This is a genomic window from Serratia sp. NA_112.1, assembly GCF_052691715.1.
In genome coordinates this window covers 1-57,671 of sequence record NZ_JBQZFO010000002.1, presented here as the reverse complement: position 1 = coordinate 57,671, position 57,671 = coordinate 1, and the positions used below count along the sequence as shown (strand labels likewise).

54 protein-coding genes and 1 pseudogene (1 of these 55 running past the window's edge) are annotated in these 57,671 nt (G+C 55.4%); 13 read left to right on the top strand and 42 right to left on the bottom strand.

Annotated elements, in window-relative coordinates:
* The 4 genes from ACUTQ5_RS04655 to ACUTQ5_RS04640 form a co-directional block, all read right to left on the bottom strand.
* Positions 1-230 carry the start of an MFS transporter gene (locus ACUTQ5_RS04655; protein ID WP_445650288.1) on the bottom strand. It extends 1,015 nt beyond the left edge of the window, so only the first 230 of its 1,245 coding nucleotides appear in the window; it begins with the start codon at positions 228-230; its stop codon lies off the left edge, out of view.
* 148 nt (positions 231-378) lie between these two features.
* A complete protein-coding gene (locus ACUTQ5_RS04650; RefSeq protein WP_445650287.1) occupies positions 379-1,242 on the bottom strand; it encodes a DMT family transporter in 864 nt (287 codons plus the stop codon).
* A 102-nt stretch (positions 1,243-1,344) separates the two neighbouring features.
* Positions 1,345-1,770, bottom strand: coding sequence for a cupin domain-containing protein (locus tag ACUTQ5_RS04645; RefSeq protein WP_445650286.1), 426 nt, complete (start codon positions 1,768-1,770; stop codon positions 1,345-1,347).
* Positions 1,771-1,860: 90 nt separating this feature from the next.
* Complete coding sequence (locus tag ACUTQ5_RS04640; protein WP_445650285.1) at positions 1,861-3,690, bottom strand: thiamine pyrophosphate-binding protein; 1,830 nt, start codon at positions 3,688-3,690, stop codon at positions 1,861-1,863.
* A gap of 336 nt (positions 3,691-4,026) precedes the next feature.
* Between ACUTQ5_RS04640 and ACUTQ5_RS04635 the strand changes: the two genes are divergently transcribed.
* Together ACUTQ5_RS04635 and ACUTQ5_RS04630 are read left to right on the top strand one after the other, a co-directional pair.
* The gene (locus ACUTQ5_RS04635) at positions 4,027-4,902 is read left to right on the top strand and encodes a LysR family transcriptional regulator (RefSeq protein ID WP_445650284.1); all 876 of its coding nucleotides are present in this window, start codon (positions 4,027-4,029) and stop codon (positions 4,900-4,902) included.
* Positions 4,903-5,020: 118 nt separating this feature from the next.
* Positions 5,021-5,385, top strand: a pseudogene (locus ACUTQ5_RS04630) (helix-turn-helix domain-containing protein).
* 60 nt (positions 5,386-5,445) lie between these two features.
* On the opposite strand, the gene nuoN reads toward ACUTQ5_RS04630, so the two are convergent.
* From nuoN to lrhA, 14 genes are all read right to left on the bottom strand, one after another.
* Complete coding sequence (gene nuoN, locus ACUTQ5_RS04625; protein WP_012146011.1) at positions 5,446-6,903, bottom strand: NADH-quinone oxidoreductase subunit NuoN; 1,458 nt, start codon at positions 6,901-6,903, stop codon at positions 5,446-5,448.
* A gap of 6 nt (positions 6,904-6,909) precedes the next feature.
* Positions 6,910-8,439 (bottom strand): NADH-quinone oxidoreductase subunit M, encoded by a 1,530-nt coding sequence (gene nuoM / locus ACUTQ5_RS04620; protein WP_012146012.1) that lies wholly within the window; start codon positions 8,437-8,439, stop codon positions 6,910-6,912.
* Positions 8,440-8,624: 185 nt separating this feature from the next.
* Positions 8,625-10,472 carry an NADH-quinone oxidoreductase subunit L gene (nuoL, locus tag ACUTQ5_RS04615; RefSeq protein ID WP_445650283.1) on the bottom strand — a complete coding sequence of 616 codons (1,848 nt, stop codon included), beginning with the start codon at positions 10,470-10,472 and terminating at the stop codon, positions 8,625-8,627.
* Positions 10,469-10,771 (bottom strand): NADH-quinone oxidoreductase subunit NuoK, encoded by a 303-nt coding sequence (nuoK, locus tag ACUTQ5_RS04610; protein WP_012146014.1) that lies wholly within the window; start codon positions 10,769-10,771, stop codon positions 10,469-10,471. The genes nuoL and nuoK overlap by 4 nt, the downstream gene beginning before the upstream one ends.
* Positions 10,768-11,328, bottom strand: coding sequence for an NADH-quinone oxidoreductase subunit J (nuoJ, locus tag ACUTQ5_RS04605; protein ID WP_174353862.1), 561 nt, complete (start codon positions 11,326-11,328; stop codon positions 10,768-10,770). The genes nuoK and nuoJ overlap by 4 nt, the downstream gene beginning before the upstream one ends.
* Before the next feature lie 13 nt (positions 11,329-11,341).
* On the bottom strand, positions 11,342-11,884 hold the full coding sequence (gene nuoI, locus ACUTQ5_RS04600; protein WP_004947256.1) for an NADH-quinone oxidoreductase subunit NuoI: 543 nt from the start codon (positions 11,882-11,884) through the stop codon (positions 11,342-11,344).
* Positions 11,885-11,898: 14 nt separating this feature from the next.
* A complete protein-coding gene (nuoH, locus tag ACUTQ5_RS04595) occupies positions 11,899-12,876 on the bottom strand; it encodes an NADH-quinone oxidoreductase subunit NuoH (protein WP_012146016.1) in 978 nt (325 codons plus the stop codon).
* Positions 12,873-15,611: an NADH-quinone oxidoreductase subunit NuoG gene (nuoG, locus tag ACUTQ5_RS04590; RefSeq protein WP_445650282.1), complete on the bottom strand. Its 2,739-nt coding sequence runs from the start codon at positions 15,609-15,611 to the stop codon at positions 12,873-12,875. The genes nuoH and nuoG overlap by 4 nt, the downstream gene beginning before the upstream one ends.
* Before the next feature lie 79 nt (positions 15,612-15,690).
* Positions 15,691-17,043, bottom strand: a complete 1,353-nt coding sequence (gene nuoF, locus ACUTQ5_RS04585; protein WP_012146018.1) for an NADH-quinone oxidoreductase subunit NuoF — start codon at positions 17,041-17,043, stop codon at positions 15,691-15,693.
* Positions 17,040-17,591, bottom strand: a complete 552-nt coding sequence (nuoE, locus tag ACUTQ5_RS04580) for an NADH-quinone oxidoreductase subunit NuoE (RefSeq protein ID WP_445650281.1) — start codon at positions 17,589-17,591, stop codon at positions 17,040-17,042. The genes nuoF and nuoE overlap by 4 nt, the downstream gene beginning before the upstream one ends.
* Before the next feature lie 2 nt (positions 17,592-17,593).
* Positions 17,594-19,390, bottom strand: coding sequence for an NADH-quinone oxidoreductase subunit C/D (gene nuoC / locus ACUTQ5_RS04575; protein WP_445650280.1), 1,797 nt, complete (start codon positions 19,388-19,390; stop codon positions 17,594-17,596).
* A gap of 95 nt (positions 19,391-19,485) precedes the next feature.
* The gene (locus tag ACUTQ5_RS04570) at positions 19,486-20,160 is read right to left on the bottom strand and encodes a NuoB/complex I 20 kDa subunit family protein (RefSeq protein WP_012146021.1); all 675 of its coding nucleotides are present in this window, start codon (positions 20,158-20,160) and stop codon (positions 19,486-19,488) included.
* Positions 20,161-20,183: 23 nt separating this feature from the next.
* On the bottom strand, positions 20,184-20,624 hold the full coding sequence (locus tag ACUTQ5_RS04565; protein ID WP_012146022.1) for an NADH-quinone oxidoreductase subunit A: 441 nt from the start codon (positions 20,622-20,624) through the stop codon (positions 20,184-20,186).
* Between the two features lie 709 nt (positions 20,625-21,333).
* Positions 21,334-22,275, bottom strand: a complete 942-nt coding sequence (lrhA, locus tag ACUTQ5_RS04560; RefSeq protein ID WP_445650279.1) for a transcriptional regulator LrhA — start codon at positions 22,273-22,275, stop codon at positions 21,334-21,336.
* A gap of 876 nt (positions 22,276-23,151) precedes the next feature.
* Here lrhA and ACUTQ5_RS04555 point away from each other — a divergent pair.
* Positions 23,152-24,366: a pyridoxal phosphate-dependent aminotransferase gene (locus ACUTQ5_RS04555; protein WP_261434192.1), complete on the top strand. Its 1,215-nt coding sequence runs from the start codon at positions 23,152-23,154 to the stop codon at positions 24,364-24,366.
* 208 nt (positions 24,367-24,574) lie between these two features.
* A complete protein-coding gene (gene yfbR / locus ACUTQ5_RS04550; RefSeq protein ID WP_445650278.1) occupies positions 24,575-25,174 on the top strand; it encodes a 5'-deoxynucleotidase in 600 nt (199 codons plus the stop codon).
* Between the two features lie 30 nt (positions 25,175-25,204).
* Here the strand turns inward: yfbR and ACUTQ5_RS04545 are convergent, their stop codons facing one another.
* From ACUTQ5_RS04545 to yfbV, 4 genes are all read right to left on the bottom strand, one after another.
* Positions 25,205-27,037 carry an SLC13 family permease gene (locus ACUTQ5_RS04545; protein ID WP_445650277.1) on the bottom strand — a complete coding sequence of 611 codons (1,833 nt, stop codon included), beginning with the start codon at positions 27,035-27,037 and terminating at the stop codon, positions 25,205-25,207.
* Between the two features lie 98 nt (positions 27,038-27,135).
* Entirely contained in the window at positions 27,136-27,792 is a 657-nt protein-coding gene (locus ACUTQ5_RS04540; RefSeq protein WP_445650276.1) for a sugar phosphatase, read from the bottom strand.
* Positions 27,793-27,808: 16 nt separating this feature from the next.
* Complete coding sequence (locus ACUTQ5_RS04535; protein WP_153859661.1) at positions 27,809-28,303, bottom strand: YfbU family protein; 495 nt, start codon at positions 28,301-28,303, stop codon at positions 27,809-27,811.
* 147 nt (positions 28,304-28,450) lie between these two features.
* A complete protein-coding gene (gene yfbV / locus ACUTQ5_RS04530) occupies positions 28,451-28,906 on the bottom strand; it encodes a terminus macrodomain insulation protein YfbV (RefSeq protein WP_017893496.1) in 456 nt (151 codons plus the stop codon).
* A 354-nt stretch (positions 28,907-29,260) separates the two neighbouring features.
* On the opposite strand from yfbV, the gene ackA reads away from it, so the two are divergent.
* Both ackA and pta read left to right on the top strand, forming a co-directional pair.
* Positions 29,261-30,463, top strand: coding sequence for an acetate kinase (gene ackA / locus ACUTQ5_RS04525; protein WP_445650275.1), 1,203 nt, complete (start codon positions 29,261-29,263; stop codon positions 30,461-30,463).
* Between the two features lie 74 nt (positions 30,464-30,537).
* Positions 30,538-32,700, top strand: coding sequence for a phosphate acetyltransferase (pta, locus tag ACUTQ5_RS04520; protein ID WP_445650274.1), 2,163 nt, complete (start codon positions 30,538-30,540; stop codon positions 32,698-32,700).
* A 66-nt stretch (positions 32,701-32,766) separates the two neighbouring features.
* On the opposite strand, the gene yfcD is transcribed toward pta, so the two are convergent.
* Both yfcD and yfcE read right to left on the bottom strand, forming a co-directional pair.
* Positions 32,767-33,324 (bottom strand): NUDIX hydrolase YfcD, encoded by a 558-nt coding sequence (yfcD, locus tag ACUTQ5_RS04515; RefSeq protein WP_445650273.1) that lies wholly within the window; start codon positions 33,322-33,324, stop codon positions 32,767-32,769.
* Between the two features lie 87 nt (positions 33,325-33,411).
* On the bottom strand, positions 33,412-33,963 hold the full coding sequence (gene yfcE / locus ACUTQ5_RS04510) for a phosphodiesterase (protein WP_445650272.1): 552 nt from the start codon (positions 33,961-33,963) through the stop codon (positions 33,412-33,414).
* Positions 33,964-34,209: 246 nt separating this feature from the next.
* On the opposite strand from yfcE, the gene yfcG reads away from it, so the two are divergent.
* From yfcG to ACUTQ5_RS04495, 3 genes are all read left to right on the top strand, one after another.
* Entirely contained in the window at positions 34,210-34,839 is a 630-nt protein-coding gene (gene yfcG / locus ACUTQ5_RS04505; protein WP_085117806.1) for a GSH-dependent disulfide bond oxidoreductase, read from the top strand.
* A 104-nt stretch (positions 34,840-34,943) separates the two neighbouring features.
* On the top strand, positions 34,944-35,315 hold the full coding sequence (gene folX, locus ACUTQ5_RS04500) for a dihydroneopterin triphosphate 2'-epimerase (RefSeq protein ID WP_012146035.1): 372 nt from the start codon (positions 34,944-34,946) through the stop codon (positions 35,313-35,315).
* Between the two features lie 27 nt (positions 35,316-35,342).
* Complete coding sequence (locus ACUTQ5_RS04495; RefSeq protein ID WP_445650271.1) at positions 35,343-36,257, top strand: TIGR01777 family oxidoreductase; 915 nt, start codon at positions 35,343-35,345, stop codon at positions 36,255-36,257.
* Between the two features lie 41 nt (positions 36,258-36,298).
* Here ACUTQ5_RS04495 and hisP read toward each other — a convergent pair whose 3' ends face one another.
* The 15 genes from hisP to ACUTQ5_RS04420 all read right to left on the bottom strand — a co-directional run bounded on the left by hisP (position 36,299) and on the right by ACUTQ5_RS04420 (position 50,758).
* Entirely contained in the window at positions 36,299-37,072 is a 774-nt protein-coding gene (gene hisP, locus ACUTQ5_RS04490) for a histidine ABC transporter ATP-binding protein HisP (RefSeq protein WP_445650270.1), read from the bottom strand.
* 18 nt (positions 37,073-37,090) lie between these two features.
* Complete coding sequence (locus ACUTQ5_RS04485) at positions 37,091-37,795, bottom strand: ABC transporter permease (protein WP_445650269.1); 705 nt, start codon at positions 37,793-37,795, stop codon at positions 37,091-37,093.
* Positions 37,792-38,478 (bottom strand): histidine ABC transporter permease HisQ, encoded by a 687-nt coding sequence (hisQ, locus tag ACUTQ5_RS04480; protein ID WP_445650268.1) that lies wholly within the window; start codon positions 38,476-38,478, stop codon positions 37,792-37,794. Before hisQ ends, ACUTQ5_RS04485 begins: the two co-directional genes overlap by 4 nt.
* A gap of 85 nt (positions 38,479-38,563) precedes the next feature.
* On the bottom strand, positions 38,564-39,346 hold the full coding sequence (gene hisJ / locus ACUTQ5_RS04475) for a histidine ABC transporter substrate-binding protein HisJ (protein ID WP_445650267.1): 783 nt from the start codon (positions 39,344-39,346) through the stop codon (positions 38,564-38,566).
* A gap of 301 nt (positions 39,347-39,647) precedes the next feature.
* A complete protein-coding gene (locus ACUTQ5_RS04470; protein WP_445650266.1) occupies positions 39,648-40,220 on the bottom strand; it encodes a UbiX family flavin prenyltransferase in 573 nt (190 codons plus the stop codon).
* Positions 40,221-40,350: 130 nt separating this feature from the next.
* On the bottom strand, positions 40,351-41,868 hold the full coding sequence (gene purF / locus ACUTQ5_RS04465; RefSeq protein ID WP_012146042.1) for an amidophosphoribosyltransferase: 1,518 nt from the start codon (positions 41,866-41,868) through the stop codon (positions 40,351-40,353).
* A gap of 21 nt (positions 41,869-41,889) precedes the next feature.
* Entirely contained in the window at positions 41,890-42,390 is a 501-nt protein-coding gene (gene cvpA / locus ACUTQ5_RS04460; protein WP_012146043.1) for a colicin V production protein, read from the bottom strand.
* 357 nt (positions 42,391-42,747) lie between these two features.
* Positions 42,748-43,482 carry a cell division protein DedD gene (dedD, locus tag ACUTQ5_RS04455; protein WP_445650265.1) on the bottom strand — a complete coding sequence of 245 codons (735 nt, stop codon included), beginning with the start codon at positions 43,480-43,482 and terminating at the stop codon, positions 42,748-42,750.
* Complete coding sequence (folC, locus tag ACUTQ5_RS04450) at positions 43,483-44,745, bottom strand: bifunctional tetrahydrofolate synthase/dihydrofolate synthase (RefSeq protein ID WP_445650264.1); 1,263 nt, start codon at positions 44,743-44,745, stop codon at positions 43,483-43,485.
* Positions 44,746-44,897: 152 nt separating this feature from the next.
* Entirely contained in the window at positions 44,898-45,806 is a 909-nt protein-coding gene (accD, locus tag ACUTQ5_RS04445; protein WP_445650263.1) for an acetyl-CoA carboxylase, carboxyltransferase subunit beta, read from the bottom strand.
* Between the two features lie 230 nt (positions 45,807-46,036).
* Entirely contained in the window at positions 46,037-46,699 is a 663-nt protein-coding gene (locus ACUTQ5_RS04440; RefSeq protein ID WP_445650262.1) for a DedA family protein, read from the bottom strand.
* A gap of 75 nt (positions 46,700-46,774) precedes the next feature.
* Positions 46,775-47,596, bottom strand: coding sequence for a tRNA pseudouridine(38-40) synthase TruA (truA, locus tag ACUTQ5_RS04435; RefSeq protein WP_445650261.1), 822 nt, complete (start codon positions 47,594-47,596; stop codon positions 46,775-46,777).
* On the bottom strand, positions 47,596-48,606 hold the full coding sequence (locus ACUTQ5_RS04430; RefSeq protein WP_445650260.1) for an aspartate-semialdehyde dehydrogenase: 1,011 nt from the start codon (positions 48,604-48,606) through the stop codon (positions 47,596-47,598). The genes truA and ACUTQ5_RS04430 overlap by 1 nt, the downstream gene beginning before the upstream one ends.
* 90 nt (positions 48,607-48,696) lie before the next feature.
* Positions 48,697-49,818, bottom strand: coding sequence for a 4-phosphoerythronate dehydrogenase PdxB (gene pdxB / locus ACUTQ5_RS04425; RefSeq protein WP_445650259.1), 1,122 nt, complete (start codon positions 49,816-49,818; stop codon positions 48,697-48,699).
* A gap of 166 nt (positions 49,819-49,984) precedes the next feature.
* Entirely contained in the window at positions 49,985-50,758 is a 774-nt protein-coding gene (locus tag ACUTQ5_RS04420) for an AraC family transcriptional regulator (RefSeq protein ID WP_445650258.1), read from the bottom strand.
* Positions 50,759-50,875: 117 nt separating this feature from the next.
* On the opposite strand from ACUTQ5_RS04420, the gene ACUTQ5_RS04415 reads away from it, so the two are divergent.
* Positions 50,876-51,778, top strand: coding sequence for a DMT family transporter (locus tag ACUTQ5_RS04415; RefSeq protein ID WP_445650257.1), 903 nt, complete (start codon positions 50,876-50,878; stop codon positions 51,776-51,778).
* Here the strand turns inward: ACUTQ5_RS04415 and ACUTQ5_RS04410 are convergent.
* The 3 genes from ACUTQ5_RS04410 to ACUTQ5_RS04400 all read right to left on the bottom strand — a co-directional run bounded on the left by ACUTQ5_RS04410 (position 51,775) and on the right by ACUTQ5_RS04400 (position 54,391).
* Complete coding sequence (locus ACUTQ5_RS04410; RefSeq protein WP_445650256.1) at positions 51,775-53,193, bottom strand: sensor histidine kinase N-terminal domain-containing protein; 1,419 nt, start codon at positions 53,191-53,193, stop codon at positions 51,775-51,777. The genes ACUTQ5_RS04415 and ACUTQ5_RS04410 overlap by 4 nt on opposite strands.
* Positions 53,180-53,854, bottom strand: coding sequence for a transcriptional regulator TctD (gene tctD / locus ACUTQ5_RS04405; RefSeq protein WP_445650255.1), 675 nt, complete (start codon positions 53,852-53,854; stop codon positions 53,180-53,182). Before tctD ends, ACUTQ5_RS04410 begins: the two co-directional genes overlap by 14 nt.
* 216 nt (positions 53,855-54,070) lie before the next feature.
* Positions 54,071-54,391 carry a hypothetical protein gene (locus tag ACUTQ5_RS04400; RefSeq protein ID WP_445650254.1) on the bottom strand — a complete coding sequence of 107 codons (321 nt, stop codon included), beginning with the start codon at positions 54,389-54,391 and terminating at the stop codon, positions 54,071-54,073.
* 299 nt (positions 54,392-54,690) lie between these two features.
* Here ACUTQ5_RS04400 and ACUTQ5_RS04395 point away from each other — a divergent pair, with 299 nt between their 5' ends.
* From ACUTQ5_RS04395 to ACUTQ5_RS04385, 3 genes are read left to right on the top strand one after another with little or no spacing between them, the layout of a single operon-like run.
* Positions 54,691-55,671 carry a Bug family tripartite tricarboxylate transporter substrate binding protein gene (locus ACUTQ5_RS04395; RefSeq protein ID WP_445650253.1) on the top strand — a complete coding sequence of 327 codons (981 nt, stop codon included), beginning with the start codon at positions 54,691-54,693 and terminating at the stop codon, positions 55,669-55,671.
* 12 nt (positions 55,672-55,683) lie between these two features.
* The gene (locus ACUTQ5_RS04390) at positions 55,684-56,115 is read left to right on the top strand and encodes a tripartite tricarboxylate transporter TctB family protein (RefSeq protein WP_445650252.1); all 432 of its coding nucleotides are present in this window, start codon (positions 55,684-55,686) and stop codon (positions 56,113-56,115) included.
* Positions 56,116-56,126: 11 nt separating this feature from the next.
* Positions 56,127-57,644, top strand: coding sequence for a tripartite tricarboxylate transporter permease (locus ACUTQ5_RS04385; RefSeq protein WP_445650251.1), 1,518 nt, complete (start codon positions 56,127-56,129; stop codon positions 57,642-57,644).
* The last annotated feature ends 27 nt before the right edge of the window (positions 57,645-57,671 follow it).

Here is a 57,671-nt window from a genome sequence, read left to right as displayed (position 1 = left end):
CCCACGCCGAACAGAGAGATAAGTACGCCGGCGGCATAGGCGCCATAAATGACTGTCAGGCTGACCGAGCTTAACGCCAGCTCATGTTGATAAAGCGGATAAAGCGGCGTCGGCGCACTGCTGTTGAGCAATGCAGACATTAATGCCAGCGCTAAAAACAGCAGAATGGCAAAATGCGACGTGCCCGAATTCGCTTTAGCCGCTTCATCAACAGCTACACCTTCAGACATTTTTCTCTCCCGAAACAATCTGGATAAACGCTAAGCCCTGAAACCAAACTCATCAGGAAACGCGGCTATCATACCTTTCGGGTATAACCGTCAAAATAGCCAAGAATGCATCATAGTGATTCATTAATGCATTCTATTGAATGCAGAATTACACGGCTTCAGCCTTGGCGACCTTCGCCGGAGCGCGTTTCAAAATAGCCAGCGCGCCGGAAAGAATAATCAGCGCCATGCCGCCCGCGGCAATATAAGACAGTTTCTCGCCAAACAGCAGATAACCGAGCAGCGTGGAGAAAATGATGGTGCTGTAGGACAGAATACTGACGATTACCGCATTGCCGCTGCCATAGGCACGGGTCATGGTGATTTGCCCCAGGCTGCCGAACACGCCGATAGCGCAGACGCACAGTATCATGGCGCTATCAAGCGTAGTGAACCCCACCACCGTAGTCATCACTGCCCCCACCACCGTACCTACCAGCGAGAAGTAAAACACCACCCGCAACTCGGGTTCGCCTGTGCGCACAAGCTTGCCGACGTTAAAATAGGCCAACGCAGTCAGCAGGCCGGAAAGCAGGCCAATCAGCGTGGCGGCATACTCACCGTTCGGCGTATCGGGCCGCAGCAACACCAGAATGCCAATAAACCCCAGCATTACCGAGAACAGCAGCTTGCCGGTCAACTGGCCTTTGGCGGTGACAAAGGCGATCACCGACTGAAAGATGGGGTTGGTGTAGCCCAGCGTGGTGGCGGTGGCGATCGGCAGATGGATCAGCGAGTAGAAGCCACAGTACATCGCCGCATTGCCGATGGCGGCACGCTTCATATGCAGGCCCAGATGCCGGGTGCGAAAACCGAGGTTTTTAACCTGAATTAACGCGGCAACGATCAGCACGTTAATCACAGAACGATAAAAAATGATGTCGAAAAAGCCGACCTTGGCCGAAGCCAGCTTGATACTGGACCCCATCAGCGCAAAGAACCCGCTGGCGACAACCATCCACAAAGCAACCATGATTTCCTCAGAGTGCCGCCCCCACGGGCAACAAAAATAAAACGGGGCGAATCTATTCGCCCCCTACGGCGACAGCACCGCAGTATGAAAGATGACGGGCTATTATTCGCCGGCTTTCACCGTCAAGGACTGGTTATCGGCACAGGCGAAGAACACCAGCATTTCGGCACCCTTATCGCCGGAGACGCCCTGATGCACGATATCTACCGTATCGGTAAAGGAGTCGCCCTGCTTAAAGGTGTGCTTCACACCGGTTTTCTTTACCGTCAACGAAACGCTACCGCCGGTCATATACACCGCACTGATGCACGGATGGGTATGCCAGGCCAGAACCTTGTTCGGTTCCACGGTGACTTTCAGCATGGTGATCTGCGGGGCACCGGCCGGATAGTGCTGGTAAGGCGATCCCTCCCACGAGGTCTCGGTTTTCAGCAGGGTTTCTTTGGTAATGCCTTCGCCGTGATCGTCAGCGGCCTGTGCATAGCCCTGAAATGCCATCATTAATGCCAGAAGTGTCAATTTATACATCGTTATCGCTCCATGACTACTGTAAGTAAAATAGAATGGCGTGATACAAAGGATAATAATGACGACTCCCGCAATAACAGGGCTACGCCCTTACAAGCCTTTGATACGCTGCTCGTATTCTACGATGCTCTCGGCATAGTAGCGATTAGGTGCCACATGATTTCCCACCAACACTTCTATCAGGAACGGGCCTTCGTGCTCAGCCGCCGCGACCAGTGCCTCGTCCAGCTCTTCCAGCGTCGCCGCTTTGGCGGAGGACACCCCCAGACTGTTGGCGAAAGCCTTCCAGTCGTGGTTTGGCAATGCCGTGTAGTCCGCCGATACCCCACGGTTCTGCAAGGTATCTATATGCATCGCCCCGTGTGCACAGTTGTTCATCACCACAAAGGTCATTTTGACCTGATAACGGGCGGCAGTCTGGATCTCCATACCGTGCATCAACATGCATCCGTCACCGGTCACCACCACGCAGTCGCGGTGCGGTGCCGCCAGCTTGATGCCAATGCCGGCACAAATCGCCCAGCCCATAGGTGCCAGGGAACTTGAGGTGTGGTAATCACCGCGCCCACTGGCCAGCCAATGGTGCGCCATAAAGATACGGTGCGCGCCGGAGTCTACCACAACGTTGGTATCCGGGCTCATCCGGCTGCGAATGCGTTTGATGGCGTCACCGGGGTACATATTGGCTTCACCCTGGGCCAGCCGCGCCTGCAAATCGGGCTGCTGTTGCTCCAACGGCAGTTGGCGCACCTGTTCAAGCCAGCCATTGCGCAGGCTCTTGATAGCAACCAGGTGCGCGTCATCGTCGCTGACCGCATCCAGCAGGTGCCGCAGCGTATCGGTCAGGCTGGAGAAAATCTGCATGTCCGGCTGATAATGCGAACTGACCTTGTCGAAATCCTCATCGATCACCACCAGCGTTTTGGTGCCATGCAGCCGTGGATTCCAGTTCAGGCTGTCACGCTGGTTGAGATCGCAGCCCAACACCAGCAGCACATCGACCTCGTCGCCATTGATGGTTTCCACCGCACGGGTGTGACCGGCAAAACCATACAGCCCCAACGCCAGCTCGTGCCCTTCGGGAAAAGCGCCCTTTCCGGACAGCGTAGTGGCCACCGGCAAACGGTATTTCTCCGCCAGGCGCAGCAGCAGTGCGGCATCCAACGGATTATTCATGCGATTACCCACCAGGCAGGCAACGTTCAGTCCGCGCAGCAGATAATCATCCAACATCTGCTCCAGCGCCTGTTGGTCGATCGCCGCTTCACGGCACTGTGGCGTACGCTGTGGGCTGGCTTCATAATTGCCTGCCACCGCTTTCTTTTGCATATCGACCGGCACGCTTAAATAGGCACGGCCTTTACGCTGGGTGTTCAGGCAGGACAAACTGCGCCGCAGCTCGTGCTGCAACGTAAGGTTATTTTTCACTTCTATCGCGGCGGAAAGCAGCGGTTTGACGATAGTCAGCTCATCAATGCCGCTATTGCTGCCGTCCTGGAAAGCGCCCTGCGCTTCATGATAAGTGGCGATACCGCCGGCCAGATACAGCACCGGGATTTTATCTGCCTGTGCCGCCGCCATCGCCGGCAGGAAATTCATGGTGCCGGGGCCGGAGATGCCCAGACAAACGCCAAACTTGCGGGTGGCACGGGCGTAGCCGTCGGCCATAAAGCCGCAGGCGGTTTCATGAGCGCCGACGATGCCGCGAATGGCTGAATGTTCAATGGATTTAATCAGTGGGTACACCAGCTTGCCGGGTACCAGGAATATGTGCTGAATGCCGCGTGCTTCAAGCCCCTGGATAATCACATCAGCGTTTGTTTGCTCCGCCGCTTTCGTGCCGGGCGTTGCAATAACTCTGACACCATCCGCAGTTGCCAGTGCTACGGGGGTGTATAACTTCTCTGCGTGAGACTCCATTTTTAATGTCCAGTCGTGGTTGGCCAACCTGATTCAGAGTCGATCCCACCAGGCTGTTAGCCAACAGAGACAGGCTCTCATGCGTATCTGCTTTCGCGTTTAGAGTGACATTGGCACAAAATGTGCGCCAGATCACAGCATAAACGTTGATAAGGATAAAGATTGTCGGGTAAAAATAAAGATGCAAAATTGCTTCACGTTAATGCATTTATTCATATCCTGAAACATAATAAATAATTATGATACCAGCCCTGACTTGTAGCCTAACCCCGTGCCCGTAAGGTTGCGCAAGAATGAACACCGATAAGGCCGATAAGCCGGCATAAAGGAAATGGCATGATGAATTGGGATGACGCACGCTTCTTCCTGGCAGTAGCCCGCTGCGGCACTTTACGAAAGGCCGCTAATGAACTACACGTCGACCAGGCCACCGTCGGACGGCGTATTACCGCTTTTGAAGAGAGCCTGGGGTCCAAGCTGTTTATCCGCACGCCGAAATCATTCTCCCTCAGCCCTTTGGGTGAAGAAATGCTGGCGGACGTGATGAATATGGAAAATGCGGTGCAGGCGATTGGCCGCAAAGCCACCAGCGGCGACGACAGCCTGTGCGGTAACGTACGCATCGCCACTACTGACACCATGGCCGAGGCCTTTGTCATTCCGGCCTTGAAAGCGCTGCGGGAGCAACACCCATTAATCACCGTCACTCTGCTGACGGCGGTGAATATCTCTGATATTTCCTACCGAGGTGCGGACCTGGCGATCCGTGGCGCACGGCCCGAGTCTGATGAGCTGATTATCAAACGTATGGCAACCATCGAAATGGGGCTGTATGCCACTCAAGGCTATCTCGACAAACACGGACTGCCGACCAAGGGTGACCACCTGCGTGGCCATGATCTGCTGATGTTTCCACGCGAGCTGGTGCCGCGCCACTGGAACGACTTCTGTGGCGAAGCGCTGATCGACCCCAACGTAGTTTTGCAGTGCAATTCACAATTGCTGTTGCGCTCGGCAACGCGTAACGGATTGGGCATCGGCCTGCTGTCCTCCTTCCTGGCGGACAAGGATCCGGATCTGGTACGCATTTTCCCGGAGAATAAAGACTGGGTAGATATCTGGCTGGTGCTACACCCCGATCTGCAGCGTGCCGCACGGGTGCGTGCCGTAGTGCAGGCGCTGGAAACCTCGTTTCAAAACAATCCCGGTTGATCTCACCCATTCAGGGGTTAGGGTGACTTACCCGCCCCTCCTATCCCGTTTCGCCGCATTGCCATAATTAGACAAAAGACTTATTGTCTGAACAATGTACACCACTGTTGGGGGTATGATGGCGAAGTTACCGTATATCCATGATGAATCAGGCAGCCCCCTATATGTAGCACTGCCTCTCGATGAATATAAAAAGCTGGTAGGCCGGCAAGATGAATATAAGTCTGTTCCCTATAATATCGATGCGCACGATGATGAAACAGTTCCTCACGAAGTGGTCTCTATCATGTTGGATCAGAACATCAGCCTGATAGCCGCATGGCGAGTTTTCCGCGGCCTCTCGCAGTAAGATGTGGCGACAAAACTGGGCACTACCCAATCTGCCGTTTCTCAGTGGGAAGCCATCGACTCTAAACCGCAAAAAAAAACCGGGAAAAGTTGGCAGAATTATACCAATGTCGCCCAGCGCAGATGACGCTCTAATCTGCCACCCGCCCATAAAAAAAGGTCGCCGAAGCGACCTTTTTACTGCCTTGATGCCAATCAGAACATCGGCTGTGCCATCTGTACCAGCGTAATCAGCGGTTGCGGATAAACACCCAACAGCAACACCAACGCGGCGGAGATCAACACCACCACACCACCTGCGGTCAACGCCCAGTTGTTCGGAGTATCGCGCTGCAGCGCTTCCGGCGCGCTGAGGAACAGGCTGACGGTCACGCGCAGGTAATAGTACAAACCGATGGCGCTGCCCAGCACCACTGCGCCGGTCAACCACCACAGATGAGCACTGACGCCCATCGCGATAACAAAGAACTTACCGATAAAGCCCAGGGTCATCGGGATACCGGCCAGCGACAGCATCATCACCGTCATTACCGCAGACAGAATTGGCTTATGCCAGAACAGACCACGGTAGGAAAACAGTGAATCGGCGTCCGGGCCACGGTACGGGCTGGACATCAGGCTGACGACACCAAACGCGCCCAGGCTGCTGAACAGGTAACCGGCCAGATAAACCCCGGCGGTTTCCAACGACAGCTGATGGGTTTGCACCGCAATCAACGCCACCAGCAGATAACCCAGGTGGGCGATCGACGAGTAACCCAGCAGACGCTTGATATTGGTCTGGCTGATAGCCATCAGGTTGCCGAACAAAATGGAGCAGACGGCAATGATCGACAGCACCATGCGCAGCGCTTCGTTGTCGGCGGCCGGTGCATACAGGAACAAACGCATCACCACGGCGAAGATAGCAATCTTGCTGGCGGTCGCCAGGAAGGTTGAAACCGGCGCAGGCGCCCCCTGATACACATCCGGCGTCCACAGTTGGAACGGCACTAGCGACAGTTTGAAGCCCAGACCGACAATCATCATGCCCATACCCGCCAGGACCAGCGGCTGGTGCATCATGTTTTCTTGCAGGCTTTTGCCCAGGCCGGCCAGTGACAGGTCACCGGACTCGGCATACAGCAGCGCCATACCAAACAGCAGGAATGACGACGCGGCAGCGGACAGCAACATGTACTTGATGGCCGCTTCCAGCGGACGCTTCTGGCGGTAGGCATAACCCACCAGACCGAACAGCGGCAGCGAGATCAGTTCAATACCGAGGAACAGCGACGCCAGGTGGTTGGCGCTCGCCAGCAGAATGCCACCCAGCGTGGCAATCAGCACCAGCAGGTAGAACTCTTCGCGGTTGTCCGGGTAACCCACCAACCATGGATAGGCGAAGGTACAGGTCGCCAGGCTCGCCAGTATCACTAGCCCGGTATAGAACATCGAGTAGCCGTCAACCCGCAGCAGCGGGGTGACGTCCATTGGGCCTGCCTGGCCGACAAAGTACAGCGAAAGCAGCGCCAGGTTTAGACCGATCACGGTCAGGGTGGCGTTGATAAAATGGTCGCGTCGCCACGCAATGCCTAGCATCACAACCACCACCGTCAATCCGACGATCAACAGTGGTAACAATGCGATCAGTTGTTGAGGAGTTATTGTCATGGCGAATTACGGCCTTGTTGTTGAAATTGCTGAAACTGACGAACCAAACCAGTGTTGCACGTTGCTCATCGCCGCATTGGAAGTATCCAGAATCGGCTGTGGGTAAACCCCCAGAAGAACCAGCAACACCACCAGCAGCAGAATGATAAACAGCTCACGCGCGGTCATGCCCGGTAACGGTTGATCAGACTTGGCTTTGCCGTAATAGGCGCGCTGCATCATGATCAACGAGTAAACCGAAGCAAACACCAGACCGAAAGTAGAAATCACGGTGATCACCGGCACAACCTGATAGCTGCCGAACAGGATCATGAATTCACCGACGAAGTTACCGGTACCCGGCATCCCCAGGGTCGCCACTGCGAAGAACAGCGACAGCGCAGGGATGTATTTGATACGCCCCCACAGGCCGCCCATTTCACGCATGTCACGAGTATGCAGACGTTCGTACAGCTGGCCACAGATGATGAACATACCGGCCGCAGACAGACCGTGTGCAATCATCTGGATCACCGCACCCTGGTAAGCCAGTTGGCTGCCGGTATAGATGGCGATCAGCACGAAGCCCATATGGGAAACCGAGGTATAAGCAATCAGACGCTTGATATCGGTCTGCGCAAACGCCATCCATGCACCGTAGAAGATACCGACCACGCCCAGCCACATGGCGATTGGCGCAAACTCGTGCGACGCTTCCGGGAACAGCGGCAGGCTGAAACGCAACATGCCGTAGGCCGCGGTTTTCAGCAAGATCCCCGCCAGGTCAACAGAACCTGCAGTGGGTGCCTGGCTATGCGCATCAGGCAACCAGCCATGCAATGGCACCACCGGCATTTTCACCGCAAAGGCGATGAAGAAGCCCAGCATCAACAGGTATTGCACGTTATGGGACATTGGCGTCTGCAGCAGGTCTTCGTAATCGAAAGTCCACACGCCGGTCGCGTTATAGTGCACGAACACCAGGCCCATGATAGCAATCAACATCACCAGACCACTGGCCTGGGTATAGATGAAGAACTTGGTAGCCGCAGTGATACGGGTCTTCCCGTCCGAAGCCTTGTGACCCCAGAGTGCAATCAGGAAGTACATCGGCACCAACATCATTTCCCAGAAGAAGAAGAACAGGAACATGTCGATGGCGAGGAACACGCCGATGACCCCACCAAGGATCCACAGCAGGTTCAGGTGGAAGAAGCCCTGGTATTTCTGGATTTCACGCCAGGAACAGAGAATAGCCAGCACGCCCAGCAGGCCGGTCAGCACCACCATCAGCAGTGACAGGCCGTCCAGCGCCAGGTGGATGGAAATACCAAAGCGTGGGATCCACGGCAGCAGGAATTCAGACTGCCACTGCGGAATGCCTTTCGGCGTAGTCAATGTGTAGCCACCCTGCATCCACAGATACAGAGAAAGCGCCAATGTCAGCCCCATTGCGATCAACGCAATCCAGCGCGGCACCTTAGTACCGAAGCGCTCAAACTGCCAGCACAGCAGACCGCCAATAAAGGGGATAAGAATTAGCCAAGGTAATAGCATGGCGTTTTGTGTCCCTTATTCTACCGTTGTCTTTCACGCTGTAGCGTTGTTGGCTGCGGGCGTTTACCCCTGTCAATTACCTAAGTAAGCTCCAGGGGATGCTCGCACTTGCCGCCTAGCTACAACGCGAAATCCATACGGTATAAAACATTGTACATAGCACAGAGCTATGCCCGATAAATGCTTTAAATTATTATCAACAGCGCCAATACGACCACTGCACCCACACCCATAGACGCTATATACCAACGCACCTGACCGTTCTCGCTCACTGTCAGACCTCGGTTCCCCCAGCGGGAGAAGATGGCCGGCAGGTTCATCATCGAGTTCAGCGGATCACGTTGCAGCAACTTCGCAATACCCAGGTACGGCTTGACGAATACTTTGTCGTACAGCCAGTCGAAGCCCCAGGCATGGAACCACCAGGTTGAGAAGAAACGCCCCGGTGCGCTATTGGCAATGCGGGTCACCAGGCTACGTTTGCCCAGCCACAGCGCCGCCGCCAGCAGGATGCCGACAATAGCCACAACGCCGGAGGTAATCTCCAGTTGCAGCACGCTACCGTGCGCCAGCTCGGTGGTATCTGGCAGTACGCCCTGCAATGGCGGAACGATCATCGCGCCAACGAAGGTGGACAGCACCAGCAGAACCAACAGCGGCAGGTGGTGAGTGATGCCAAAACCTGCATGCGCTTTGATTTTCTCTTCGCCATGGAACACGATGAAAATCATACGGAAGGTGTACAGCGAGGTCATGAACGCACCGACCAGACCGGCAATCATCAGGTTGATGTGACCGTTAGCCATCGCACCGGCCAGGATCTCATCCTTACTGAAGAAGCCGGCGGTGATCAGCGGCAGTGCCGACAGCGCAGCGCCACCCACCAGGAAGCAGACGTAAACCAGCGGGATGCTCTTGCGCAGGCCGCCCATCTTGAAGATGTTCTGCTCGTGATGGCAGGCCAGGATCACCGAACCGGAGGAGAGGAACAGCAGCGCCTTGAAGAACGCATGGGTCATCAGGTGGAAGATAGCCGCATCCCACGCCTGCACGCCCAACGCCAGGAACATGTAGCCAATCTGGCTCATGGTGGAGTAGGCAAGCACGCGCTTGATATCGGTCTGCACCAGCGCGGCAAAGCCGGCCAGCACCAGGGTCACTGCCCCGATAATGCCCACCAGATGCAGCACTTCCGGTGCCATTAGGAACAGGCCATGAGTACGGGCAATCAGGTAAACGCCCGCGGTCACCATGGTTGCAGCGTGGATCAGTGCAGAAACCGGGGTTGGACCCGCCATCGCATCTGCCAGCCAGGTCTGCAACGGCAACTGCGCCGATTTACCGACCGCACCACCCAGCAACATCAGGGTAGCCCAGGTGATCGCCGTATCGCCAATCGCCAGTTTTTGCGGTGCCAGGATCATCAGTTCGCGGATATTCAGCGTGCCCAACTCGTTGTAGAGGATGAACAACGCAAATGCCAGGAACACGTCACCGACGCGAGTCACGATGAAGGCTTTCATCGCCGCCGCACCGTTGGCCGGATCCTTGTAATAGAAGCCGATCAACAGGTAACTGCACAGGCCCACACCTTCCCAACCCAGATACAGCAGCAAGAGGTTGTCTGCCAGTACCAATACCACCATGCTGGCGATAAACAGGTTGGTGTAAGCAAAGAAACGTGAGTAGCCCTCTTCACCGCGCATGTACCAGGAAGCGAACATGTGGATGAAGAAGCCCACGCCGGTCACCACTGACAGCATGGTCAGCGACAGGCCGTCCAGCGTCAGGGTCACACCAATATTGAAATTACCAACGCTCATCCAGTTCCACAGGCTTTGCTCAAACAGCTGCACGCCAGTGGCTTTCTGGGCGAAGAAGTCCATACCCACATAGACCGTGACCAGAGCAGCCAGGCCGATAGAGCCTACGCCGACGATTGCCGAGGTGTTCTCAGACCAGCGGCCTCGGGAGAAGGCCAACAGCAGGAACCCGATCAGCGGTAGCAGAATAGTTAAATATAATAGGTTCATCCGCGCATCTCACTGACAGTATCAATATTCAGGGTATGACGACGACGGTAAAGCTGCAGCAGCAATGCCAGACCAATACTGGCCTCGGCGGCTGCCAGGCTGATCGCCAGGATATACATCACCTGCCCGTCCGGTTGGCCCCAATAGCTGCCCGCCACGATAAACGCCAGTGCTGCGGCGTTGATCATCACTTCCAGACTGATCAGCATAAACAGCAGATTGCGACGCACCAGCAACCCGGTCAGACCCAGGACGAACAGAATTGCCGCCAGGATCAGGCCATGTTGAAGAGGGATCATGCTTGCTCCTCCGATTTTCTTCTCGCCATTTCGCTACTGGCCGGGGCATTGCTCAACACCTCACCCGGTTTGTGCTCACGGCCAATGTGGAAGGCAACAACCAGACCTGCCAACAGCAGCATTGAAGCCAGCTCAACCGCCAGAACGTAAGGACCAAACAGGCTGATCCCCACCGCTTTAGCGTCAACCATCTCACCGCTGATGCCCTGATCGGACACGCTGCGGATAGCAACAATCAGCACCACCAACAGCGCCAGCGACAAGATGCCAGGGCCGATCCACACCGACGGTTTGAGCCAATCACGCTCTTGTTGCTGCACCGCGTTGCCGAGGTTCAACATCATCACCACGAACACAAACAGCACCATGATGGCACCGGCGTAGACGATGATTTCCAAAGCCGCGGCGAAGTAGGCACCGAGTGAGAAAAAGACTGCAGAGATCGCCAGTAACGAGACGATCAGATACAGCAACGCATGCACAGGATTGGTATGCGAGATCACGCGAATTGTCGCGATCACCGCAATAAAACCTGCCAGATAAAAGGCAATTTCCATGCTTGCTGGCTCCTTAAGGCAACAGACCTTTGACGTCGATCGGTTTGGCTTCGTTTTCGGCTTCGCCCTTGGCTTTGCCGTCAATCGCCATACCGGCCATCCGGTAGAAGTTATATTCCGGATATTTACCCGGCCCCGAGATCAACAGATCTTCTTTTTCGTACACCAGATCCTGGCGCTTGAACTCACCCATTTCGAAATCCGGCGTCAGCTGAATGGCGGTAGTTGGGCAAGCTTCTTCGCACAGGCCGCAGAAAATGCAGCGCGAGAAGTTGATGCGGAAGAACTCCGGATACCAACGGCCATCTTTCTGTTCTGCTTTTTGCAGCGAGATACAGCCCACCGGGCAGGCAACCGCACACAGGTTACAAGCCACGCAGCGCTCTTCGCCGTCCGGATCGCGCGTCAGCACGATGCGGCCACGGTAGCGCGGCGGCAGGTAAACCGGTTCTTCCGGATACATCTGGGTTTCGCGCTTGGCGAAGGCGTGCAGGCCTATCATCCAAATGCTGCGCACCTGGGTGCCGAAACCAACCAATAACTCTTTCAATGTCATGGTTTATTCACCCCTTATTGAGCGTTGTACAAAATGACTGCGGCAGTCGCCAGCAGGTTCAGCAGCGTCAACGGCAGACAGACTTTCCAGCCGAAGGACATCACCTGGTCATAGCGCGGACGTGGCAGAGCAGCACGAATCAGAATGAACATCATCATGAAGAAAGCCGTTTTCAGCGCGAACCAGACGAATGGCGGTAGGAAAGGCCCCTGCCAGCCACCGAAGAACAACGTCACAATCAGGGCAGAAACGGTGACGATACCTATGTATTCGCCCACAAAGAACAGCCCGAACTTCATGCCGGAATATTCAATGTGGTAACCGTCAGCCAGTTCCTGCTCGGCTTCCGGTTGGTCAAACGGGTGACGGTGACACACCGCCACGCCGGCAATCGCAAAGGTAATGAAACCAAAGAATTGCGGGATGACGTTCCACATATGCGCCTGAGACTCAACGATCGCCTGCATATTGAAGGAGTCCGCCTGTGCTACCACCCCCATCAGCGACAGGCCGATGAACACTTCGTAGCTCAGGGTTTGCGCAGAAGCACGCATTGCCCCCAACAGCGAGTATTTGTTGTTGCTCGACCAGCCGGCAAACAGCACGGCGTATACCGCCAGGCCGGCCATCATCAGGAAGAACAAAATACCGATGTTGAGGTCGGACACCGCCCAGGTCGGACTGACCGGGACGATGGCAAATGCCAGCAACAGGGAAGTAAAGGCGATCATCGGCGCCAGGGTAAAGATCACCCGGTCGGAGAATTTCGGTACCCAGTCTTCCTTGAAGAACATTTTGATCATGTCGGCGACCAGCTGCAGCGAGCCACCCCAGCCGACACGGTTTGGTCCATAACGGTTCTGGAACAGACCGAGCAAACGGCGTTCGCCGAAGCTCATGAATGCCCCACAGGTGACTACGACCAGCAGGATCACTACCGCTTTAACAATGGAGATCAGAATGTCGATCACCTCAGGGGTAAACCAGCTCATCGTGTAGCCTCCCGCAGATTTTCAACCGTTGCACCCACCAGTACCGGCGGGATCCCTGGCAAGCCAAGCGGTAAGCCCACCTGGCCCTGGGTCAGGGTTTCACTCAGACGCACCGGCAGACGCAAGGTCTGGCCTGCACAGCTGAACTCCACCAACGCACCAGCATTGACGCCCAGCGCAGCAGCATCGGTAGGATTGACCATCACATAGGCGTCCGGCATGCGCTGCTGAATCACCCCGGAACGCTGTGACATTTCATCACTGCCGAACAGGTGATAATACGGCGCGACACGCCAGCCTTGCTGCTGACCAAAGGCGGCTGGCACGCGGTCGAAGTAACCCAACTTGCCCTCCCCCGCTTCGATCAAGCGCACGCCCGGATCGCCATGACGCAGCTTGCCACCCACTTCGGCCTGGAACTTGTTCCATGCCTGCGGTGAGTTCCAACCTGGTGCCCAGGCAAATGGGATCTGCTGGCGGTCGGCCAACGGGCTGTTGTTCCCTTCCATTGAGAAGGCGAACATGGTGTCTTTATCCTGAGGCTGACGCGGTTCGTGCACGCTGATATTGGCGCGCATCGCCGTACGACCACTGGAGCGAATCGGAGAACGCGCCAGTTTCTGGCCACGGATACGGAAGCTCGCGTCCGGTGCAGCATCGACGATCCCCTGCAACTGCGGCAACGCGGTGACACAGGCTTCGATCACATGATCAAGCTGCGTCCAATCCACATGGCGGCTGGTATAGGTGGAATGCAGCGAGTGCATCCAACGCCAGCTTTCCAGCATCACTGTGTGAACGTCTTTCTTCGCATCGTCGTAGTACGCCGGATCGTAAACCTGGAAGAAACGCTGGGCGCGACCTTCCTGATTGACCAGAGTTCCGTCGCTTTCCGCGAAGCTGGCTGCCGACAGGATCAGATTAGCTTTATCCATGATGGCAGTACGCTGATGATCGACCACGATCAGGTTACTGACCTTGGCCAGTGCAGCGTCAACTTTCGCCGCCGGCGCTTGCCGGTAGAGATCGTTTTCCATCACGATAGCCGTGTCGGCTTCGCCGCTTTCCAACTGGATCAGTGCCTGATCGAGCGAACCGCCGCCGATCATCGCCAAGCCCATGCTGTTGGCCGCGCTGGCGACGAAGGTAATGCCGACGTCAGAACCGCGATCCTTCAACGCTTTGGCGATGTTGGCCGCCGCTTCGATGATGGCTTCGCTACCGGCGTTGCTGCCGGTAATGATCAGCGGTTTACGCGCGTCGGTCAGCGCCTGCACGATGATGTCGACTTTCTTGTTCAGGCCGTCAGCCAAATCGTTGACTGCCGGTGCCGCGTTGTCCAGCGCATGGGCGATAGCGAAGCCGAAGCGCGCCTGCTCATCCACCGGTGCGCGGTAGTTCCATGCCGCGATATCGTCCAGACGGGTGTTATCCACGTTGGTGACAAACAGCGGGTGTTTGGCGTGCTGGCCGATGTTCTGCACCGCAGCAATCTGCCAGTCGGCAACGCGTTGGGCCGCAGCCATAGCGCGAGCCTTGCCTTTCACTGCCTGACGTACCGACAGGGCAATACGTGCGCCGGTCTGGGTCAAGTCTTCACCCAACACCAACACGGCGTCATACCCTTCGATTTCACGCAGCGCAGGCGTGTGAACGCCGCTGTTTTGCAGCACGTTCAGCATCAGATCCAGACGGCCCTGTTCGGCCTGCGAGATACCGGTATAGAAGTTCTCGGCACCCACCAAATCACGCAGTGCGAAGTTACTTTCCAGGCTGGCGCGTGGTGAGCCAATGCCGATGGTTTTCTTCGCCTGACGCAGAATGTCCGCCGCCCCCTGCATCGCCTGCTCGGCGTTCAGGGTGATCCAGTCGTCGCCACGCAGTTGCTGTGGCTGACGCGGACGATCTTTCTGGTTTACGTAACCATAACCGAAGCGACCGCGGTCACACAGGAAGTAATGGTTCACGCTGCCGTTATAACGGTTTTCAATACGACGCAGTTCGCCATAGCGCTCGCCCGGGCTGGTGTTACAGCCGATGCTGCACTGCTGGCAGATGCTTGGCGCAAACTGCATGTCCCACTTACGGTTATAACGCTCGGAGTGGGTTTTGTCGGTGAACACACCGGTCGGGCACACTTCCACCAAGTTACCGGAGAACTCGCTTTCCAGCGTGCCGCTCTCGGTACGGCCGAAGTAGACGTTGTCGTGCGCGCCGTAAACACCGAAGTCGGTGCCGTCCGCATAGTCCTTGTAGTAGCGCACACAGCGGTAACAGGCGATACAGCGGTTCATCTCATGCGAGATAAACGGCCCCAGTTCCTGGTTATTGTGAGTACGCTTACTGAAACGGTATTTACGGAAGCTGTGGCCGGTCATTACTGTCATATCCTGCAGGTGACAGTTACCGCCTTCTTCACATACCGGACAGTCGTGTGGGTGGTTGGTCATCAACCACTCAACCACGCTTTCACGGAACTGTTTGGCTTCGCCATCGTCGATGGAAATAAAGGTTCCATCGGATGCCGGTGTCATACAAGACATCACCAAACGGCCACGCGTATCTTCCGCGTTTTGGTATTGCTTTACCGCACATTGGCGGCAAGCGCCGACGCTTCCAAGCGCCGGATGCCAGCAAAAGTAAGGAATATCGAGCCCGAGGGAGAGACAAGCCTGCAGCAGGTTGTCGGCCCCATCTACGTCGTATTCTTTGCCGTCTACATGAATCGTAGCCATAGTCAGCATGCTTCCAAGTGGCCTGCCTTGCGGCAGGCGTTAATCAAAAATTCTGGCCGTGTCGTCGGGGCGAGTCGGCTTACCAGCGTTGCTTCAGCAGATTATTGGCCTGAATACCGCCAATCGCATGCGCGTTGCTGAAGTGCTTCACTTTGATGCCCGCTTCGAACTCTTCACGGAAATATTTAATTGCGCTTTGCAGTGGCTCTACGGCACCTGGCGCGTGGGCGCAGAAGGTTTTGCCCGGGCCGAGAGAACGGCACAGCTGCTCAAGGGTTTCGATATCCCCCGGCTGCCCTTCGCCATTTTCCAGCGCACGCAGGATCTTCACGCTCCACGGCAGACCGTCACGGCATGGCGTACACCAGCCGCAAGACTCGCGAGAGAAAAATTCTTCCAGGTTGCGCACCAGCGGAACCATGCCAATCTCGTGGTCTACCGCCATCGCCAGCGCGGTACCGAGACGGCTACCGGCTTTACCGATGCTCTCGAAGTCCATCGGCAGATCCAGGTGATCGGCGGTCAGGAAGTCGGTGCCCGCGCCGCCTGGCTGCCAGGCTTTGAAACGCAGACCGTCACGCATGCCACCGGCGTAATCTTCCAGAATTTCACGTGCGGTGGTGCCAAACGGCAGCTCCCAAACGCCTGGGTTTTTCACCCGGCCGGAGAAGCCCATCAGTTTGGTACCGGCATCGTTACTCTTACCGGCGGAGATCCCCTTGTACCACTCAACGCCGTTCGCCAGGATCGCCGGAACGTTACACAGGGTTTCTACGTTATTGACGCAGGTTGGTTTGCCCCAAACGCCGGAGGAAGCCGGGAAAGGTGGCTTGGAACGCGGGTTGGCACGGCGGCCTTCCAGCGAGTTGATCAAGGCGGTTTCTTCGCCACAGATGTAACGACCGGCACCGGTATGAACAATCAGCTCGAAGTCGAAGCCGCTGCCCATGATGTTCTTGCCCAAATAACCGGCTTCGGTGGCTTCGGCGATCGCCCGGCGCAAATGCACCGCAGCTTCGATGTACTCACCGCGCAGGAAGATATAGCCGCGATAAGCCTTCAGCGCGAACGCCGAGATCAGCATGCCTTCCACCAACAGGTGCGGCAGTTGCTCCATCAGCAAGCGGTCTTTATAGGTGCCCGGCTCCATTTCATCGGCGTTACACAGCAGGTAACGGATGTTCATGGATTCGTCTTTCGGCATCAGGCTCCACTTCAAACCGGTGGAGAAACCTGCACCGCCGCGACCTTTCAGCCCGGCGTCTTTCACCAGGGTGACGATCTCGTCCGGGGCCAGGCCCTTGATGGCCTTTTCCGCACCGGCATAGCCGTTCTTGCTGCGGTATTCATCCAGCCAGACCGGCTGTTTGTCATCGCGCAGCCGCCAGGTCAGCGGGTGCATTTCGGGAGTGCGTACAATGTCTTTAATCATTGATACTGCTCCAGTAGCGTCTCGATATCTTCAGGCTTCAGCTGACTGTGAGTGTCCTCATCAATCATCATGGTTGGCCCTTTATCGCAGTTGCCCAGGCAGCAGGTTGGCAGCAGAGTGAAACGGCCATCAAAGGTGGTTTGACCCGGTTTGATGCTCAGCTTCTTCTCAATGGCGGCCTGAATGCCCTGGTAACCGGTGATGTGACAAACAACACTGTCACAATAACGGATCACGTGGCGCCCTACTGGCTGACGGAAAATCTGGCTGTAGAACGTGGCCACGCCTTCTACGTCGCTGGCAGGAATGCCCAGCAGCTCAGCGATGGCATGAATCGCCCCATCCGGAACCCAGCCGCGCTGCTTCTGCACAATTTTCAGTGCTTCAATGGAGGCTGCGCGTGGATCCTCGTAATGGTGCTTTTCGTGCTCGATCGCATCACGTTCTTCCGCACTCAGCTCAAATGCATCAACGCCGCTCTGGTGAGCGGCCGCATTGATAGGTTCAAGCGCTTGGTTATTCGCGTGATTGTCTTTTTGATCATGCATAGTTAGCGGTCCACATCTGACATTACAAAATCGATACTACCCAGATAGACGATCAGGTCGGAGACCAGGCTGCCACGGATTACCGCCGGGATTTGCTGCAGGTGTGCAAAGCTTGGCGTACGTACCCGGGTGCGGTAGCTCATGGTGCTGCCGTCGCTGGTCAGGTAGTAGCTGTTGATCCCTTTAGTGGCTTCAATCATCTGGAATGATTCGTTGGCTGGCATCACCGGGCCCCAAGAAACCTGCAGGAAGTGGGTGATCAGCGTTTCAATGTGCTGCAGCGTGCGCTCTTTCGGCGGCGGCGTGGTCAGCGGGTGATCGGCCTTGAACGGGCCTTCCGGCATGTTGTTCAGACACTGTTCGAGAATGCGCAGGCTCTGACGCAGCTCTTCCACCTTCAGCATTACGCGGGTGTAGCAGTCGCTGTTGCCGTCTCCGACCGGAACTTCGAAATCGAAATTCTCATAGCCGGAATACGGACGCCATTTGCGCACATCGAATTCGATACCGGTGGCACGCAGGCCCGCGCCAGTGACGCCCCACTCCAACGCTTCTTTAGCATTGTAGGATGCCACGCCGACGGAACGGCCCTTCAGGATGCTGTTCTTCAACGCAGCCTTGACGTAGGAATCCAGACGTTTTGGCATCCACTCAAGGAACTCACGCAGCAAGCGATCCCAACCGCGTGGCAGGTCGTGTGCGACACCGCCAATACGGAACCAGGCCGGATGCATACGGAAACCGGTGATCGCTTCAACCAAATCGTAGATTTTCTGACGGTCGGTAAAGGCGAAGAACACAGGGGTCATCGCGCCGACGTCCTGAATGAAGGTACTGATGTACAGCAGGTGGCTGTTGATACGGAACAGTTCGGACAGCATCACGCGAATGGTATCAACGCGATCCGGCACCTTGATACCGGCCAGTTTCTCAACCGCCAGCACGTAAGGCATTTCGTTCACGCAGCCGCCGAGGTACTCGATACGGTCGGTGTACGGAATGTAGCTGTGCCAGGACTGACGCTCGCCCATCTTCTCGGCGCCACGGTGGTGGTAACCGATATCCGGTACGCAGTCGACAATCTCTTCGCCATCCAACTGCAGAATGATACGGAATGCACCGTGCGCAGACGGGTGGTTCGGGCCGAGGTTAAGGAACATGAAGTCCTCGTTCTCGGTGCCGCGCTTCATGCCCCAGTCTTCAGGTTTGAAGGTCAGCGCTTCCATTTCCAGATCTTCTTTCTGTTTGGTCAACACAAAGGGATCAAACTCGGTGGCGCGCGCCGGGTAGTCTTTACGCAGCGGGTGGCCTTCCCAGGTTTGCGGCATCATGATGCGCGACAGGTGTGGGTGGCCGTCGAAGGTAATACCGAACATTTCCCAGGTTTCACGCTCATACCAGTTGGCATTCGGGAAAATCTTGGTCGCTGTGGGCACGTGCAGGTCTTTTTCAGACAGCGCCACTTTCAGCATGATGTCGCGGTTGCGTTCGATAGAAATCAGATGATAGAAAACAGAAAAATCCGCAGCCGGTAAACCGTCGCGGTGGGTGCGAAGACGCTCGTCCACGCCATGCAGATCGAACAGCATGACGTAAGGCTTCGGCTGTTTTCTCAAAAACGTCATTACTTCCAGTAACTGGTCAGGTTTGACCCATACCACGGGCATTCCGGTACGGGTGGGCTGAACAGTAAAGGCTTCCGGCCCAAAACGGTTGCGCAGTTCGCCAATCACCGGGTCGTCAAGGTGATCTCTGGTTTGCCAGGCCGGCAATGCGTCGTGCGTCGTTGAATCTGTCATAATTTTTTTCACCACACTGAAGGGTTATTTCGCCGCAAGTTCACTTTTCGCTGTGTTAACCAATAGCGCACTAAGATGGACGTTAAATGAACGTCTTAAATCTCGTCAGGCGTCCGAAGGTTGGTCACCGCGATACGCTCGCCGTGTTTACGCTCTCTTTCAGACTGCATGTTGGCGCGGTAAACACCCTGATCGCCGACAACCCAGGACAGAGGACGGCGTTCTTTGCCAATAGATTCCTGCAACAGCATCAGTGCCTGCATGTAAGCTTCCGGACGCGGTGGGCAGCCAGGAATGTACACGTCGACCGGCAGGAACTTGTCCACGCCCTGTACCACGGAATAGATATCATACATGCCGCCGGAGTTGGCGCAGGCACCCATGGAGATCACCCATTTTGGCTCCAGCATCTGTTCGTACAGACGTTGAATAACCGGTGCCATTTTGGTGAAGCAGGTACCGGCTACCACCATCAGGTCAGCCTGACGTGGTGATGCACGCAGAACTTCAGCACCAAAGCGGGCCACGTCGTGAACGGCGGTAAACGACGTCACCATCTCCACGTAGCAGCACGAAAGACCGAAGTTATACGGCCAAATAGAGTTTTTACGCCCCCAGTTCACCATGTCATGCAATGCATGTTCGAGTTTACCCATGTAAACCGTGCGGTGAACCTGTTGATCCAGGGGATCGGCGACGACCTCCTGTTTTTGCAGGGGGTAACGGTCGTTCTCACCGTTCGGGTCTATGCGGGTGAGCGTATAGTCCATCTTAATGCCTCGTTTTTAACCGACTACTGCGGGTGACTGTTGGTGGCGTTTTTGATTGTGCCTGGCTTGCTCTGGCGTCTGGAGCGCACCGGAGTCCAATCCAATGCGCCAATACGCACCAGATAAACCAGCCCAGCCAATAACACCAAAATGAAAATGGCGGCTTCGATAAAGCCTACCCAACCGCTCTCACGTATGGAGACCGACCAGGCGTAAAGATACAAGGCTTCAACATCGAAAATAACGAAGAACATGGCGACCAGGTAGAACTTGGCGGACAGACGCATACGCGCCGTACCAACCGAGTCGATACCAGATTCAAACGGGGTATGTTTGGCGCGCGCACGGGCTCTCCCACCCAGGAAGAACGCACCCATCAGCATTAAACAGCAAAGCCCGATTGCCACGACAAAAAATACGGCGAACGCCCAGTGATGAGCGATAACTTCAGTGGTTGTTGACATACTCTATGCTTACTCATCAAAAGTGGCGTCGATCGCTCTGCTCTTGTTTCTGGCAGTTAGTGCACCACATCGATTTAAGGGAAGGATAAATAAACCACACAAACAAACTGCTATTACAGCAAGTTAGCCAGCGTTTTACTGTGGGCTTTTTACTCCTTTCTATAACCTTTTGTCAACTTTGACAAAAGTATCTACACACTAGTTTACATACTCATCATTTAATTAACATTTGATGCGACCGGCTTAGGCTAAATCGTGTCAGTTAATTGATGTGTAGAAACAGATAGATATAAACCAACATGCTCATTTCAGTTTTACTATACCATTGTCTCAGGAATCTCCTGCTCTTCCACTCACTAGCTAGGGGTATTTTTTTGATCCAGGACACGTTTTCAGCATAAACCCTCAAAAAAAGTGTGGCCCTTTAATAATTTTTGTCAATTCCGCCGGTCAAATCGGCTCGCCACAAATTACCAAAATAACCATATTAATTCCAGGCCTTTACCTTCATAATTATTCGTTCAAAAAATAATCGGAAGCCTGTTTTTTCGTCTGATAACCGTTCTCATTAGCCATCTTAGAGTCAAACAAATAGTGACTTCGCTTTTAAAATTAATCGAAGCACCCATAAACTGACTTTTCATCAAATTCAGGGCAAAAAAAACCTCCGCCGAAGCAGAGGTTTTATTACCCGGTTTGCCTTTGGGCGTTATTCCTCATCGTCAACCAGACAGGTATCATCTTCCAGCGAGGTACTCGGCCCACTGAAGCTGAAGCTGTAGTTGTCGTCGCCGTTCTGCATGGTGCTGAAAATCGCTATCGCCAGCTCATTGCCACACTGGGTATCCTGGCACAGGCTATATTGAGTATCTGGCAGTGCCGGTAGCCCTTCTATTGCGCCGAGCACCCGCAGGTCCGGGCTCATCATTTCAATCGGCCGAACGGTGATGCCCAATCCGGCCTTGCAGGCGGCACGGACAGCGGACAACGTCGAAGCCACATAAGCAATCCGCCATGGGATCCCGGCTTCATCCAGATGCTTGATCGCCATCGAGCGGAACGGACTGGGTTCGTCCATCACCACCAACGGGATCGGTTCACCGGCCTGGAAATGGTAATCCGCCGCGCAATACCACAAGGTTGGCGAAGTACGCAGCACAATGTGTGGGCGATCTGCGGTAGCCATAGTGGTAATCGCCAGATCGACTTCACCGTTTTCCAGCATGTCGATCATGAACGAGCTAGGTTTCACCCGGACATCAATCGCCAGCTTTGGATACACCGAAGTGACGCGGTTAAGCAGGAAAGGCAGGATGGTATCGGCGGTATCATCAGAAGCGCCAATAGTCAGAACACCTTTAATATTGTTGTACATCAGTGAAGTACAGGCTTCATCGTTGAAGCGCAGGATTTTCCTGGCGTAACCGAGAAGCTGAATACCGTGTTCGGTCAGTAATTTATTGCGCCCATGACGGGCAAACAACTCTTTGCCAACCAGTTGCTCTAACCGCTGCATTTGTTGACTGACGGCTGATTGAGTGCGACAAACGGCGACAGCCGCCGCCGCAAAAGTATTCAAATCAGCAACAGCCACAAAGGTTCTTAGCAGATCGAGGTCGAGATTGAGTATCGGACGATTTGCAGTTGTCATAGTGTTTTCTTCACTTTTTAAATTCTAATTTACAAACTACCCTGGTGTGTTTCTAAGACATCGTTTAAAAGGGACGATGCCAGACATGACAGTACCCCACTCATTAGTGGAGGGCAAAAAAATTACTTTTATTTCGTTACCTCTATCGCCTTTTAAAATGTGATCTATCGGGAATGCTTATACAACGCCTGACGTTATAAGTGGTGCAAGTGTTGCATTTTTACCGAACGAAATATTTTACTCATTCAGATAGTGGGATTACCACTCCAATTGTGCTGCACAACCTCCGCAGCCAGACTGGCTTGGGGGTATTTCTATACGTGAACGAGTAAGAGTTTCCTGTTGTAACAGTCGGTACATTTTTTAATGATTTTAATAAATTCAATCGGTAACATTTACCCCGTCAATAACTAAGGAATAAAGACTTAAACGCGGCTTAACAAAGAAACTAAAATAGCGCTAATGTGAATTTTATTATGATTCAGTTTGGATCGCCGATGGACAAGCGGCCATCAGATGACTCTGGCATTATCATTTCTTTACATTTTATAACTGTTAAATCCCCTCTATGGCTTAACAGTTATAGTCTAACCGTAAAGCCCCTTTGATCAGCACTGCGTTGATTATCTGCCCCTTTATACTGCTTCACGCCTCACCATGACAGTTAAAATATCTTAAAAAAGCAAAAACAAAAGAATTAAACACCATAAAAATGTTTTAAGCTTGTTTATCCCCCCTGGAATCAACCTCTGCACCCTTCGTTTGCACCAAAGGCGTGCATAACCCTTCAAAAGCGTCAGCGCCAGGAGTACATTGGGCAGGTTGCGGTGTTCCACGGTAGGAACGCCCCCATCCCAGCAAAAGGCTCAACTTTCTATGTCCCCCATTGAGAAATCCAGCAAACTGGACAACGTCTGCTATGACATTCGCGGCCCGGTGCTCAAAGAAGCTAAACGTCTTGAAGAAGAAGGCCATAAAGTCCTCAAACTGAACATCGGTAACCCTGCCCCGTTTGGTTTTGACGCCCCTGACGAAATCCTGGTCGACGTGATCCGCAATCTGCCCACGGCGCAAGGCTATTCCGACTCAAAAGGGCTCTTCTCGGCACGTAAAGCGATCATGCAGCACTACCAGGCGCGCAACATACGTGACGTGACCGTTGAGGATATCTACATCGGCAATGGAGTTTCCGAGCTGATCGTGCAATCCATGCAGGCGCTGCTCAACAGTGGCGACGAAATGCTGGTGCCGGCGCCGGATTACCCGCTGTGGACCGCAGCGGTTTCACTGTCCGGCGGCAAAGCCGTGCACTACCTGTGTGATGAAGAGGCCGGCTGGTTCCCGGACCTGGATGATATCATCAGCAAGATCACCCCACGCACCCGTGGCATTGTGATCATCAACCCGAATAACCCGACCGGCGCGGTCTATAGCAAAGAGCTGCTGGAGCAGATTGTTGAGATCGCCCGTCAGCACAACCTGATCATCTTCTCCGATGAGATCTATGACAAGATCCTGTATGATGAAGCCGAACACCATTCGATCGCTGCGCTGGCGCCGGACCTGCTGACCGTCACCTTCAACGGGCTGTCCAAAACTTACCGCGTGGCCGGTTTCCGCCAGGGGTGGATGGTACTGAACGGGCCGAAGAAGCACGCCAAGGGCTACATCGAAGGGCTGGAAATGCTGGCGTCGATGCGCCTGTGCGCCAACGTGCCGATGCAGCACGCGATCCAAACGGCGTTGGGCGGTTACCAGAGTATCAACGAATTTATTCAACCTGGCGGCCGTCTGTATGAACAGCGCAACCGCACCTGGGAGTTGTTGAATCAGATCCCGGGCGTTTCCTGCGTGAAGCCTCAGGGCGCGCTGTATATGTTCCCGCGCATCGATGCCAAACGCTTTAATATTCACGATGACCAGAAATTGGTGCTGGATCTGCTGCTGCAAGAAAAAGTGCTGCTGGTGCAGGGCAGCGCTTTCAACTGGCCGTACCCGGACCACGTGCGCATCGTGACGCTGCCGCGGGTGGATGAACTGGAAATGGCTGTAGGCAAGCTGGGCCGTTTCCTGGAAGGTTACCGCCAGTAAAAATTAACGACACTCTCGTAATAGCCGAAATGCTTCGCGTTGCATCAAGGCGGCAACTGAGCACATCTCCGGGAGCATAGATAGCTATGTGACCGGAGTGGGCGAAGGCAGCCAACAAAGAGGCAGCGTGAAGCATGAAGGATATTTGCATAACCCTCCGTCACTGCTCACAATGGAGTCCTCACTTGCCGTTGTAAAAGAGAGCACCATGAGCCAGAGCCACTTTTTTGCCCATCTGTCACGCTTGAAACTGATTAACCGCTGGCCGCTGATGCGCAATGTCCGCACCGAGAACGTTTCCGAGCACAGCCTGCAGGTGGCATTTGTTGCCCATGCGCTGGCGGTGATCAAAAACCGCAAGTTCAATGGCAACCTGAGCGCCGATCGCGTCGCCCTGCTGGCGATGTACCATGATGCCAGCGAAGTGATTACCGGCGACATGCCGACGCCCATCAAATACTACAATCCGCAGATCGCCCACGAGTACAAAAAGATCGAAAAGATCGCCCAGCAGAAGCTGCTGGATATGATCCCGCAAGAATTGCGCAACGATTTCCGTTCGATCCTCGATGAGCACTATTATACCGAAGACGAAAAATTGGTGGTGAAACAGGCCGATGCGCTGTGCGCCTACCTGAAATGTCTGGAGGAGCTGTCCGCCGGCAATAACGAATTCAAGCTGGCGAAAGCGCGGCTGGAAAAGACCCTGCAGCAGCGCAGCAGCCCTGAGATGGATTATTTCATGAAGGTGTTTATTCCTAGTTTCAGCCTGTCGCTGGATGAAATCAGCCTGGACTCTTCCCTATAATTTTCATGGCGCAGCACGCTGCGCCTTCAATCAAAACGCATATAGCCAGGGCACAATAATCACGCTGACCAACATCACCAACAGCGTGAACGGCACGCCGATACGCACGAAATCCCCGAACTTATAATTCCCCGGCCCCAAGACCAGCGTGTTCACAGGCGAAGAAACTGGCGTCATAAACGCCGCCGAAGCGGCGATGGCAATAATCATAGTGAAGGGATACGGTGAAACGCCCATTTCACGCGCAGCGGCAATGGCGATTGGTGCCATCAGTACGGCAGTGGCGGTATTGGAGATAAACAGGCCGATAGTGGCGCACAGCGCAAACAGGCACACCAGCATCACCCGCGGTCCGGCATCACCAGCGACGTCCATTAACCCACGCACGATCAAATCTACCCCACCGGTTTTTTGCAACGCCTGGGCAAACGGCATCATGCCGACAATCAAAATAATGCTCGGCCAGTGAATCGATTTGTAGGCGCTTTCCATGTCAATGCAGCGGAACTTGCCCATCAGCAGACAGGCAATCAGCGCAGCGATCGGGTTGGGGATTTCATCGGTCAGCATCATCGCCACCATCAGCGCCAGGCAGAACAAGGCGTGTGGCGCCTGGGTGATGGCCGGTGCCACTTCGTCAACTTCGGCCGGCAAATTGAGTACGATAAAATCATGGGTTTTGGCCTGCAACTGGCGGATCGCCTTCCAGTCACCGATCACCAACAGAATATCGCCCAACGCCAGGGGCTCATCCACCAACTTGCCTGCCAGGGTTTCGCCATTGCGGCGAATACCGACCACGTTCAAATCATAACGGCTACGGAAAGTGGAACCGCGCAGGCTTTTGCCCAACAACGTTGAATCGGGGATCAGCGAGACTTCCGCCATGCCGACGTTGCGCGACTGCTCAGAGAAATAATCGCCCCGCAGAACCATCGGCTCCAACTGCTGCTCGCTGCAGAACTCGCGCAAATCGACCTGGCTATCCGACATATCGAGCAGCAGCACATCCCCTTCTCGCAGTTCGGTGCTGCCGGACGCGCTGACCATCACCCGCCGGAAGCGCTTCCAGCGTTCAATCCCCACCACGTTGGCACCGTAACGGGCACGCAGATGCAACTCATCCAGCGAATGCCCTATCAGCGGCGAGCCGCTGCGCAGTGCCAGTCTACGGGCACGGCCGGTCAGCTTATAGTCGCGGATCAGATCGCGGAAGGTACGGCGCTGCCAGGTTTCACGCGTTTTATCACCGTCGTCATTGCCCAGCCAGCGCCGGGCCACCAGCATATAACCCACGCCCAGCACCAGCACCGCCAGGCCAACCGGCGTCACGGCAAAGAAGCCAAAGCCGCCAATACCCTCGCGCACCAGTTCACTGTTCACCACCATGTTCGGCGGCGTCGCCACCAGCGTCATCATGCCGCTAATTAAACCGGCAAAACTCAACGGCATCATCAACCTGCCGGGGGGGATTTTCATCCGCGCCGCCACGCTGATCACCACCGGAATAAAGATCGCCACCACGCCGGTCGAGCTCATAAAAGCCCCCAGGCCGGCCACGGTGACCATCAGCAACATCAGCATTCTGGTTTCGCTGCTGCCGGCCACCTTCACCAACCAGTCGCCCACCTGGTAAGCCACGCCGGTACGCACCAGCCCTTCACCAATCACGAACAGCGCGGCGATCAGGATCACGTTGGGATCGCTGAAGCCCACCGTGGCCTCCGACAGGGTCAGCGTGCCGCTCAGCACAAAGGCAATGATCACCAGCAGCGCCACTACGTCCATACGCAGTTTGTTGGTGGTGAACAACACGATGGCAATCAACAGTAAACTCAGCACCCACAGTAATTCGCTGTTCAAAACGGTCTCATCCGACAGAAATATCCAAGGGCTTAAAAATTAGCATAAAAAAACCCCGCCGATGCGGGGTCTAATCAATTAGGGTGAAGATAGGGCCGTTATGCCACCAGGCTAATCGTCGCACCCTGCTCGGTTTTACTTACCGCAATCTGTTCAAGCGACGACAGTAACAGATCGACTTGATCCAGCTTGGGGGCATCGGCCGGTGCGTTGACCGCAATCACCTGACAGCCCGCAGCCAGGCCGGAAAGAATACCTGCGGCGGCGTCCTCCACCACCACACAATCATGTGGTGCCAACCCCAGGCGCTCGGCACCCAGCAAATAGGCATCCGGCTGTGGTTTGCCACGCTTCACCTGCTCGGCGGTAATGAACACCTCCGGCTGCGGCAAACCACCGGCGTTACGGCGGGCGCTGGCAACCGGGATCGACCCTGAGGTAACGATCGCCCATGGGATATCGAGGCGATTGAGGCAATCGAGCAAGGCAGCAGCCCCCGGTAATGCCGTGACGCCGTCGGTGTCCTGCGCTTCCACCTGCTCCAGCAGCAGAAATTCCTGCTGAATGGCCGCCTCACTTTCATCCGGCATAAAATGACGCAACGAGGTAATGGCCTGTTTACCGTGAATAAAATCCAGTACGTCCTGCGGATTAATGCCGCGGCGTTTGGCCCAGTTAATCCAGGCGCGCTCTACCGCCGGCAGCGAATCAACCAACGTCCCATCAAGATCGAACAGAAAACCCTTACACTCCACAGGAAACCTCTTTTAATCAGGCATTGATAATTTGCGCTATCTCTACGGCGCTCAGATGATACTGGCGTGGGCATGACAGCCAGATAGCCAGCATCCGCTGGTACTTTTCCCACATTTTTGTTTGGGCATTAAAGCCGTGGCTGCCGGAATCGAAATGAGTATAGCGTCCTTCCGTGGTCACCAGGAAACGCACATAGCTCAGATGACGCGCTTCAGTCGCGGCATCAAAACCGAGAAACGCCAGGCGGCGTGCCTCAATGCCCTGTTTTTCTTTCAGGTTATCCCAGGAAACTTGCAACGCATGGTGCATTTCCATCACGTTGATAATGGTGCGGCACACGTCTTCGCTCATTTCGCCAAAGTCGCGATCCAGCTCGCGCATTTGCAGACCAAAACCACGTTCGATAATAGTTTGCAGACGGCGATAACGCTCGGCGTTGTCCGGATCTAGCAGGGTCATCATCTTGTATTGGTTCGACAGGATCAGCCGTTGGGCATGGGTCATTTCCATCATAATTTCCTCGATAAATTGCTTATGGCGGAAGCATCGCACAGCGCAATATCGCAGGAAATCACAACTCGCCGGTTCTTTGATTTAGACCGGGGTTATTGGCCGGAACAGGTAACAAGGCCGCAATCAATGCGGCCATTTTTGAGGTTACAGGTCATCCAGGAAGGTTTTATCCAACTGCTTGAAGGCACGTTTCAGCAGATCCGCCAACGCCTGATAGGTCGGCGTGCCTTCTACCGGCGCGACCGCCTGCCCGGCTTCCGTCAGCTTGTTACGTACTTCGTGGAACCATTGCAGCAGCGTTGGCGGCAACGGGGTGACCGAGCGGCGGCCCAACCACCACAACCCCTGCATCGGCATGCTGCAGGCGAACAGTGCGGTGGCGATCGCCGGGCCTAACTGGCCGCCCATGGCTATCTGCCAGGTCAGGGTAAACACCGCCAACGGCGGCATAAAGCGGACGGCAAAACGGGTGGCACTCGCAACGCGATTCTCCGGAAAGACCGGAGCCAGACGTTTGTCTGACGGCCAGGTTTTCATATAATGCTGCCCACGCTGGAAGACCTGAAACCAGCTTACGGAACCGGACGGTTTGCTCGTCATCGCGTACCTCAACGTCACAAAGAAAATAAGGACACAGCCAACACAATACTAAAAAAGTTGAAGCTTTAAATTTATTTTGTGTTTGCCTCAGGCTATCGGTATCCTAAGCCGGCCTTTTGGCCGGTAGAAGATGACAAGAATTCTGTCAACTTTTAGCCCTATAAAAATCAAGATTATTTAAACCGCAGAGAAATCATCGGTTTTTTCATTGTCATGTGCTTTGTTCAATTCACATGATGTTAATCATAAATGTCAACAGCATTATGCGCTACGCTTGTTGTCTGATTGACGATTAATTCACCACGTGTTTTGGTCTTTCCTTTAACAACACGAACTATTTAAGTAGGTACTTCCATGTCGAGTAAGCTAGTACTGGTCCTGAACTGCGGCAGTTCTTCCCTGAAGTTCGCTATCATCGATGCTGTCAACGGTGAAGAACACCTCTCCGGCCTGGCCGAATGTTTCCACCTGCCTGAGGCTCGCCTCAAATGGAAGATGGACGGCGCCAAACACGAAGCGGCTCTGGGTGCCGGCGCTGCGCACAGCGAAGCACTGAACTACATTGTTAATACTATTCTGGCACAAAAGCCTGAGCTTTCTGCCCAGTTGACCGCTATCGGTCACCGCATTGTGCACGGCGGCGAGAAGTTTACCGCTTCTGCCGTGATCAACGACGAAGTTCTACAGGGTATCAAAGATTCGGTGCCATTTGCACCACTGCATAACCCGGCACACCTGATCGGTATCGCTGAGGCATTGAAATCCTTCCCTAAACTGGCGGATAAAAACGTTGCCGTGTTCGACACCGCATTCCACCAGACCATGCCGGAAGAATCCTACCTGTACGCCCTGCCGTACAGCCTGTACCGCGACCACAGCGTTCGTCGCTATGGCGCACACGGCACCAGCCACTTCTACGTAACTCAGGAAGCAGCCAAGGCCCTGAACAAGCCGGTTGAAGAAGTCAACCTGATCACCTGCCATCTGGGCAACGGCGGTTCCGTTACCGCAGTGCGCAACGGCAAATGCGTTGACACCTCCATGGGTCTGACCCCACTGGAAGGCCTGGTCATGGGCACCCGCAGCGGTGACATCGATCCGGCCATCATCTTCCACCTGCACGACTCCCTGGGCATGAGCGTTGATCAAATCAACAAAATGCTGACCAAAGAGTCTGGCCTGCTGGGCCTGACCGAAGTCACCAGCGACTGCCGTTATGTTGAAGACAACTACGAAAGCAAAGCCGACGCCAAGCGTGCGATGGATGTCTTCTGCCACCGCCTGGCCAAATACATCGGTGCCTACAGCGCACTGATGGACGGCCGTCTGGATGCGGTTGTCTTCACCGGCGGCATCGGTGAAAACGCCGGTATGGTGCGTGAGCTGACCCTGAAAAAGCTGGGCCTGCTGGGCTTCGAGATTGACCACGACCGCAACATGGCCGCTCGCTTCGGTAAATCCGGTGCCATCACCAAAGACGGTAGCCGTCTGGCGCTGGTTATCCCGACCAACGAAGAGTTGGTCATCGCGCAAGACGCATCCCGTCTGACCGCGTAACGCTCTCCGACACCGTCAGCCCAGGCTGACGGTGCTGTTTTAGCCTCATGTTAAATCGTGAAGAGGACTATTCTGTGTCACGTACAATTATGTTGATCCCCACTGGCACCAGCGTCGGTCTGACCAGCGTCAGCCTGGGTGTCATTCGCTCCATGGAGCAAAAAGGCGTTAGCCTGAGCGTATTCAAACCTATCGCACAGCCACGTACTGGCGGCGATTCGCTCGATCAGACCACCACCATCATCCGCAGCAGCAATTCCACCATCACGGCGGCCGAACCGCTGCGCATGAGCTACGTTGAGAGCCTGTTAAGCTCCAACCAGCAAGACGTGCTGATGGAAGAGATCGTGGCTCGCTACCACGAGAACACCAAAGACGCAGAAGTGGTGCTGATCGAAGGCCTGGTGCCGACCCGCAAGCATCAGTTCGCCAACGCGCTGAACTATGAAATCGCCAAAACGCTGAATGCAGAAATCGTCTTCGTGCTGGCGCTGGGCAACGATTCCCCAGCACAGTTGAAAGAGCGTATCGAGCTGGCGCGCAGCAGCTTCGGCGGCAGCAAAAACAAAAACATCACCGGCGTGATCATCAACAAACTGAACGCTCCGGTTGATGAGCAGGGCCGCACCCGTCCTGACCTGTCCGAAATCTTTGATGATTCCACCAAGGCCAGCGTGACCAACATTGACCCGGCGCAACTGTTTGCCAACAGCCCGTTGCCAGTACTGGGCTGCGTGCCGTGGAGCTTCGAGCTGATCGCCACCCGCGCTATCGACATGGCCCGTCACCTGAAGGCCTCTGTGGTCAATGAAGGCGACATCATGACCCGCCGCGTGAAGTCCGTGACCTTCTGTGCGCGCAGCATCCCGCACATGCTGGAACACTTCCGTCCAGGCTCACTGCTGGTAACTTCGGCAGACCGTCCTGACGTGCTGGTTTCTGCCTGTCTGGCAGCGATGAATGGCGTAGAGATCGGTGCCATCCTGCTGACCGGTGGCTACGCCATCGACGAACCTATCAGAAAGCTGTGTGAACGTGCCTTCCAGACCGGCCTGCCGGTATTTATGGTCGACACCAACACCTGGCAGACCTCGCTCAGCCTGCAAAGCTTCAACCTCGAAGTGCCGGCGGATGACCACCAGCGCATCGAAAAAGTGCAGAACTACGTGGCCAGCCACATCAACGCCGAGTGGATCGAGTCTCTGACCGCCACCTCCGAGCGTTCACGCCGTCTGTCTCCTCCAGCGTTCCGCTACGAGCTGACCGAACTGGCACGTAAAGCCGGCAAACGCATCGTGCTACCTGAAGGCGACGAACCACGTACCGTGAAAGCGGCGGCTATCTGTGCCGAACGTGGTATCGCAGAATGCGTGCTGCTGGGTAATCCGGAAGAGATCCAGCGCGTTGCTGCCGCTCAGGGCGTTGAACTGGGCAAAGGCATCGAGATTGTTGATCCGGTCGCCGTCCGCGAACAGTATGTGCCGCGTCTGGTTGAGCTGCGCAAGAGCAAAGGCATGACCGAAGTGGTTGCGCGCGAGCAACTGGAAGACAACGTAGTTCTCGGCACCCTGATGCTGGAGAAAGGCGAAGTTGACGGACTGGTTTCTGGCGCGGTTCACACCACCGCCAACACCATTCGTCCACCGCTGCAGCTGATCAAAACCGCACCGGGCAGCTCGCTGGTCTCCTCCGTGTTCTTCATGCTGCTGCCTGACCAGGTTCTGGTGTACGGCGACTGTGCAATCAACCCTGATCCAACCGCCGAGCAGTTGTCCGAGATCGCCATTCAGTCAGCCGACTCTGCCGCCGCCTTCGGTATCGAACCACGCGTAGCGATGATCTCCTACTCCACTGGTAACTCAGGTGCGGGCAGCGACGTTGAGAAAGTGCGTGAAGCAACCCGTCTGGCGCAGGAAAAACGTCCTGACCTGATCATCGACGGTCCGTTGCAGTATGACGCAGCGATCATGGCTGACGTAGCCAAATCCAAGGCACCTAACTCGCCGGTTGCTGGTCAGGCTACCGTGTTCATCTTCCCGGATCTGAACACCGGTAACACCACCTACAAAGCGGTACAGCGTTCTGCTGACCTGGTGTCCATCGGGCCAATGCTGCAAGGCATGCGCAAGCCGGTGAACGACCTGTCGCGTGGCGCACTGGTAGACGATATCGTTTACACCGTGGCGCTGACCGCCATTCAGTCTTCCCAGGCTGATGCAGCAGCAGCGAAAGCCTGATAACCTACGGGTCAATCAGATAAAAAAAGCCGGTCATTTGACCGGCTTTTTATTTTTGAAAACACATCAGGCATTTTCATCGCTATCGCGTAGCGGTTTGCCATAAGCCTGCTCGTTGTTGCGCGTCAGCCACAGCGACAGCGCTTTTAGCGAATCCGGCGTGAATTCGTCGCAGCGTGCGGTGATCTCTTCCGGCGTCAGCCAGCTCACCTCAACCACTTCTTCTTCCTGCAACGCAAACGGGCCGTGTGATACGCAGCTGAACAATGCACCCCACACCCGGCATTGATCTTCTTCGAAGTAGAACAGGCCATGTTCGGCGAAAGGCACGCCGGCAATGCCCAGCTCCTCTTCCGCTTCGCGACGGGCGGAATCCAGCACGTTCTCCCCGCTCTGCACCACCCCACCCGCAGTGGCGTCAAGCCAGCCCGGATAAAAGTCTTTAATGTCGGTGCGACGCTGCACCAGAATTTTTCCCATTCCATCATGTACCACAATATAGGTAGCACGATGACGCAGCCGTTGGGCACGCATCTGTTGGCGACTGGATTGAGCAATCACTTCGTTTTGCTCGTTGACGATATCAACCCACTCGGTAACTGCAGCCTGATCCTGTTCCGCCATCCTCAAAACCTTCTATTTTGGCGCGATGCATCCCGCGCACTGGTTAATCAATGAGTGTTTTTCAAAGATTTTTATTGTGTGTATAAATTAGTGCGTTAACGCCACCTCTGCAACAGCCTTGCCGCCGTGCAAAGTGACCACACTTAAAACGTCGTCCTCCAGTATGCCATAGCTGGCAGGAAAGCCCCCTTTCGGAATGCTGACCGAGCCTGGATTAAAGCAGTAAATATCCCCCTGCCGTTCCGCCTGCGGCAAATGGCTGTGTCCATAGACCAGCACATCTCCGGCAGATAACGGCGGCAGTGCCGAGGGATGATAAAGGTGACCGTGGGTTAAAAACAATCGTCTTTTTTGTAATAGCACCTGCTGCCAGGACGCGGTGATAGGAAAGGACAGTAGCATCTGATCGACTTCACTGTCGCAGTTGCCGCGAACGGCGATGATCTTGTCGCTATAGCGATTCAATCGCTCGGCAACCTGCGCCGGCTGATAGCCCACCGGCAGTGTATTGCGCGGCCCGTGATTCAGTAAATCACCCAGCAGAATCAGCCAGTCGGCACCGCTTTGTTCAAAACACGCCAACAGGCTTTCGGTGGCGGGAAGCGAACCATGTATATCCGAGGCAAATATCAGCTTCATAACCTTGTCCTGATAAGCAAACAGGCCCTATTTTAGCGCGCCATCGCTGCGCGACAACCCACAGATGTGCCTGCAGAAAATTGTAATGCATCTTATGGCGATAGCATCGGACGAATCTCACATAGCCTGCTATTCTTAGCTGCTATTGTTGGTACCCTTTAGAAAGATCTCTGATATACCTTTGTGCGCGGCGAAGACCGCAACAACGTGTAATGACTTACAGCTCACCTTACCGCAGGAGGCAACATGATTGACCTGTATTACGCGCCTACTCCCAATGGTCACAAAATTACCTTGTTTCTGGAGGAGGTTGGCTTACCCTACCGTATCCACCGCGTAAATATCAGCGCCGGCGATCAGTTCAAGCCGGATTTTCTGAGCATTTCACCCAACAACAAAATTCCGGCCATCGTCGACCAGCAGCCGGTGGATGGCGGTGCGCCAATCAGCCTGTTCGAGTCCGGCGAAATTCTGCTGTACCTGGCGGAGAAAACCGGCAAGCTGCTGAGCAAAGGGCTACGCGAGCGAGCGACCACGTTACAGTGGCTGTTCTGGCAGGTGGCGGGTTTTGGGCCGATGCTGGGGCAAAACCACCACTTCAACCACTACGCGCCGCAGCCGGTGCCCTACGCCATCGAGCGTTATCACCTGGAAACCAAGCGTTTGTATGCAGTGCTGGAAGCCGAGCTGCAAAAACACCCTTATCTGGGCGGTGACAACTACAGCATTGCCGATATCGCCACTTATCCCTGGGTCGTGTCACACCCGCGTCAACGCATCGATCTGGCGGACTATCCAGCGGTACGCAACTGGTTCGAACGCATCAGCAACCGCCCGGCAACCGAGCGCGCCTACAAGCTGGCTGAGCAGGGTTAATTTTCCGACTCCCCGGCCTCCGGGGAGTTTTCCCCGGCTCGTTATCATTTCCCTACTTTCCGTGTATTCTGAGCACCAATAATCAGACCAGTGGAGATTCTCTGATGTCATTCAGCCAACCCGACGCTATTATTCGTATAAAAAATCTGCGGTTGCGTACATTCATCGGTATCAAGGAAGAAGAAATCAACAACCGTCAGGACATCCTGATTAACGTGGTGATCCACTACCCGGCGGATAAGGCTCGCGACAGTGAAAACATCGACGACGCACTCAACTACCGCACCATCACCAAGGCCATCATTCGTCACGTGGAAGATAACCGCTTCGCCCTGCTGGAAAAATTAACTCAGGATGTGCTCGATATCGTGAAACAACACGCCTGGGTAACCTATGCTGAAGTGGAGATAGATAAACTATTGGCCCTGCGCTACGCCGACTCGGTTTCGATGACCATGAGCTATCGTCGGGCCTGAAAACCACAGTTTCAGGGAGAATCGACCATGCGGATCCTGATCACCGGCGCCACAGGATTGATAGGGAGCAGCCTGACGCAACGGCTGCTGGGCCTTTCTCATCAAATTACGGTGCTGAGCCGCAACGTGCAACGCGCACGTGAGCGCTTTGGCGAGCAGGTCAGCTATTGGTCGACGCTGCAGGACAAGCCCTCGCTGGACGGTTTTGACGCCGTAATCAACCTGGCCGGTGAGCCTATCGCCGACAAGCGCTGGAGCAAAACACAGAAAGAACGCCTGTGCCACAGCCGCTGGGATCTGACCGAACAGCTGGCCAAGCTGATTAACGCCGGCAGCACCCCGCCCGGCGTGCTGATTTCCGGTTCCGCAACCGGCTATTATGGCGATCAGGGCCAAGCGGTAGTCACCGAAGACGAAGTCCCGCATGACGAGTTCACCCATCAGCTATGCCAACGCTGGGAGTCTCTGGCTTTGCAAGCGCAAAGCGAGGCTACCCGCGTCTGTCTGCTTCGTACCGGCGTGGTGCTGGCGGCCAAAGGCGGCGCGTTGACTAAAATGTTACCGCCATTCCGCCTTGGGTTGGGTGGGCCGATAGGTGACGGCCGCCAATATCTGCCGTGGATCCACCTGGAAGACATGGTTGATGGCATCGTCTATTTACTGGATCACCAAACCCTGCAGGGGCCATTTAATATGGTAGCCCCCTATCCGGTTCACAACGAACAGTTTGCCGCTCAACTCGCCAACGTGCTCGACCGACCTGCGTTTTTACGCGTGCCGGCCTTTGCCATGCGTTTATTGATGGGGGAAGCGGCGGTATTGGTGCTGAGTGGACAGCGAGCGGTACCGAAAAGGCTGGAAGAAGCCGGTTTTAGCTTCCGCTTTTTGGAGTTGGAGCAGGCATTAGATGATGTGATTAATCAGCGGGGCACACCCCGCTGAAGAGCCTCTTGGGGCCAGAAAGATCTGGCCCCAACGGCCCGTTATTTTAACGAGCCGGAGAGGAACTGCTGCAGGCGAGGACTTTTCGGATTGCCGAACAGCTCAGCCGGTGGCCCCTGCTCTTCGATCAGCCCTTTGTGCAGGAAGATCACGTGGCTGGAAACATGACGTGCAAACTCCATTTCGTGCGTCACCACCACCATGGTTTTACCTTCTTCCGCCAGCTTCTGCATAATGCGCAGCACTTCGCCCACCAGTTCCGGATCCAGTGCCGACGTCGGTTCATCAAACAGTAATACCTCCGGCTCCATCGCCAACGCCCGTGCGATAGACACGCGCTGTTGCTGGCCGCCGGACAGGTGCACCGGGTATTTACCACGGGCACGCTCGTCAATCCCCACCTTGTCCAGGTAACGCACCGCGCGCTCGCGCGCCTCGGTCTTGCTCAGCCCCAATACCTGCACCGGTGCCTCCATCACGTTCTCCAGCACCGTCATGTGGCTCCACAGGTTAAAATGCTGGAACACCATGGTCAGGCGAGTGCGCAGCAACTGCAGTTGTTTCTTATCAAAAACCTTGAGCTGGCCGTCCTTGTCGCGCACCATGCGGATATCTTCATTGTTCAGGCTGATGGCGCCTTCACTTGGTTTCTCCAGGAAGTTAATGCAGCGTAAAAAGGTACTTTTACCGGAGCCGGAGGACCCGATGATGCTAATCACATCCCCTGCGTTGGCCGCCAGCGAGACGCCCTTCAGCACTTCGTGTTCGCCATAGCGTTTATGCAGTTCGGTGACGGCTAATTTATTCTCAGACATAATAGGTTCCCGTCATTATCAGTGATTAACGTGTGCCATCCAGCGCTTTTCCGCCTTGCGGAACAGGCTGATTAATCCGTAAGAAATGATCAGATACAGCACCGCTGCAATGCCAAAGGCATAGAACGGCTGGTAGGTCTCTGCATTGATATCTCGCGCTATCTTCAGCAGGTCCGGCACGGTAGCGGTAAACGCCAGCGCGGTCGAGTGCAGCATCAGGATCACTTCATTGCTGTAGGCCGGCAGCGCGGTGCGCAGTGCTGAAGGTAAAATGATACAGCGGTACATTTTGAAACGTGAAAAACCGTAAGCATTGGCCGCTTCGATTTCACCGTGCGACACCGAGCGTATCGCCCCGGCGAAGATCTCGGTGGTATAGGCACAAGTGTTCAGCGTTAGCGCCAAAATAGTGCAATTGAGCCCGCTGCGGAAGAAGGCGTTGAGGAAGTCCGTCCCACGCACGATTTCCAGGCTGTACATACCGGAGTAAAACACCAGCAACTGCACATAAAGTGGCGTGCCACGGAATATATAGGTGTAGAGCCAAACCGGGAAACGCACCCAGGTGATGGAGGAAACGCGCGCCACCGCCATCGGGATCGCCAGCCCCCCCCCCATCACCACCGAGGAAATCAGCAACCACAGAGTGACGGCGACCCCGGTAAAACGATAGCCGTCGCTCCACAGCAGCGATTGCCAGTACTGTTGTAAAATTTCGATCATAGCTCGGCCCTCCGGACGCCCAGGGAATAACGCCGTTCAAGCCACAGCAGCACACCATTGGAAACGGTAGTAAAAATCAGATAAACCACACCGGCCACGATCGCAAAGAAGAACGGCTGATAGGTGCCCTTACCGGCCAATTGAGTGGCTTTCACCACGTCATTGAGGCCCAGAATAGACACCAGCGCCGTGGCCTTCAGGATCACCTGCCAGTTGTTGCCAATGCCCGGCAGGGCAAAGCGCATCATCGCTGGGAACAAAATGCGGCGGAAAATCTGTGAACCGGTGAAGCCGTAGGCCGTTGCCGCTTCGATCTGCCCTTTCGACACGGCCATATAGGCACCGCGAAAGGTTTCCGTGAAATAGGCACCATAAATAAACCCGAGGGTGATAATCCCCGCGCTGAGCGGATCAATATCGATTTGCGCGAAACCAAGCAGTTCGGTGAGGTTGTTGAGCGCAATTTGCAAGCCGTAGAAAATCAGCAGCATCAGCACCAGATCGGGCACGCCACGGATCAGCGTGGTATAAGCGCCAAACACGGTAGAAAGCAGACGGTTTTGGGAAAGCTTGCCGCCGGCACCGATCAAACCGATGACCAGCGCCAGCAGTACGGAACTGAGGGCAAGCTCCAGCGTCACCAGAGCCCCCTCTAATATCAATTGGGAATAGCCTTGCAGCATTTACTTCACCCTGTCGTCATTGGATCCCGAACCATCGGGGCCGGTGGGCTAGCCCCGTAGTCACAACATGGAACGGTATGCGGTATTAACCGCCGTAGACGTCAAAGTCGAAGTATTTCTTCGCGTACTTGTCGTAAGTGCCGTCTTTGCGCATTTCAGCAAAGGCTTTATCCAGCGCCGCCTTCAGCTCGGTATCGGTTTTGCGCAAGCCCATGCCGGTCCCCACGCCGAAGAATTTGTCATCCTTCACCGATTCACCGGCAAAAGCATAATCCTTGCCTGGAGGCTGTTTCAGGAAGCCATCGCTGCCTGCCACTTCGTCCTGGAAGGCGGCATCGATACGGCCGGATGCCAGATCGGCGTACACCAGATCCTGGTTCTGATAAGGAACCACGGTGATGCCCTTAGGCTGCCACATGGCGTTGGCATAGGCCTCCTGGGTGGTGCCCTGCAGCACGCCGACGCTCTTGCCTTTCAGCGCATCTACGGTAGGTAGCAGCTTGGAACCTTTCGGCGCGATCAGACGGGCGTTGGCAGCATACAGCTTGTCAGTGAAGGCAATTTCCTGCTGGCGTTTTTCGGTGATCGACAAAGAAGAGATGATGGCGTCAATTTTCTTCGCTTTCAGGGACGGGATCAGCGCGTCAAAATCGCTTTCCACAAAGGTACATTTGGTATTTATGCGTTCGCACAGCTCTTTGGCCAGATCGATATCAAAACCGACCAACTCGCCCTTGGCATTTTTGGATTCAAAGGGTGCATAGGTCGGATCGGTGCCGATCTTCAGCGTTGATGGTACTGCGGCAAATGCGCTGCTTGCCGCGCTTAAAGCCAAGACTAAAGGAAGAACCAAAACCTGCTTTTTCATAATTCACCCTCAAATTGATTTTTTGATGCCACTGCGGGCATTACTTTTCCACCAAATCAATTTGCAGTAATCGTGCCACATTTGTTGCTGTAGGCGGAGGGAACGGCTCCGGCCTTCACAAAACTGTTTCCTGGGACGATAACCGCAAAATTAAATCGGCCAGTGTTGGCCGCGCCACGGGCAATGGATAAATACCAGCGCCTTGAAACAGTGAGCGTGATGAAGTGAGATCATTATGGTGCATGCGCCGCCCTAATTCAGTGCGGTGTTGCACAAATGTGCTAAATTGGGGAGAAATTTGTTAATTGGCACCTTGCCAGCGGGTAAATAAATCTTGCGGTAATTCAATGTCAAACTGATCGACCACCCGGTTTACCGTTTGATCGATGATGTCTTCTACGCTGGCAGGACGATGATAAAACGCCGGTACTGGCGGCATAATCACCGCGCCCATTTCCGCCGCCTGAGTCATCAGACGCAAATGGCCAAGATGTAACGGGGTTTCGCGTACGCACAGCACCAGCCGGCGGCGTTCTTTTAACACCACGTCGGCGGCACGCGTCAGCAGACCGTCGCTGTAGCTATTGGCAATGCCAGATAAGGTTTTGATTGAACAAGGCAAAATCACCATGCCGGCCGTTTTGAACGAGCCGGAAGAAATACTGGCGCCAATATCGCGCGAGTCATGCACCACATCAGCCAGCGCCTGCACTTCACGCAGGCTGAGATCGGTTTCCAGCGACAGCGTCTGCCGCGCCGCATTACTCATCACCAAATGGGTTTCCACCTCTGCGACGTCACGCAATACCTGCAACAGGCGCACGCCATAGATTGCGCCACTGGCGCCGGAAATACCGATGATGAGTCGTTTCATAAACTGGCCCCTGCCGAGGAAAAAATAGGATCAGGCAGACTTTGCCGCAATGGGGCTACATAAGCAAGTCAGGGAGGGATAATGCACCGCAGCAAACGCCGCGGTGCACTGTTTTGGTCAAGGGGGAAACTTAACCTTCGTTGTGCATTTCCAGATTTTCCGCTTCGGTCTGACCACGTATTTCTTTGGCGTCGTCATTGCGCAGCGATTCCAGATACTCGAGGTAGCTCTGGTCGACGTCTTTGGTGACGTAGATACCGTTGAATACCGAGCATTCGAACTGGGTAATGTCCGGGTTCTCTTCGCGTACCGCTTCAATCAGATCGTCCAGGTCCTGGAAGATCAGGCCGTCGGCACCGATGATCTGGCGAATTTCATCCACTTCACGGCCGTGGGCAATCAGTTCGTTGGCACTCGGCATGTCGATGCCGTAAACGTTAGGGAAGCGGATTTCCGGCGCTGCGGAAGCCAGATAAACTCGTTTCGCCCCGGCGTCACGCGCCATCTCCACGATCTGTTCCGAAGTGGTGCCGCGTACGATGGAATCATCCACCAACAGCACATTCTTGTCGCGGAATTCGGCACGGTTGGCGTTCAGCTTACGGCGCACCGACTTACGGCGCGCCTGCTGGCCCGGCATAATAAAGGTACGGCCGACATAGCGGTTTTTCACAAAACCCTGACGATATGGCTTATCCAGGATACGCGCGATTTCCAAGGCGATATCACAGGACGTTTCCGGGATTGGGATCACCACGTCGATGTCCAAATCTTCCCATTCGCGGGCAATCTTCTCACCCAACTTCTGCCCCATACGCACGCGTGCGCTGTAGACCGAAATCTTGTCCATAAAGGAGTCCGGACGAGCGAAATAGACGTATTCGAACAGACACGGGTTGGTTTTCGGGTTCTCTGCACACTGGCGAGTGAACAGTTGACCCTTCTCAGTGATATACACCGCTTCGCCCGGTGCCACATCACGCAAGAACTCGAAGCCCAGCGTATCGAGTGCGACACTCTCGGAAGCCACCATATATTCATTGCGGCCATCTTCAAGCTGACGCTTGCCGATCACCAGCGGGCGGATACCGTTAGGGTCACGGAATGCCAGCAGACCATGGCCGATGATCATCGCCACGCAGGCGTAAGCACCACGTAGTTGCTGATGCATGGCGGCAACGGCGGTGAAAATGTTGTCGGATTCCAGCGGATAATGTTGGAAACGGTCCAGCTCACTGGCCAGTACGTTCAGCAGGATCTCGGAATCGGAGGTGGTGTTGATATGGCGGCGGCCGCTTTCAAACAGCTTTTGGCGCAGCTCATGGGCGTTGGTCAGGTTGCCGTTGTGGGCCAGCGTCAGGCCGAACGGCGAGTTTACATAGAAGGGTTGAGCCTCTGAGGCACTGGAGCTGCCAGCCGTTGGGTAGCGCACATGGCCAATACCCATGTTGCCCTGCAAGCGCTGCATATGGCGTGCCTCAAACACATCCTTCACCAGACCGTTTGCCTTACGCAGACGGAACCCATTGTGGGCATCTATGGTGACGATGCCTGCGGCATCCTGGCCACGGTGCTGAAGCACCATCAACGCATCATAAATCGACTGGTTTACCGGCATAAAACCGGCGATACCGACAATACCGCACATGTTGTCTTTTCCTCATCAGCGCTACCGCCCCGGTAAATGGGTCGGCAAGAAACTCGACGTGCTCTGCAGGTAGTCAAAGAACCACCTGATGATGTAACTGAACTGGGGGATCAGCTGCGACTGTTTCCAGTCGGTACTTTGTGAGAAACCGGTAAAGGTATCCAGGAAAAACAGTATCGCCGAAACGATCAACACGCCGCGCAGTGCGCCAAAACAGACGCCCAGCACCCGGTCAGTGCCCGATAACCCGGTTTTCTCTACCAGTGAGCTAATCACATAGTTAACAATAGCGCCTACGATCAGGGTCGCGATAAACAAGATGGCAATCGCGATGCCGTTTCGCACCAGTTCATCTTCAAAACGAGTGAAGTAGACTGCAAGGTAAGAGTAGAAATGGCTGGCAACAAAAAACGCACATCCCCATGTCACAAGTGACAATGCTTCGCGAACAAACCCTCGGATCAGGCTCACCAGAGCCGAAAACCCAATCACCGCTATAATGACGTAATCAATCCAGACCATGAACTATTCCAATGATGAATCGCCCCTGCCTACCCTTCATCCTTCAAGCCGCATCGGCGTTGGCTGCCTTTACTCACACCCGTCACTTGGTGAACCAAGCTCCTGGCGATTCGTTCAGTTGCCGCCTTGATGCAACTTGAATTCTCTTGGGTATATCCAATTCGCGGCGAATTCTAACAGAAAACGTAAACGTTTGCGTAGGGGTTTTCCTGCCCCGCTACAAATAAAAAACGGCGATAACAAAATTCCCAATCGCCGCGCCTACATAGGCCATTTCAACTACGAAAGGCACATTATTTTTAATGATTATATCGGCATGTACCGATTATGAGGCACAGCATACTGCGCCCTATAATCTTAACGTACGCCGTACGGCTTCACCTGACCGCTCAAACCACTGATCGAATTCAACGCGGACAGCGAAGACTGCAGCTTCTGTTTTGAGGCATCCGGGCCGACGTAGATCCGGGTGATCTGGCCCTGTACCGGCGTTGATGGCACGGTAAAGGCACGGTAGCCGGACAGCCTGAGCGATGCCACCACCTCGTTCACCTTGGCGGCGTTTTTCAGCGCACCAAGCTGCACCACATAAGCCTGCCCTGCCGGCGCTTTCTCTTCCGCCGGTTTCTGCACGGGTGCAGGCTCAGGCTTGGGTACTGGCGTTGGCTCAGGCCTCACCACCGGTTTCGGTTGCGGTACCTGTTTTGGCTTCGCTTCCACCGGTTTGGTTTCTACCGGTTTAGGCTTCACCTGCGGCTGCGGCGTCGGTTGTGGACGGGTTTCGACCGGCGGCGTAACCAATGTCGGCTGCTGCGTCGGTTGGCGAGCTGCCTGCTGCGTTGCTGCCTCATTGGCCGCCTGCTGCTCAACCAGTGCCCCCGCCCCTTCCGGCGGCTGCGCCGGTAGCGGTTGGCTTACCGGTGGCACCACGTCGTTTTCTTCCACATCACCGGCCTTCGGCACCAATGGGATGGCGGCGAACTCGTCCTCATAATGTTTCTTTTTACCGTCCAGCAGTCCTGGCAGGATAATCACCCCCAGCGCGACCAAAATCACGGTACCGACCAATCGGTTTTGAAATTTACTTGCCACTCACACTCCCCGCTCGTCTAACGCCGCCATAACCTGTGCAACGGTGTGGAACGATCCACAGACGATCACAATATCCTGAATATCTGCGTCCTGCATAGCCTGACGCCAGGCAGTTTCGACATCGGCAAACTGCCGCGGTTCCGTCAAATATTGCGCCAAAAGTTCGCCGCTGGCCCCGCGCGGCCCGTCCAGCGGCGCGCAATACCACTCATCGACCTGCTCACTCAGACAGGCCAGGGTGCCGGCGATGTCTTTATCCGACAACATTCCCACCACCGCACGCACCTTGCCGCCATTGCACGGTAAGGTCGCCAGACGCCCGGCCAGGTAACCTGCCGCGTGGGGATTATGCGCCACGTCGAGGATTAACATCGGATCGCGTCGCACAATCTGGAAACGTCCAGGCAATGTCGCCTGCTGCAAGCCGGTGAAGATGGCCCGCTCATCAATTTCCAACGCAGAAAAATGCAGTGCCGCCAGTGCCGTCGCCGCATTGGCTAACGGCACGTTGGGCATCGGCAAATCGGTCAGTAAGGTGCCGCCGCCTTGCCACTGCCAGCGTTCGCCCTGTTCGCTGAAGGTCCAGGCATCGCCACGGCGATACAGTTGGGCACCCAGGGTTTCCGCTACCTGCCCAATGGTGGCCGGCATATCCGGTTCACCCACCACCGCCGGTCTGCCGCTACGGAAGATCCCGGCCTTTTCACGGCCAATGCTTTCGCGATCGTTGCCCAGCCAGTCGGTATGATCCAACGCGATGCTGGTCACTACCGCCACGCTCGGATCGACGATATTGGTCGCATCCAGGCGGCCGCCGAGCCCGACTTCCAGGATCACCACGTCAAGCTTAGCCTGTTTGAACAGTTGCAGCGCCGACAGGGTGCCGAATTCGAAGTAAGTCAGTGAAGTTTCACCCCGGCCCGCTTCAATGGCGGCGAACGAGCGGCAGTGTTCTGCCTCGCTCAGTTCATCGCCCTGAATGCGTACCCGCTCGGTGTAACGTACCAGATGTGGAGAGCTGTAGACGCCAACGCGCAAACCGGCCGCCATCAGGATGGTTTCCAGGGTGCGACAGGTGGTGCCTTTGCCATTGGTACCGGCTACGGTAAATACCGTCGGTGCAGGAGTGAGTAAATCAAGATGCGCCGCAACACGCTGTACACGTTCCAGGCCGAGTTCGATCGCCTGGCTGTGCAGACGTTCCAGATAGAAAAGCCACGAGCTCAATGGCGACGTGGCTTGGGGAATTTGGTGGTTTTGCATGAGTCCCGTCACTGAACTTGGGTTCATTAATCCATCAGGGCACCACCCTCACCGCGGTAAAGGCGATGCTCTCCGTTTTCAGCCGTCATTTAGCCACAAAATGGCGGCTGAACCCCGCGCCGATGGATACCGGCGCGGGGAACTTATTGCTCTCAGGCGTCGGTCTGATTTTCCTGCTCGGACACCGGCGCGGCTTCATCGAAATGCGGCTGCGGCTGGTTGGTCAGCTTGGAAAGGATACTCGCCAGGGTCTGACGCATTTCCGGACGGCGTACGATCATGTCGATTGCGCCTTTTTCAATCAGGAACTCACTGCGCTGGAAGCCCGGCGGCAGCTTTTCACGCACCGTCTGCTCGATAACGCGTGGGCCAGCAAAGCCGATCAGCGCTTTCGGCTCGGCGATATTGATATCACCCAGCATCGCCAGACTGGCGGAAACGCCACCCATGGTCGGGTCGGTCAGTACCGAAATGTACGGCAGACCACGCTCCTGCAGTTTCGCCAGTGCGGCACTGGTTTTCGCCATCTGCATCAGCGACATCAGCGCTTCCTGCATACGGGCACCGCCACTGGCTGAGAAACACACCAGCGGACAGTTGTCTTCCAGCGCCTGCTCAACCGCACGCACAAAGCGCGCACCGACCACGGACGACATGGAACCGCCGATAAAGGCAAATTCGAACGAAGCGGCGACAATCGGCATGCCGTACAGCGTGCCTTTCATCACTACCAGCGCGTCTTTTTCACCGGTCGCTTTCTGTGCGGCAACCAGGCGGTCTTTATACTTTTTGGAATCCTTGAACTTCAGAACGTCTTTCGGTTCCAGTTCGCTGCCCAGCTCCACTTCACTGCCTTCATCCAGTAGGGTATGCAGACGCATACGCGCAGTCATGCGCATGTGGTGGTCGCATTTCGGGCACACTTCCAGATTACGCTCCAGCTCGGCGCGGTAGAGAACCTGACCGCAGCTATCGCATTTAGTCCACACCCCTTCAGGAATACTCGCCTTACGGGTTTGGGTGATATTGCTCTTGTTAAGAATTCGTTCAATCCAGCTCATCGATGACCTTTCTGTTTGAACCTGGCAGACGCCAGTCCGCTGTTCATGCTTTAACAATCCCCCCGAGAACACCAATGAAAAAATGCCTGGACAAAACGCGGCATGCGCGCGAGCAAGGCACAGGTTTCAAGGTTGTTAACAGGAACAGACCATAAATGTCGCTCATTAAACCATATCGGCCCGACTCTGTGGACAAAAAACTGGTCGAACCGACAGGTTAAGCGATGTTTTTACTGTTTTTGCTGGCGGGCAGCCGCACGCTTATGGCGCCAAATTTCAATGACACCCGGCAGAATTGAAACAATGATGATACCCACGATCAACAGTTTCAGGTTTTCCTGCACGACCGGCAGATCGCCGAAGAGGTAGCCAGCATAAGTGAAGAGCAGCACCCAAACCAGTGCACCAATCACGTTGTAGGCGGCAAAATGGCGATAGGACATATGCCCCATACCTGCAACGAACGGCGCAAAAGTACGCACGATTGGCACAAATCGCGCCAGAATAATCGTTTTCCCGCCGTGTTTTTCATAAAACTGGTGGGTCTTATCCAGGTAGCTGCGGCGGAAAATTTTCGAATTCGGGTTACTGAACAACTTTTCCCCGAACAGCCGGCCAATGGTGTAGTTCACCGCATCGCCGAGTATTGCCGCGCCTATCATCAACGCGACCATGGCATGTACATTCAGATCGTTGGTCGGCAATGCCGCCAGAGCACCGGCCACAAACAACAGAGAATCGCCCGGCAGGAAAGGTGTCACCACCAGCCCGGTTTCGCAAAACAGGATCAGGAACAAAATGGCGTACACCCACATACCGTATTGCGCCACCAGTTCTGCCAGATGCACGTCAATATGCAGAATAAAATCAATTACAAACTTGATGATGTCCATAGGTTCTCTCTTTTACCGGGTGTCTCACCCACCCGGTAGGTACACAAGGGAACAACGCGTCAGGCGCGCCGGCGTTTAATCGTCGGGTAAAAACAGTGGCCCCATTGCCGGCCGGGGTAGGGCAAAGTGCTCAGGGTAATCGACGCTAACCAGGTATAACCCGTCGGCCCGCGCCGTCGCCGCAGCCAGATTACGATCCTTCAGTGCCAGTAACTCGGCCATCCAGTTCTCATCCTGATTGCCGCAGCCAATTTCCATCAGGCTACCGACAATATTGCGAACCATATGATGTACAAAGGCATTCGCCTTGATATCTACCACAATATACTCACCGTAGCGCGTAACTTTAACGTGTTTTACGTTACGCCACGGCGTACGCGACTGGCATTGCACGGCGCGGAACGAAGTAAAGTCGTTCTCGCCCAGCAGCGCCTGCGCCGCCCTTTCCATCCGTTCGGCATCCAGCGGGTGATAAAAATGGGTCATCCCCTGCTGTAATACCGCCGGGCGGTAGCGATGGTTATAAATAATGTAGCGGTAACGACGCGCAGTCGCGCTGAAACGCGCATGAAAATCTTCATGCACGCCAGTCACCCAACGCACGGCGATATCCGGCGGCAGGTGGGTGTTAACGCCCATCGTCCAGGCCGCGTCCTTGCGTTGCGCGGTAGTTTCGAAATGCACAACCTGACCGGTAGCATGCACCCCGGCGTCGGTACGTCCGGCGCACAACACGCTGATCGGTGCATCCGCTACCTTACTCAACGCCTTTTCCAGACAGGCCTGCACGCTGGCAACCTCCTGCTGACGCTGCCAGCCGTAATACTGGCTGCCGTCATATTCAATCCCCAGCGCGATTTTCAACGTCGGCTGGGTGGGTAAGGCAACTTCAGACATCAGTACATCTGCTCCTGCACCAGACGTTCTGCAGTTTCGATCGCCATCAGCGCGCCACCGAAACGCACATTGTCGGCCACCGACCAGAACTGCAGGATTTCCGGAATGCCATAGTCATTACGCAAACAGCCGACGCTCAACGCATCGCTGCCAGACGCTTCCGTCACCTGGGTCGGGTAGTCGTCTTCTTCACTCAGTTGGATATCATCCACCTGTTCCAGCTCGCTGCGCGCTTCTTCCGCAGACATCGGGCGCAACGCTTCCAGGTGAACTACCTGCGCATGGCCGTAGAACACCGGCGACTGGACACAGCTCACGGAAATCGGCAGCCCTTCGTCCTGCAGCACTTTACGTACCTGATCGACAATCAAACGCTCTTCACGCACGCTGCCCTGTTCGTCGACCAGCAACGGCAACAGGTTGAACGCCAACTGCTTGGCGAAAACGCCCGCTTCAGCCGGAATGCCGTTCAGCAGGCGCGCACTTTGGCCAGCCAAATCGTCAACCGCCACTTTGCCGCGTGCCGATACCGACATCAGGGTGGTGACGTGCAGACGGGAAAGCCCGGCCTGTTCGGTCAGCGGTTTGATTGCGGTCAGCAGTTGGCTGACCATGCTATCGGCCACGGCAACGATATTGCGGTTACGGTAATCCGCCAGCACCTGCGGGTTCACCCCAGGGACCACCAACGGCACGTCCGGCTCCAGCGCAAACAGGCCGCTGGTGTCAATCACCAGGCAGCCCATGTTGCCGGCTTCTTCCGCGTAACGAGCCGAGGCTTCGGTACCGGCGACGAAGAAAGCCAACTGCGCCTGTGACCAGTCAAATTCTTCCGCGTTTTGCACCAGTACCGATTTGCCGTTGAAGCGCACCGTGGCACCGGCGCTGCGTTCACTTGCCAATGGATAGAGTTCGCCCACCGGGAACTGGCGTTCCTGTAATAATTCCAGCAACGCTTCACCTACCGCGCCAGTGGCACCAAGCAGAGCGATATTCCAGCCGTCAGACATTGGGTTTCTCCAGAGTATTTATTCAAATGCAGATGGGCGGCTACTGCACCGCCCTGATAACAAAATTAGTCGTTGTGGCTTAAGAAAGCCTTATGCCGTCAGGAAACCCAGCTTGTGCAGCAGCTCCGCACTGGCGCTGTCATCGCACTGGACGCGTAATGAAGACCATTCGCGGCGTTCCTGGTAATACTTGCGCAGACGATCAAACTCGCCCGGTTGCCCGGCCACTTTGCGCAGCGGCGCATCATCGCGGCGCACATCATACACCAAGTGCATCAATCGTTTTAATTTGCCTTCGTCCAGCGGCCCATTGAGTTGGACCTGGCTGAATTCAGGCACCGGCAACAGCGAGGCCAGCTCGATCTGTTGCGGCTGGCCCAAGTGGCGGCTGAAGGCTTCAAACACCTGAGTGGTGCCACGTGCCTTGCCTTCCAGCGTGTAACCGGCAATATGCGCGGTGCCAATATCCACCCGTGCCAGCAACGGCAGCGAAAGCTCCGGTTCCGGCTCCCACACGTCCAGCACGGTACTCAGTTTTTTGCCTTTCTCCAATGCCTGCAACAGCGCAGCATTGTCCACCACTGCACCGCGACAGGCGTTGATCAGAATGCGATTGTCCGGCAACGCCGAAAGCAATTCTGCGTCCACCAGATGCAGCGAGTTATAAGGGCCGGATTTATTCAATGGCGTATGGAAAGTGAGCACGTCGGCTTCTGCCACCAGCTTTTCCAACGGCCAAAACTCACCAGCATCACCGCGTTCAGCGCGCGGCGGATCGCATAGCAAGGTACGGACGCCCAAGGCTTTCAGGCGGGCATCCAGGCGTGAACCTACGTTGCCGACGCCGATAATACCGACGGTTTTATCCCGCAGTTGGAAACCATCGCGTTCGGCCAGCAGCATCAGCGCGGAGAACACATATTCCACTACCGCAATGGCGTTGCAGCCCGGTGCCGCAGAAAAACCGATGCCCTGCTGTTGCAGCCAAACGTCGTCTACGTGGTCGGTACCGGCGGTCGCGGTGCCGACAAAACCAATGCGGGTACCGGCCAGCAAGGCCTCGTTCACTTTAGTCACCGAACGCACCATCAGCGCATCGGCATCGGCCAGCGCATCACTCGGGATCGGGCGGCCAGGTACCGCCTGCACATTCCCCAAACGACTGAACAAATCAGTCGCGTACGGCATATTTTCATCAACCAGGATTTTCACTTATTGCTCCGACGGTTTACGGCTATTTATACCCAAAATAATTGGCGCTGCATCAAGGCGGTAAGAGCAGGAGTCCCCAGGAGCTTAGACTGGGGTGAGTGCTCGCAGCCAACACAGAGGCGGCGTCAAGTATGAAGAGTTATCTGGGAAATAGTGTGCCACTGAATCAGGCCCGGCGAAAGCGCTCGGGGGTGGTACCGGCGATTTGCTGGAACATGACAATAAACGCCGAGGCCGAGCTGTACCCTACCTCCAGCGCCACCTCCTGCACGGTTTTGCCCTGTTCCAGCAGGGACACGGCATGTAGGAAACGCAAACGCTGGCGCCATTCGCTAAATGACATGCCCAGATCCTGCTGGCAACGGCGCGACAGCGTACGTTCGGTGGTATATACCCGGGCAGCCCAGTTGGCGAGCGACGTATTGTCCGAAGGACAGTGTTCCAGCGCCTCCAGCACCGGTGCCAGGAATTTGTCTTCGGATGACGGCAGGTAGGTTTGTTGAACCGGCGACAGATGCAGTTGGTCGATCAGCGCCCGGCACAGGCGCAAGTCCTGTTTACTCTGTGGGATATATTGTTTGCGTGCGTAAAAATCTTCGGCAATGGCGCGGAAAATGGGCGTCACGCTGACCAGACAGGGATCGACCGGCATCCCGGCGCACAGCGGCAACGCAATATCGACCATGCGGCACTGCGCCAAGCGCTGGTTATAACAAGAGTGTTCAATTTCCGCCGGCGCCCACAGCACAAATTCCGGCGGTGCCAGAAAACGTTGACCGCCGATGCGCAGCACCATAACACCGGCCTTGACCCACATCAGTTGCCCCCAACTGTGCCGGTGCGGCTGGAACTCCGTACGGGCGTTGAATTCCTCGCAGCGGAACTGCACCGGACGTGGTGCCGGGATCAGTGATCCGGGGTAATGACGGATTTCTGGCATGGTTTCGTCCCGTGACTTGTCTTGTTTAGGGCAAATATTGTCTGGATATCACTATATATAATAAACCGGACACGGGTAAACTAGCCAGCATGTCCGTTGTTAATGAGAATAATTATAATGAATATGCTATTCCCCCTGCTGGCGGTGTTGATTTGGTCCATTAATGCCGTGGTCAGCAAGCTCTCCGCTACCGCCATTGATCCGGCCGCCATCTCCTTCTATCGCTGGTTACTGGCGCTGATCACGCTGACGCCTTTCGTGTTGCCCGGCGTGATCCGCCACTGGGCGGCGATACGCGCCAACTGGTGGAAATTAATGATCCTCGGCATGCTGGGTATGGTGTTGTACCAGAGTCTGGCTTATTACGCGGCCCACAGCGTCAGCGCGTTGTTTATGGGGATTATTGTTTCCCTGATCCCGTTACTGACTATTCTGATCAGCATAGTGCTGCTGCGAGTGGCACCGACGGTGGGTATTGCGATCGGCAGCCTGTTGTCGCTGGCCGGTTTGATTTGGCTGGTGAGCGCTGGTAATCCAGCCGAGTTGCTGCAACATGGCATAGGCAAAGGCGAGTTGATGATGTTTGCCGCCACCGCCGCCTATGCGCTGTACGGCGTTCTGACCAAGCGCTGGGCGATTGCGCTGCCAAACTGGCAATCATTGTATGTGCAGATCCTGTTCGGCGTGGTGTTGCTGCTGCCTAACTTCCTGATGGCGCAGGACGTTGCCTTGACCCGCCAAAATATTCCGCTGGTGCTATTCGCCGGTATCCCGGCCTCGATCATCGCGCCATATCTGTGGATCCACGGCGTGATGCGCCTGGGTGCCAATACCGCGTCGATCTTTATGAATCTGGCTCCGGTATTTACCGCCATCATTGCAGTAGTGTTCCTGCATGAACATCTGCACAGCTACCATTTGCTCGGTGGCGGCATCACCCTGTTGGGGGTGATCCTGTCGCAGCGTCTGCGCACACCTCTGGGCCGCAAGGCCAAGCAAACCACAGAGTGTGAAAGCTAAGGCAGCAATTGAAAACGCACCCGCACCAACAGGCCCCCGAGGGTGGCCGAGGTCAGCAGCTCCGGGCGGGTGCCGTGATAACGGGTGATGTCGCTCACCAGCGCCAACCCCAAACCGGCACCGGGCTGATTGCCCACGTTATCCAGCCGATGAAACGGCTGCAGCGCCTGCGCCGTGTCCTGCTCGGCAATCCCCGGACCGCTGTCTTCAATTTCCAGCACGCACTCCCCAGCCAACTTATCGATGCTTAACCGGGCCGTAACCGTGCTCTGATTCGGAGTATATTTCAGCGCATTATCAAGCAGATTGGCGCACAATTCAGTCAGCAGTAACACCTCCCCACCGACCCAACAGACTGATTCCCCCTCATACCCCAGATCGATGCGCTTACTGCGCGCCTGCGGCAGCCGTGAAAAACAGGCATCGCGCAGAACCTGCGCCAGATTCACCGGCTGTAACTGGTGGTCAGCCTGGTGTTCATGGGCTTTAAGTCTGGAAAGATAAAGCAGGCGATCGGTCAGTGCCACGGTGTTATCCAGCGTGCTGCTCATCGCTAGCAGGCTTTCCCGCCACTGCTGCGGTTGATCACTGGCCAGTGCCACCCCCACCTGAGTTTTCAGCACGGTTAACGGCGTGCGTAGCTGGTGCGAAGCGTCTGCGCTAAAACGCTCCTGACGCGCCACCATCAGCCGCAGTCGTTCAATATAACGGTTGAATGCCAGCAACAGCGGCTGCATTTCCGACCAGGGCAACACCATCGGCAACGGCGTCAGTTCGCCCGGATCGCGCCGCAGCATGATACCGGAAAGCTTACGCATCGGTTTCAGCACCCGCTTGAGTAGCGCGAAGGCCAGGAGCATGGTCAAAACCACCACCGTTCCCTGGCTGAGCAAAGCGGAAAGCATCATTTGCCGCGCCAGATAGCGCCGTGATTCCAGCGTCTCCGCGACCAGAATGGTCGCCATGCCCATAACGCCGGATTCGTTAATCGGCTGGTACAGCGCGGCCACGCGAATCGGTCGGCCGCGATATTGCGCATCATAAAAATGGACCAGCGCCGGATACAGGCTGGAACGCAGGATATGGGGCGGCATCGGCGGTAAATCGTTATAGCCTGAAATACTGTCGCCCTGCGGGGAGATCACTTCGTAATAAAGCTGATCGTTCATGTTGCGCTCGAAACTGTCGAGTACCACATAGGGCACGTCCGCTTCCAGTCGACCATTGCGCACTACCAGTCTTTCCGCCACGGTACGTGCCGACGCCAGCAACGTGCGATCGTAGGCCAGCGTAGCGGCATTCATCGCACTGAAGTAGTGGGTATAAATCGAGATACCGCCCAGCACCAACAACGGCAGGCCAAAGAACAATAACAGTTGATAAAACAGCGATCGCGGTGCGTTAAACCACCTCATTGCAAAGCTCCAGGCTGTAGCCCAGACCACGCAGAGTGATGATCGCCACATTACTGCCCTGCAGCTTTTTCCGCAGCCGATGAACGTACAGCTCGATGCTTTCTGGATTAGCCTCATCGGACAGGGTAAACACCTGTTCAAACAGTTGCTGTTTGGCAACCGGGCGGCCACGCCGGTGGATCAAAGCGGTCAGCACCGCCAACTCTCGGGGCGTCAACTGCAGCGGCTTGTCGTCGAGTTGGAAATAACCTTCATCGTGATAGGTTAGCGCGCCATACTGCAACGCCTGCTGAGTGACGCCAACGCTACGGCGCAGCAACGCCCGAATGCGCGCTTCCAATTCATCGAGTTCGAACGGCTTGGTCAGGTAGTCGTCGGCCCCCAGATTCAGCCCCTTGACGCGATCGGTAACGTCGGTTCTGGCCGTCAGCAACAGTACCGGCAAATCCTGCCCGCGTTTGCGCAGTCGGGCCAACAATTCCAGACCATTAAGCCGCGGCAGCGCGACATCCAGTACCACCAGCGCATAGGTCTCGTTTAACAACAGGTGGTCGGCTGCCAGTCCGTCCGGCGCAACGTCAACAGCAAAACCGACGCCGGTTAACGCCTTTTGCAGCCAGTGGGATAGCTCGGGATGGTCTTCAACCAATAACAGACGCATGTTTCCATTCCATTGATTTACCTATGCCTATGCTCTGTGTGAAATAACAATCAGGCCAGGACGACGGTCAATTAACATATTTATAACAGCAGGATGGCATGGAAAACGCAGGGAAAGAAGAGTTACACCGGGTCAGTTTTGGGAGCTGGGGCACAATTGCAACACGCAATAAACCACAGTCGGCCAGCCACTGCGGTTGATTGCGTTGGTTCGCCGTTATTTTTCGCTGTAGGCCAGAGCAATATCCAACACCGGCTGCAATTTGGCTGGCGTGAACGGCGGGGAAACCAATACCGAGCGATTATTGGCGGCAAACACAATATCAATACCGGTAATACAAGCCGTCATAGGGCATACGTATTTATCGCCTTTGGGATCGGCGAAATGCAGCTCAAAAACACCGAGTTCCGGACGCAGACGTTTCAACCGGCACTCGCCTTCCTCTCCATAAATGCCGGCATACACCGACGGCAACATCTTGATAGCTTTAATTTTATCACTTTCCCTGCCACCGAATAACTTCCCTAATGAAAACATAAACGCACACCTGTCATGATTTTATTTTTAGTCATTTTATCCCAAGGTCGAAAAGGCAAAAATGATATTACGTAGACTTTAAGCAAGGTTTACGGGCTGTTATTGCCCCGTGGCATGTGTTAGTGCAGCGGTCAACCTGGACGGTGAGTACAACATTATTATCCCAGCCAGGAGATGCATATCACATCCCGAAAACTTTTCCGCCGGTTGAAAGGTAAATGAAAGGTTGTTGATTTAACAATCCAGCAACCCGTATCGGCGGGGATCCGCACCGACTGAAAAATACCTTGGGGAAAGCAATGAAAAAAATAATCACCCACACTCTGACCGCCACCGCCCTGCTGCTGGCAGCCAATCTGGCCTTTGCCGTAGAAGCACCGAAACGCACCGAATGTATCGCCCCTGCTAAGCCCGGCGGTGGGTTTGACCTGACCTGCAAGCTGATTCAGGTTTCGTTGCAGGAAACCAAAGCCATCGATAAACCGATGCGCGTTACCTATATGCCCGGCGGCGTTGGCGCAGTAGCCTACAACGCCATCGTTGCCCAACGTCCGGCAGAGTTCGGCACGGTCGTCGCCTTCTCCGGTGGCTCGTTACTGAACCTTTCTCAAGGGAAATTCGGCCGCTATAACGTGGACGACGTGAAATGGCTGGCCGCCGTCGGTACCGACTACGGCATGATTGCCGTCCGTGCCGATTCGCCTTACAAAACCCTGAAAGACCTGATGGACGCCTTCCAAAAAGATCCGAACAGCGTGGTATTCGGCGCCGGTGCCTCGATCGGCAGCCAAGACTGGATGAAAACCGCCCTGCTGGCCCGTGAAGTTGGGGTCGATCCTCACAAGATGCGTTACGTGGCATTCGAAGGCGGCGGCGAGCCGGTTACCGCATTGCTCGGCAATCACATTCAGGCCGTTTCCGGCGATCTGAGCGAGATGGTGCCTTACCTGCAGGGCGACAAAATCCGCGTGCTGGCGGTGTACTCGGATCAACGCCTGCCGGGCCAGTTAGCCAATGTGCCAACCGCTAAAGAGCAAGGCTTCAATCTGGTATGGCCGATTATCCGCGGTTTCTACGTTGGCCCGAAGGTCAACGAAGAGGAGTACCAGTGGTGGCTCGACACCTTCCAAAAAATGATGGCAACCGACGAGTTCAAAAAACAACGCGATCTGCGCGGTCTGTTTGAATTCAACCTGGCCGGCAAGGAACTGGATGCCTACGTGAAAAACCAGGTCAATCAGTACCGCGAACAGGCCAAAGTTTTCGGTCTGGCCAAGTAACCGGAGGCTACCATGAGCGATCGCATTTTCGCCGGTTTCTGGCTGCTGCTGTGCATCAGCGGCCTGTTTATCGGCTGGGGTATTCAGAGCGAATACAGCTACGAGCCGCTGGGACCCCGTCCCTTCCCGCTGGCAATTCTCAGCCTGATGGCGCTGTGCGCAGCGTTATTGCTGCTGAATAAGCCGCAGGTGGTTGAATGGCCGCATAACAAGGTGATGCAACGCCTGCTGGTGCTGGTAATAACCCTGGTGCTGTACGCCTGGGGCTTCGAATGGCTGGGCTTCCCGCTGGCAACCGCACTGCTGACCTTCAGCATTGGCCTGCTGTTCCAGGCCAGCCTGAAAGCGGCCTTGGTGTCCGGCGTGGTGATGGGCGTGGCGCTGTATTACGCCTTTGACCGCTTACTTGATGTGACACTGCCACTCGGCGTTTGGCTGAGCTAACGGGGGCGACGATGGAAACCTGGATGTATTTGACTCAAGGGTTCGAGGTGGCGTTGGTGCCACAGAACCTGATTATCGCCCTGATCGGCTGCTTCGTTGGCACCATTGTCGGACTGCTGCCGGGATTGGGGCCGATCAACGGCGTGGCTATTTTGCTGCCTCTGGCATTCGCTCTCAAACTGCCGGCTGAGTCCGCTCTGATCCTGCTGGCGACGGTGTATATCGGCTGCGAGTACGGCGGTCGTATCTCCTCGATACTGCTCAACGTACCGGGTGACGCGGCGGCGATCATGACCGCACTGGACGGTTATCCGATGGCGCAACAGGGCCGCGCCGGTGTGGCGCTATCAATCTCGGCGGTAAGTTCTTTCATCGGTTCGATGATCGCTATCGGTGGCATTATCCTGTTTGCCCCGCTGCTGGCACGCTGGTCACTGGCGTTCGGCCCGGCGGAATATTTTGCCCTGATGGTATTCGCCATCGCCTGCCTGGGTAGCATGATGAGCCAGAACCCGCTGAAGTCGCTGCTGGCGGCGCTGATTGGTTTGGGGCTGGCGACGGTCGGGGTAGATGCCAATACCGGTGTTTATCGTTTCACCTTCGACAGCGTTCATCTCTCCGACGGCGTACAGTTTATCGTGGTGGTGATCGGCCTGTTCTCGGTCAGTGAAATTTTACTGATGCTGGAAAGTACCAGCACCGGGCAGAAGCTGGTGCGTAAAACCGGCCGCTTACTGTTTAATCGCAAAGAGGCTGCCGAATGTGTTGGCCCAACGCTGCGTTCTTCGGTGATCGGTTTCTTCGTCGGCATTCTGCCGGGTGCGGGTGCCACCATCGCCAGTGCGCTGACCTATATGACCGAAAAGAAAATCAGCGGCAACAGCGACACCTTCGGTAAAGGAGATATCCGTGGCGTGGCGGCTCCTGAGGCGGCCAATAACGCCTCGGCCTGCGGATCGTTCATTCCGATGCTGACGCTAGGCGTGCCGGGTTCCGGTACCACGGCGGTGATGATGGGCGCACTGACGCTGTACAACATCACGCCAGGCCCGGCAATGTTCACCGAACAGCCGGATATTGTCTGGGGGCTGATCGCCGCACTACTGATTGCCAACGTCATTTTGTTGATCATGAACCTGCCGCTGGTTGGTCTGTTCACCCGCATGCTGACCATTCCACTGTGGTTCCTGGTACCGGCGATTGCCGCGGTGTCTGCGGTCGGTGTTTATGCGGTGCATAGCACCACCTTTGACCTGCTGTTGATGGTCGGACTGGGGGTGTTTGGCTATATCCTGAGGAAAATGCACTTCCCGATGTCGCCGCTGATTTTGGGCTTCGTGTTGGGAGAAATGCTGGAGCAGAACCTGCGCCGTGCGCTGTCAATCAGCAACGGAGAGTTTGGCATTCTGTGGAGCAGCAGCATCGCGCAAACCTTGCTGGTGTTGGCGGTGTCCGTCCTGGTGCTGCCGCTGGTATTGCGCATAATGCGCAAACGTCGCCAAACAGCGGAAGCGGCCAAGGCCGAGTAAATAAAAGGGCGGGGTAAATCCCCGCCC

Excerpts from the sequence above, each read along its gene's own strand:
- ACUTQ5_RS04650 (WP_445650287.1), bottom strand. The coding sequence starts at position 1,242 with ATGGTTGCTTTGTGGATGGTTGTCGCCAGCGGGTTCTTTGCGCTGATG.
- nuoI (WP_004947256.1), bottom strand. The coding sequence starts at position 11,884 with ATGACATTGAAAGAGTTATTGGTTGGTTTCGGCACCCAGGTGCGCAGC.
- tctD (WP_445650255.1), bottom strand. The coding sequence starts at position 53,854 with ATGCGTCTGTTATTGGTTGAAGACCATCCCGAGCTATCCCACTGGCTG.
- ACUTQ5_RS04430 (WP_445650260.1), bottom strand. The coding sequence starts at position 48,606 with ATGTCTGACGGCTGGAATATCGCTCTGCTTGGTGCCACTGGCGCGGTA.
- ACUTQ5_RS04555 (WP_261434192.1), top strand. The coding sequence starts at position 23,152 with ATGTCCCCCATTGAGAAATCCAGCAAACTGGACAACGTCTGCTATGAC.
- nuoC (WP_445650280.1), bottom strand. The coding sequence starts at position 19,390 with ATGACAGATTCAACGACGCACGACGCATTGCCGGCCTGGCAAACCAGA.
- yfcG (WP_085117806.1), top strand. The coding sequence starts at position 34,210 with ATGATTGACCTGTATTACGCGCCTACTCCCAATGGTCACAAAATTACC.
- ACUTQ5_RS04535 (WP_153859661.1), bottom strand. The coding sequence starts at position 28,303 with ATGGAAATGACCCATGCCCAACGGCTGATCCTGTCGAACCAATACAAG.
- nuoG (WP_445650282.1), bottom strand. The coding sequence starts at position 15,611 with ATGGCTACGATTCATGTAGACGGCAAAGAATACGACGTAGATGGGGCC.
- ACUTQ5_RS04470 (WP_445650266.1), bottom strand. The coding sequence starts at position 40,220 with ATGAAACGACTCATCATCGGTATTTCCGGCGCCAGTGGCGCAATCTAT.
- nuoK (WP_012146014.1), bottom strand. The coding sequence starts at position 10,771 with ATGATCCCTCTTCAACATGGCCTGATCCTGGCGGCAATTCTGTTCGTC.
- ACUTQ5_RS04415 (WP_445650257.1), top strand. The coding sequence starts at position 50,876 with ATGAATATGCTATTCCCCCTGCTGGCGGTGTTGATTTGGTCCATTAAT.
- yfcD (WP_445650273.1), bottom strand. The coding sequence starts at position 33,324 with ATGGCGGAACAGGATCAGGCTGCAGTTACCGAGTGGGTTGATATCGTC.
- purF (WP_012146042.1), bottom strand. The coding sequence starts at position 41,868 with ATGTGCGGTATTGTCGGTATCGCCGGTTTTATGCCGGTAAACCAGTCG.
- yfbR (WP_445650278.1), top strand. The coding sequence starts at position 24,575 with ATGAGCCAGAGCCACTTTTTTGCCCATCTGTCACGCTTGAAACTGATT.
- ACUTQ5_RS04420 (WP_445650258.1), bottom strand. The coding sequence starts at position 50,758 with ATGCCAGAAATCCGTCATTACCCCGGATCACTGATCCCGGCACCACGT.
- nuoH (WP_012146016.1), bottom strand. The coding sequence starts at position 12,876 with ATGAGCTGGTTTACCCCTGAGGTGATCGACATTCTGATCTCCATTGTT.
- ACUTQ5_RS04410 (WP_445650256.1), bottom strand. The coding sequence starts at position 53,193 with ATGAGGTGGTTTAACGCACCGCGATCGCTGTTTTATCAACTGTTATTG.
- nuoE (WP_445650281.1), bottom strand. The coding sequence starts at position 17,591 with ATGCATGATCAAAAAGACAATCACGCGAATAACCAAGCGCTTGAACCT.
- ACUTQ5_RS04645 (WP_445650286.1), bottom strand. The coding sequence starts at position 1,770 with ATGTATAAATTGACACTTCTGGCATTAATGATGGCATTTCAGGGCTAT.
- nuoL (WP_445650283.1), bottom strand. The coding sequence starts at position 10,472 with ATGAACCTATTATATTTAACTATTCTGCTACCGCTGATCGGGTTCCTG.
- ACUTQ5_RS04390 (WP_445650252.1), top strand. The coding sequence starts at position 55,684 with ATGAGCGATCGCATTTTCGCCGGTTTCTGGCTGCTGCTGTGCATCAGC.
- ACUTQ5_RS04400 (WP_445650254.1), bottom strand. The coding sequence starts at position 54,391 with ATGTTTTCATTAGGGAAGTTATTCGGTGGCAGGGAAAGTGATAAAATT.
- nuoM (WP_012146012.1), bottom strand. The coding sequence starts at position 8,439 with ATGCTATTACCTTGGCTAATTCTTATCCCCTTTATTGGCGGTCTGCTG.
- folC (WP_445650264.1), bottom strand. The coding sequence starts at position 44,745 with ATGCAAAACCACCAAATTCCCCAAGCCACGTCGCCATTGAGCTCGTGG.
- ACUTQ5_RS04440 (WP_445650262.1), bottom strand. The coding sequence starts at position 46,699 with ATGGACATCATCAAGTTTGTAATTGATTTTATTCTGCATATTGACGTG.
- hisP (WP_445650270.1), bottom strand. The coding sequence starts at position 37,072 with ATGTCTGAGAATAAATTAGCCGTCACCGAACTGCATAAACGCTATGGC.
- ACUTQ5_RS04640 (WP_445650285.1), bottom strand. The coding sequence starts at position 3,690 with ATGGAGTCTCACGCAGAGAAGTTATACACCCCCGTAGCACTGGCAACT.
- ACUTQ5_RS04395 (WP_445650253.1), top strand. The coding sequence starts at position 54,691 with ATGAAAAAAATAATCACCCACACTCTGACCGCCACCGCCCTGCTGCTG.
- ACUTQ5_RS04385 (WP_445650251.1), top strand. The coding sequence starts at position 56,127 with ATGGAAACCTGGATGTATTTGACTCAAGGGTTCGAGGTGGCGTTGGTG.
- ACUTQ5_RS04565 (WP_012146022.1), bottom strand. The coding sequence starts at position 20,624 with ATGTCAACAACCACTGAAGTTATCGCTCATCACTGGGCGTTCGCCGTA.
- yfbV (WP_017893496.1), bottom strand. The coding sequence starts at position 28,906 with ATGACGAGCAAACCGTCCGGTTCCGTAAGCTGGTTTCAGGTCTTCCAG.
- cvpA (WP_012146043.1), bottom strand. The coding sequence starts at position 42,390 with ATGGTCTGGATTGATTACGTCATTATAGCGGTGATTGGGTTTTCGGCT.
- hisJ (WP_445650267.1), bottom strand. The coding sequence starts at position 39,346 with ATGAAAAAGCAGGTTTTGGTTCTTCCTTTAGTCTTGGCTTTAAGCGCG.
- yfcE (WP_445650272.1), bottom strand. The coding sequence starts at position 33,963 with ATGAAGCTGATATTTGCCTCGGATATACATGGTTCGCTTCCCGCCACC.
- folX (WP_012146035.1), top strand. The coding sequence starts at position 34,944 with ATGTCATTCAGCCAACCCGACGCTATTATTCGTATAAAAAATCTGCGG.
- truA (WP_445650261.1), bottom strand. The coding sequence starts at position 47,596 with ATGTCTGAAGTTGCCTTACCCACCCAGCCGACGTTGAAAATCGCGCTG.
- ACUTQ5_RS04635 (WP_445650284.1), top strand. The coding sequence starts at position 4,027 with ATGATGAATTGGGATGACGCACGCTTCTTCCTGGCAGTAGCCCGCTGC.
- hisQ (WP_445650268.1), bottom strand. The coding sequence starts at position 38,478 with ATGCTGCAAGGCTATTCCCAATTGATATTAGAGGGGGCTCTGGTGACG.
- accD (WP_445650263.1), bottom strand. The coding sequence starts at position 45,806 with ATGAGCTGGATTGAACGAATTCTTAACAAGAGCAATATCACCCAAACC.
- nuoN (WP_012146011.1), bottom strand. The coding sequence starts at position 6,903 with ATGACAATAACTCCTCAACAACTGATCGCATTGTTACCACTGTTGATC.
- lrhA (WP_445650279.1), bottom strand. The coding sequence starts at position 22,275 with ATGACAACTGCAAATCGTCCGATACTCAATCTCGACCTCGATCTGCTA.
- nuoJ (WP_174353862.1), bottom strand. The coding sequence starts at position 11,328 with ATGGAAATTGCCTTTTATCTGGCAGGTTTTATTGCGGTGATCGCGACA.
- ackA (WP_445650275.1), top strand. The coding sequence starts at position 29,261 with ATGTCGAGTAAGCTAGTACTGGTCCTGAACTGCGGCAGTTCTTCCCTG.
- ACUTQ5_RS04570 (WP_012146021.1), bottom strand. The coding sequence starts at position 20,160 with ATGGACTATACGCTCACCCGCATAGACCCGAACGGTGAGAACGACCGT.
- ACUTQ5_RS04485 (WP_445650269.1), bottom strand. The coding sequence starts at position 37,795 with ATGATCGAAATTTTACAACAGTACTGGCAATCGCTGCTGTGGAGCGAC.
- ACUTQ5_RS04495 (WP_445650271.1), top strand. The coding sequence starts at position 35,343 with ATGCGGATCCTGATCACCGGCGCCACAGGATTGATAGGGAGCAGCCTG.
- nuoF (WP_012146018.1), bottom strand. The coding sequence starts at position 17,043 with ATGATTAAAGACATTGTACGCACTCCCGAAATGCACCCGCTGACCTGG.